The following is a 57,671-nucleotide window of genomic DNA, read 5'->3' as shown; positions in this document are numbered from 1 at the left end:
GTCTCTATTGTAATCAATTGCATCATCCAACGTTTTTGCGTTCTTACGAATGATACCATACACTTCCTTGGAAAGAAGCGCAGCGTTTTCACCTGTTTTCGGATTAATGTACTCATACATTCTCTTCATGGTATTGGAGAATGATGTCTCTGTAACCTTGTGTAGGTTAGAGATTGAAATTCTTGCGGCAAGTTTTGCGAAATCAGGGTGACGTGTAGTCATTGTCGCTGCGGTTTCAGCAGCAAGGTTGTCCAGTTCGATGGTAGACACCCCATCATACAACCCATCGATTACCTTTTTGGCAATTTCTACAGGCTTTACATAGTCTGCATTTAAACCATAACACAGCTTTTCGATTCGAGCTGTGATTTTGTCAAATTTTACGGATTCTCTACGTCCGTCTCTTTTTACTACTAACATAAGGCTATTGTGCTAAGGTGATTACAATAATTATTTTTAAAAGTCTTCATCTAGTGAGAATTTGGATTTGCCGCTATCTCCATCCATTACTCCGGCTTTCTGGTACTCGCCCACTCGTTTTTCGAAGAAGTTGGTTTTACCCTGAAGGGAAATCATTTCCATGAAATCAAACGGGTTGGTTGAGTTGTATACTTTGTCACATCCGAGCTCATCAAGCAATCGATCGGCAACAAACTCGATGTACTGACACATTAAATCTGAATTCATCCCGATTAGTTTTACCGGGAGAGCATCTGTTACAAATTCTTTTTCAATTGTTACAGCATCCTTAATGATCTCCTGAACAGTTTCTTTCGGAAGCTGATTTTTTACATGATTATTATATAATAAGCATGCAAAATCACAATGAAGGCCTTCATCCCTGGAAATCAATTCATTGGAGAAGGATAGTCCTGGCATTAAGCCTCTTTTCTTAAGCCAGAAAATACTACAGAAGCTACCAGAGAAGAAAATTCCTTCTACTGCTGCAAAAGCAACGAGTCTTTCAGGGAAAGATCCTTCATCGATCCATCGAAGTGCCCAGTCAGCCTTTTTCTTCACACAATCCATGGTTTCGATTGCATTGAAGAGGTAGTCTTTCTCTTTCGGATCTTTTACGTAGGTATCTATTAATAATGAGTAAGTCTCGGAGTGGATGTTTTCAACGGCTATTTGGAATCCGTAGAAAAACTTAGCTTCTGTGTACTGTACTTCAGCAACGAAGTTTTCAGCGAGGTTTTCATTCACGATCCCATCACTGGCAGCAAAGAAAGCCAGCACGTGTTTGATGAAATGCTTTTCATCATCATTCATTGTATTACTCCAATCCTTGAGATCCTGACTTAGATCAATCTCTTCGGCAGTCCAAAAACTAGCCTCAGCTTTTTTATAAAACTCCCAGATGTCATTATGCTGAATTGGAAAGAGAACAAATCGGTCTTTATTCTCTTTTAGAATGGGTTCTTCTACATGTGCTGCTGTTTCGCTCATAATTTCCTGCTTTACGAATAGTTTTTATCTAATCCACAAACAATAAAAAACCCCTAAGCGTACTGTTTTTAGTATGCTTTTAAAAACTTTTTTAAGTCTCGGGATACAGCCCTAAGAGTGGTTTATTTTTTCTCGCGGCTTGTCTACAAATGTGTTAAAAACGACGCGAAATTCCAAGCAGTTATTACGGGTACGGAAGGTGTGATTTGGATATTAAATATTTACTATAACGAGTTGTATTTTAGTAGTTTAGGTTGCAATTTTGTAATTGCTACTTTGATGAAAACACGCAGAAATAGGGGTCAAAAAAAGTTAAAAAAAAATAAAAAATATTTTCCCTGAATTTTATACGCACTCTATGTTTGGATATTGATATTAGAATGGTATCTTTGCAATCCTTTTTTCAAAAGAAGATAAAATGTACGCGATAGTAGACATAGCTGGGAAGCAATATAAAGCAGAGAAAGACAAATTCCTTTACGCTCCACTAATGGAGGGTAAGGAAGGTGCTAAAGTAGACTTTGATAGAGTACTACTAGTAGATAATGATGGCAAAGTGAAGGTAGGAGCACCTACTGTTAAAGGAGCCAAAGTTTCTGCGAAAATTCTTGAGCATGTAAAAGACGATAAAGTAATCGTGTTCAAAAAGAAAAGAAGAAAAGGCTACCGAGTGAAAAATGGTCACCGTCAGCAGTTTTCTAAAATTTTGATTGAAGACATTAAAGGATAAAATCTCATGGCACATAAGAAAGGTGTAGGTAGTTCGAAAAACGGAAGAGAGTCAGAAAGTAAACGACTCGGTGTAAAAATCTTCGGTGGACAGCAAGCTGTAGCTGGAAACATCATAGTTCGCCAGAGAGGAACAAAGCATCACCCGGGAAATAACGTAGGTCTAGGCAAAGATCATACGCTATTTGCATTGGCTGATGGAGTGGTGAAGTTCCATAAAGGAAAAAAAGATAGATCCTACGTTAGCGTAGATCCATCTGCTTAATAATTCCCGAATTTTTTTAAGATTTTTGACTAGCTGCTATTAGTGGCTGGTATAAAGAAATTGCGTTTAAGCGATTTTAGGTTAGGTTAGTTAGAGACAAAAAAAGGGGTTCCATTTGGAACCCCTTTCTCTTTTATAAGCTATTAAGCTTTTTCTTTATTTTTCTTCGGTCTTCCCGGAAGCACAGTGTCAGGCTTGAAACCGTTCTTGTATCGCTTCTTTCTCGTTTTCCAAACCTTGTAATTGTTTTTGTTACCTACTTCAAACTGCCACTTCATGTGTTCTGATTTCGTTTTCCATTCCAGGTTTTCGAAATAGTTATTTCGTGGGTTATTGTCTTTATGAATGATCATGGTTTTACTAGGATCGTTGTTCTTCACAAAGACTTTTGCAGTTTCTTTGTGAGGATAAACAGTTCTCCTTTTTCCGTCATCATCAATCAAATCGAGGAAATAACACTTACATATTTTATTCCATCGCTGACGCATTAGTTTGCCTCGCAGCTTCATATGGGTTTTGCTTCCCTTGTGCCAAACTTTTCTGCTTTTGCTACGGATTTTACCTCGGTTGGAAATTTCATAATTGGAGAAGCCATCAATAGGTCTCCACTCTTCTTCTTTTTTCTGATCTGCCATTTAGCTCGCTTTTTTTGGTTTGTAAAACAAGCTGAGTACTTAATGATCATCAAATGTAACGATTTGCTATAATATTATCAAATGATAATTTGGAAACGTTATTTTTGATACTTCTTTGGAGCGTATAAAAATCCAAATGCCTCAGCTCCTTCCTTACTGTGTTTTTCATGGTGTACATAATGTGCACGCATGATTCTTTTCATGTACTTGCTCTTTGCTTTAAACGGAATTTTTATTCTTCGGTGTACAATAATGTCATGAAAAATAAAATAAAAAATTCCATAGCATAAAATTCCAATGCCCATATACAGTAGCCACCAAAATTGTTCATAATTATCATAGCCGATGTAGATGGTTAGAATGGACGGAATACTAAATACGACCGCAAATAAGTCGTTCATTTCAAGTGCATGATCATGTACTTTGTGATGTGATCTATGCCAACTCCATAATATACCGTGCATGATGTACTTATGTGTAAACCATGCTACACCTTCCATGAAAAAGAATGTACCTACGACAATTAAAATATTTACTAAGACGCTCATGTGTCTGTTATGATATTATAAAATTAACCTTGATTTACTCTACAATGAAATTGAGCTTATGTAAGAAGTAACACTTAACGAGTAGAAAGAGTTTTCTAACATTCGGCACTCTGATTCGCTCAGACTTTATTCTTTCAGGGGATAGTCTGGTGATCTTTTTAAAAAGTACTGTGTAATAGATATATGCCAGATAAACTCCGGCTCTAACACCCTTTGGTAGTTTTTTGATTCCTACCAGGGCTTTTTGGAAATCTTGTTTTATGTCTGCCTCTATTTCTTTTTTCTCATCATAGCTGAATCTTTCGAAATCAACTCCCGGAAAATACACTCTGCCACGTTCGTCATAATCACTCTTAATGTCTCGTAAGAAATTCACCTTTTGAAATGCAGAGCCGAGATGTTTCGCAGGTGCTAATAGCTCCTGATAGCGTGTTTCATCTCCATCAAGAAATACTTTTAAACACATCAGTCCAACCACTTCTGCACTTCCATAAATGTATTTCTGGTAGTCCGGATCCGCATAATCCGTCTTGCTAAGATCCATTTCCATACTCACTAGAAATGCTTCGATGAGTTCATGGTCAATATCATATTTATTAACCACTTTTTGAAAACTGTGCAGTACAGGGTTGAGGCTGATACCCTCACTTATTGCCGTATAGGTATCTTTTTTAAAGCGATTTAATAATTCACTTTTATCAAAATCATGGAAAGTATCTACTATTTCATCCGCATATCGAACAAAACCATAAATAGCATAAATGGAATCGTGATACCTACTATGTAGTGTACGTATTCCTAAAGAAAATGAAGTGCTGTAAGTTTTAGTAATCAACTTACTGCAATCGAAAGCAGTTTGTGTGAAGAGTTTTTCCATTAATTGCTAAAAATAGGAAAATCTTTTTCGATTTCTTTGGCCACTACCTCTCCTGATATCAAAGAGGGTGGTACTCCCGGTCCCGGTACTGTTAACTGCCCTGTATAAAATAAGTTTTTAAGTTTTTTATTCTTAAGCGATGGCTTCAAGATAGCAGTCTGTAAAAGCGTGTTTGCTAAACCATATGCATTGCCTTTAAAAGAGTGATAGTCTTCAATAAACTCTTTATGAGCATAGCTGGTCTTACTGACGATGTGGTCACGAATACTTTCACCGGTAAAGGATTCCAGCTTTTGAATTATTAGTTCATAATATTTTTCCCTGATTTCTTCAGTGTCTTCTATATCTGGTGCTACCGGAATGAGCACAACCAGGTTTTCCTGACCTTTTGGGGCTACCGTATCGTCTGTTTTGGAAGTTGCTGAGACATAAAGAAGTGGTTTATTTGGCCACTGTGGATTTTCATAAATCTCACTAGCGTGCTGTTTAAAATCTTCGTCAAAGAAGAGGGTATGATGTTCCAGGTTTGGAAGTTTCTTGTCTACTCCAAGGTAGAATAGAAGGGATGATGGAGCTAATACTCGTGAATCCCAATACTTTTTATCATAGTTCTGATACTCTTTGGGTAGAATATGTTGGTCGATGTGATGGTAATCAGCACCGGCGACCACTACATCACATTCATACGAATTCATTGATGTATTTACCGCCTGTACTTTTTTATCTGCGTATGAAAAAGATGTTACTTCTTCGCCGAGTTTCATCTCCACACCTAATTCGTTGGCCAGGTTAGTCATGCCTTTTACTACAGCGTTCATTCCTCCTTTAGGGTACCAGGTGCCGAGTGATAAATCAGCATAGTTCATTAAACTGTAAAGTGCAGGGGTGTTGTCAGCGGTAGCACCTAAAAAAAGAATCGGAAATTCCATGAGCTGAATTAATCGCTCATCTTTGAAATGTTTTCTCACATGTTTAGCAATGGAAGTAAAAACATCCATTTTGAGTAGCCCGAGCAATAGTCTGATATCGATAAACTCCAGAAGAGACCGGCTTGGTTTATATACCAACTTCTTAACTCCAACATCATATTTATATTTTGCTTGTCTAAGAAATGACTGAAGTTTTTTACTGCTACCTGGTTCAATACTCTCGAAGAGCTCCTCTAGTTCCTGCATGCTTGCAGGAATATCTATCGTATCATTCTTAAATTTTATTCGGTAGGATGGATCTAAACGATCAAGCTGGTAATAATCGGATACTTGTTTGTCAAAAGCATTGAAAAATTTTTCAAATACATCCGGCATCCAATACCATGATGGCCCCATGTCCCACGTAAAGCCTTTATCGCTATATGTCCGAGCCCTACCACCGGCTTGATTGTTTTTTTCAATGAGGGTGACTTTGTATCCCATTTTTGCCAGATGGCAGGAACAAGAAAGGCCGGAAAATCCGGCCCCTATCACTACTACTCTACTATGGAAATTTTTAGTTGGCATATACTTTTAATCCTTTCTTAAGCTCCTTTCTGGCAATGTGAATCCTATTTTTCACTGTACCTATAGGTATGTCTAGCTTGTCAGCAATTTCATGATATTTAAAGCCTCTAAAGTACATGGTAAAAGGAACTTTATACATGTCTTTTAATCCATTAATTGCTGCCTGAATATCATTCATTACGAAATTACCCTTGGCACCATTCTCGATAACTGTACTTGTGGAGTTAATAAAGTGATTATTAGTAGTCGTATCGATAAACGTATTTCTTCTTACCATACGCTGATAATTGGTGATGAATGTATTTCTCATAATCGTATACATCCATGCTTTAAGGTTAGTACCCTCCTGGAATTTATCTCTATTGTTGTAAGCTTTAAAAACGGTTTCCTGAAGAAGATCATTAGCTTCTTCTCCGTCCTTTGTCAACTTCAATGCGTATGGCTTGAGTGAACTGGTTAGGTTCTCAATTTTATAACCGAATTCTAAAGCTGTCATTTTGTTTAATGTTTAATTCAAAAACTTAAACGAAGTTAATAATATTTTGTTTAACATGCAAATTAAAAAGTTAAACAAACAAACTTTAGGATATTAAAAAGGGTGTTTTTAGCGAGAGAAAGTCTGTAACTCTTGCTTAGTAGTCAAGACAAATAAGTCTTCAAACTGATTAAGTACTTGCATGTTTTTGGGTGTGTGGATATCCTGCCCAACAACTCTACTACCTGTAATGTAGATTGAGCAATCCTTGAATTTATTTCCCAACCTATCCACATATTGTTGCACGCCTGAGGGATCGGGTGCTGTAGTCATTGCAGTTAAAATACATTTTGGTCGGAGTTTATGATAAACTTCCTCTAATGCATTTAGTGGTACTGTTTGTCCGAAAAAAATGGTTTTATAGCCTCTGGATCTTAGAATGTAATTTGCAAATAAGAGACCCAGCTCATGAAGCTCCCCCTCGGGAAGAAACAATAAAAACAGTGGACCATCATTCTTCGCACTGAGTTGATCAGTAGCTGTGATTATTTTTTGCCTGACCAGGTGTGTGATGAAATGTTCTTGAGCAGGGTTTATTGCATTGGTAAGCCAAAGTATTCCGATTTTTCGCATGAATGGATAAATAACATCCATCATTGCTCTTTCAAAACCATTTTGCTCAATGTTCGCATTTAATATATCACTGAAAATGGTCTCGTCCATGTCAACCATTGCCAATGTCAATGCACTTATCTGATCTTCATCTGATAGGTCATCCTTGCTTAAGTTATGAACCTCTTCCTGCATCATTTCAACAGGCATGGCTACAATCTTACTGATCTTCATGCCATGATTTTTCAATGTAGCAATGTTCAGTATGAGTTTGACATCCTCATCATTATAATAGCGTATGTTGGTAGCAGTTCTCTGAGGCGAGAAAAGATTATATCGCTGTTCCCATATACGAATGGTATGTGCCTTTATCCCGGATAAATGCTCAAGATCTTTAATTGAGTATACGCTCATCCCCATGATAACCTACCTTTGCGATACATTGTTTGAATCAAATCACACAAAAATACCGTTTTCTGAACGGGTCAAAAGCACACAATTAACCGGAATTATGATACTTTATAACGTAACTGTCAATATAGATAAGGATGTAGAATCGGATTGGATTGATTGGATGAAGGCCACCCACATCCCTGAAGTTATGGATACCGGCTTCTTTACAGAATATAGAATGATGCGAATGTTATCGCAAGAACAGGACGAAACAGGCTCGACATTTGCGATTCAATACATTGCTGAAACTCTGGGGCATCTTCAAACTTATCTTGATACTGTTGCCCCTAAGATTCAAAAGAAGTCTATCATTCGGTATGGTACGAAGATGGCTGCCTTCAGAACTGTACTTGAAGAAGTTTAGAAATCAATATTGCAGTTGAGCCAGTTGTCTTCAAAGGTGGTATCGTATTTTTTGTAAAAGTTGATTGCTGGTTCGTTCCAATCCAACACCTGCCACATCATGCCAGAGCAATTAGTTTCTCGTGCAATTTCAAGGGTAGCTTCAAAGAGCAGTTTTCCGGCTCCTTCACCTCGCTTAGATTCTGTGACAACTAGATCCTCCAGATAGAGGCGTTTGCCTTTCCAGGTGCTATATCTGTAGTAATAAATGGAGGTGCCTATTATTTTCTCATTTTCTTCAGCTACAAGAAAGCCGAACACCGGATGGTCACCGAATCCATCCACCTCCATTCTGGAGACAGTATTTGCAACCTGATCCAATGCTTTTTCATAAATGGCTAGTTCTTTTATGAGTTCCAATATTTCAGGTAGATCTTCTTTTCGTCCTTTTCTGATATCAATCATACTTCTAAATTAAAAAAGCCCTTCCCCGAATCGAAGAAGGGCTGAAAGGGATTAATACAATTTACATTTTCTTTTTGGCAACTTCAGGTATCACCCCCATGTTGTACCAGGCATAAGAATACATGTCACTATACAGCTCGATTCGTTTTTCAGTGGACATTCCAGCGCCATGACCTGCTTTCGTCTCTATCCGAATTAATAATGGGTTTGGGTTGTTCGGGTTTTTCTCCTGTAGTGTAGCTGCATACTTAAAAGAGTGTGCTGGCACCACTCGGTCATCATGATCGGCTGTTGTCACCATCACAGCAGGATAGGTTGCATTAGGGTCAATGTTATGCACGGGAGAATAGGAGTATAGGTATTTGAACATTTCCCCTGAGTCCTCTGATGTGCCATAGTCTGCTGACCAGGCTCTGCCGATGGTGAAGTTTTGGTAGCGAAGCATATCCATCACTCCTACCATAGGGAAAGCTACTTTAGCAAGGTCAGGTCGCATATTAATGGTAGCTCCGACAAGCAGACCCCCATTGGATCCACCCTGAAGCGCAAGGTATTCTGATGAAGTATAGCCTTCATTGATCAGGTATTCCCCGGCGGCAATGAAATCTTCAAACACATTGATTTTTTGAAGCTTGGTTCCTGCCTTGTGCCATTCTTCACCGTATTCTCCTCCACCTCTTATGTTGGGCATGGCAAAAACACCACCATTTTCCAACCATACCAGCCGAGATGTACTGAAAGATGGTCTTAAGCTGATATTAAAGCCTCCGTATGAATAAAGCCAGGTAGGATTTTTTCCGTTCAGCTCGATTCCTTTCTTGTGAACAATAAACATCGGCACTTCAGTACCGTCTTTACTTGTGAAGAAAATTTGTTTCGTTTCATAATCATCCGGGTTGAAATCTAAATCGGGTCTTCTGTGTAGCTCAGATTCTCCGGAAGAAATGGTGTATCTGTATACCGATGATGGCGTGGTAAATGACGTGAATGTGTAAAACAACCCTTCGTCATCCCGGGCACCACCAAATCCACCGGCAGTTCCAATTCCCGGTAACTCAACATCTCTGATCAATTTGCCTTTATAATCATACTGTTTGATTGCCGTTTTTGCATCGATTAGATATGATGTGAAAATATTTCCACCTGCAGTGCTGGCATTCATCACATTTTCTGTTTCAGGGATCATATCCCCCCAGTTTTGAGGTGACGGCTCCTGATAGTTAACCCGTACAATTCGGTTATTCGGCGCATCCAGATTGGTTTGAATGATTAGGTGGTCACCATCATTATCTACGATATAGTGATCATTATCAAAGCCGGTAACAATTGGAATGAAATCACTATTAGGGTCGGAGAGATCTTTTACGTAAAGCTCATTGCCACTTGTACCGATGTATGAATAAATAAAAAGGAATCGTTCGTCATCACTTACGCCAGCTCCAAATCTATTTTCGGCATTATCAGGATTTGAATAGATAAGTTTATCTTCAGACTGGTCTGTACCTACCTTATGATAATATACTTTTCCATACTGATTAGCCGCAGATAACTCATTGCCTTCTTTAGGCTCATCAAATCTTTGGTAGTAAAAGCCGTCCTTATACCAGTTCATTCCCGAAAACTTGATCCATTTGATTTCATCATCAAGAAGTTCTTTGGTCTCGGTATTCATAATATATGCCGTACGCCAGTCAGACCCACCCTCGGATATATTATAAGCGGTGTACTTATAATCGTTAGAAAAGCTAATACCACCAAGAGCTGTGGTGCCATCTTCTGAGAAGGAGTTAGGATCAAGAAATACTTCAGGGTCATCATCAAAGTTCTTCACTCGATAGAGCACAGACTGATTTTGGAGGCCATCGTTTTTATAGAAATAATAGTAGTCACCCTTTTTGAAGGGAGCACTTATTTTTTCGTAATTCTCAAGTTCAGTAAGTCTTGCTTTTACTTCATCTCTAAAGTCAATGTTCCTCAAATAGGAATTGGTGACTTCATTTTGAGCTTTCACCCAATCTGCAGTTTCTTCTGAATTATCATCTTCCAGCCAGCGATAAGGGTCTGGCACCTCGGTACCAAAATAGATGTCCGTTGTGTCTACTTTATCGGTATCCGGGTAATCGAGGTTCGCTGTTTGTTTTTCTTGTGGCTGACAAGCCCATAGGAAGGATATTGTGAAAGGAAGCAATAGTTTTTTCATAGGTTTAGATTTAATCTTGACTTGAAAATTATAAAGTGAAGATTTTATATGCTAAAAGTATTATTTAAGCGGAAATTTTTGAGATCAATTGTCTTTTTATCTGCCGTGATGGTTGGTTTAGCTGGTATCTCCCAGACCAAATTGATGTTAAGTATAATTGAGAGTGGTAAATATCCATATGACTATCCATTATCCACAATCTCCTGTGGTCAGGAAAATCAGAAGCACAAGTTTGTTAGCCTAAATACGGAGAGGTGTATTCCTGAATTATTTACCACATACTACTACCCAAGAGCAAAAATGGATAAATATGGTAGATGGAGCTTTTTTGTTACTGAAATTATTAAAAACTATGGTAATAGTAGTTGGCAACTGCGTGATCATAAGTCACTAATTAATCTATTTGTCAAAGATTCGCTAGTGATAAATATTTCATTTGTGGCGAGAGAAAAGAAAAAATCACCATCAGAAGGTTGGACTAGCTACGGGAGAAATGATATTGAATTAGAGGCTTGGACGCCATTTACTCCTAACCTGTATAACCTGATGGTCAATTCTTTTAATTCTCCCACTGAGGATGAAGTATTGCAAATATTTAAAAGAAGAATAGGAATTAGATCCATTAAATATAGCTTGGGTAGTATATCAATAAATGATAATCCAGTTTCAAAACAGGTAATAAATATTGATTCATCCAGTTTTTTCGAAACCGACATTAAAGCCATCCGGAAAAATCATTTTAACACCATTGTTGCAAGTGATTTAATTTCCAAAGAAGCTTTGGCTATTTGCGATAGTATAGGCCTAATGGTGATTCAAAACCTTGTACCCGAAAACATTCAGGACACAACTAATTTTTTGATTAATTATTTTGATCAATATACCCACCCTTCTCTGATTGCATGGAATGTGTCAGATAGCCCTGAGCTGGTTCAAATTTTGAGTGAGTTGGATCCAAAACGCCCAGTCATTGATCTTGGGATTGACTATCAAAGATGGAACGAGTTGGACTCTGCTGAAAGGGTTAGGGTTATGCATCGTCAGCAGCCTTATTCTTTTTGGTTTGATAGGCAAAAAGGGATTATCAAGCTCTTAAAGAATAATGATTTCTATGATTTAGAAATGAAAATTGAATGGGCTGTATTAAAAAACGGAGATAACATTGAAACAGGTGAATCTCAACTGTATGAAAACCAGGAAGTAAAAATTGAATCGCTTCAAAATTTAGATTCATCTCTTGGTTTGATCATCTCATTAAAGGCAGCTGAAGATAAACTTCATTACCAACAAGGAGACCTTATTTCATGGGATGAGTTCTACTTTCAGGAAAATGGGAATTATGTGGAAACTAGAAAACGAATATTTTAATCTTTCCTTATTTCTTTGAATCCTAAATAAGCGTGAAGCACTTCCGGCATTTTGATGTGATCATCTGCCTGGTTGTTTTCCAAAATAGCAGCGATGATTCTAGGCAATGCCAGTGCACTTCCGTTGAGTGTGTGAGCAAGTACCTTTTTTCCTTCACTATTTTTGATGCGAAGTTTAAGGCGGTTGGCCTGATAGGTTTCAAAATTTGAAACTGAGCTTACTTCTAACCATTTTTCCTGTGCTGCGGAGTATACTTCAAAATCATATGTGATAGCTGATGTAAAGCCCAGGTCACCTGCGCAAAGTCTTAGTATTCTGTAAGGAAGATCGAGTGATTGAATGAGGCCTTCTACATGAGCCACCATGCCATCCAATTCTTCATATGATTTAGATGGCTCAACAACCTGCACAATTTCTACTTTATCAAACTGATGAAGTCTGTTCAGACCTCTAACATGTGATCCCCATGAGCCAGCCTCTCTACGGAAGCAGGGAGTATGACCTGCATGTTTAATCGGTAGCTGATCTTCTTTTAAGATCACATCTCTATACATGTTAGTTATCGGTACCTCGGCAGTTGGTATCAAATACTGATCATTTGCTTCCATATGATACATTTGACCTTCTTTGTCCGGTAGCTGTCCTGTACCCAAACCGGAAGCTTCATTAATTACCACCGGGGGCTGAACTTCCTCATATCCGGCTTCAGAAGCTTTATCAAGGAAATAATTGATCATACCCCTTACAAGTCTTGCTCCTTGTTTTTTATAAAAAGGGAATCCTGCTCCTGTTACTTTATTTCCAAGCTCAAAGTCGATGATATCATACTCCTCGATCAAATCCCAGTGAGGCTTTTTATTAGTTCCTAAATCCGGAATGTTATCATCAGATAGTTTTATAACCTCATTATCCTCATCTGATTGACCAGCAGGAACAGTTTCATTAGGGATATTAGGGATATTGTAAAGAAGTTTTGTCAAAGAAACCTCAATAGCATTGAGTTCTTCGCCCAGAGCCTTGCTTTTTTGTTTTAGTTCAGAGGTTTCGGATTTGATTTTTTCAGCCTCATCTTTTTTCCCTTGCTTGAAAAGCTGACCTATTTCTTTAGCGAGCTTATTCGATTTATGTAAGACATCATCCAACTCCCCTTGAATTGCCTTTCTGCTACCGTCGAGTTTGAGAATATCCTTTAATAGGATTTCAGCATCCTTAATACCTCTTTTCTTTAGTCCCTCAACACATCTTTCAAACTCTTTTTCAATTGTAGTAACCTGCAGCATTGAATGTTATTTTATATTCTGGCGCAAAGAAAATTGATTTTATAAAGATTTGATGCCGGAATTATAAAAAGGTAAATTTTTTAGTAATGTTTGTGATAGTGGGGGGGATCGTATATTATTGCGAAGCAATCCAAGAAAAGCTCATCCGGGTTTTTCTGCTTTTACAAAAAAGCTAAACAAAGCGATTACCACGTATTCTTCGGAATTATTTACTAACAAATTTTGAAACCCACTTTTATACACAGTTATGTACACACTAGATGATCTTAGTGTTATGCTGCTATCCGAACTAAAAGAGATAGCGGAGAAACTAGGAATTAAGAACTACAAGAAGCTTGCAAAACAGGATCTTATCTACGCTATCCTTGACCAGCAGGCGAGCATGCCGGAGGGCGAGATTAAAAAAATTAAGAATGAAACTTTAGGTGGCGCACTAGCTGAAGAGCCTAAAAGCAGAGAGGAAAAGAAGCCTCGCGCCAAAAAAGCGGCTCCTAAAAAGGAAAAATCAGACGATAATAAATCTGACAAAAAAGATTCAAAAGATAGATCTGACAACAAAGACAGGTCTGACAATAAGGATCGTCCGGACAATAAATCGAGAGATAAAAAACAGGACGATAAGTCTGACAAAGATAAGTCTGACAAGAAAGATGGCGATAACAAGGACCGCCAGGAAAGAGATAATCAGCGCGCTGAGCGAGAGGAGAGAAGAAAAAAGAAAGAGGCCTACAACGAAGAAATCAAAGAGTTTGATGGAGTTATAGAAAATGAGGGTGTCCTGGAAATCATGCAAGATGGATATGGGTTCCTTCGATCAAGTGACTACCATTACTTAGCAAGTCCTGATGATATTTATGTGTCACCTTCTCAGATCAAACTTTTTGGTCTGAAAACTGGGGATACGGTGAAAGGACAGATAAGGCCTCCAAAAGACGGTGAGAAGTATTTTGCACTTTTGAAGGTGGAAACGGTAAATGGTAAGACGACTGAAGAAGTTAGAGATCGTGTAGCGTTTGAATATTTAACGCCTCTTTTTCCTCAGGAAAAACTAAACCTGAGTACAAAGCCGGATAACTATTCTACCAGAATTCTTGATCTATTTTCACCGATAGGTAAAGGCCAAAGAGGTATGATTGTAGCACAACCTAAAACAGGTAAGACAGTGCTATTGAAAAATGTAGCAAATGCTATTGCTGAGAATCACCCTGAGTGTTACCTGATGGTATTGCTAATTGATGAGCGTCCTGAGGAGGTTACAGATATGGCCAGGTCAGTAAAAGGAGAAGTTGTTGCTTCAACCTTTGATGAGCAGGCAGACAAGCACGTGAAAGTATCCAACATGGTGCTTGAGAAAGCCAAACGAATGGTGGAGTGTGGTCACGATGTTGTGATTTTGTTGGATTCAATCACACGTCTAGCTCGAGCCCATAACACAGTTGTACCATCGTCCGGCAAAATCCTTTCAGGAGGTGTGGATGCCAATGCACTCCATAAACCGAAACGATTCTTTGGTGCTGCAAGAAACGTAGAAAATGGCGGATCCCTTACAATTATTGCTACGGCTCTAATTGAAACCGGATCGAAAATGGATGAGGTGATCTTTGAAGAATTTAAAGGTACGGGTAACATGGAGCTTCAGCTGGATAGAAAGCTATCTAACAAGCGAGTTTATCCTGCTATTGATGTTCCTGCTTCAGGTACACGTCGTGAGGACCTATTGATGGACAAAGAGGAATTAAGTCGAGTATGGATTTTACGTAAGTTCATGTCCGATATGAATAGTAATGAGGCGATGGAATTCTTACTTAGCAAAATGAAAGGAACTGCCAATAACGAAGAGTTTTTGGTCAGTATGAATGGCTAATTCATCGAAGAATAAATTAATTAGAAGCCAGGCTTAGGGGTCTGGCTTTTTTTATGTGACTCATTAAATAATTACATAAAATCTTTAAAAAGGAAAATTACTATCACTATGAAAAAACTACTTGGTATCTCATTATTGGGGTTTTTCATTCTTACAGGATGTAATAATGATGAAGACAGGGAGGTTGACATAACTTCTGATGAAGCAAAAGCTTTAGTTAGTAGCAGTGTTGACAAGATGGGGGATGATGTTGTGTCTCTGATTGAGTCAGATGGAGCAAAAGCAATTGTGGATTTTGCAGCTTTGCTTGAAAATTCCACCGTAATAGGCGGAAGGGTAAATGAGAAGGCATGGACGAAAGAGAAAGTTGATTTAATCATTCAATATTTTGTAAATGGACCAGCTGCAAGAACCTCAAATGATGATCCAACTTCTTTTGATGAAATCAAAGGCTTGTATGAGTGGAATCCTGAGGTTGAGGATTTTGATAAGTCAGCGTCTGATTTCTTTATCGTAAAGTTTCCTACTGAAGGTTCGCAAACAAACAATGCTGAACTGAAAATTTCTCAACTTGAGTTTGTAACTATTCGAGAAGTGTATGATGATTTCGTAGATGAATACGAAGTTCCATCGATAATCGTAGGTTATGTAAAGGTCGATGACGTAACAGTTGTTGAGTTAGATTTTGAAGTAAACTGGTCGAGTATAGGATCTCCGGAAAAAGCGGATATCAATCTCTTTGTGACTCCTTTTACTTTTGAGCTAAGCTTTGATGACACCTTTGCAAATTCATCTTCAGTGCTAAGCAGGATGTTTTTTGATGATGACCTGATCATGGAGCTGGACTTATCTGTTGAGTTTGAGTCGCAGGAAAAAGAAGAGCCTGTATACTTTGAAGGATCAGTGAGTTACAGGGAGATCAAGATAGCAGGAAGTGTAGATATTAGAAATATTGAAGATGATGCGGATCCTAATGATTTCATTGATCTGGCGTTATTCTCAGGTGATACCAAAGTTGGAGACATAGTATTTGTACTAGAAGAAATCGAGCCAGGATTTGAGGATTATGTGCCATACGTTGAATATGAGGATGGATCAAAAGATAATCTTGAAGATCTTTTAGAGCCAGTCTTCGAAGATATGGAAGATTTTTTCAACGAGTTTGAAGACTAATACCCAAGTTAAGGTTTAAAGGAAGCCATTCGTTCTAGCTGGACGAATGGCTTTTTATTTGCCGTCTACATAGTCCTGAAGATACGCATATTTTGAAGTCAGCGCCCCCTCAGTCGTAATAGTAGCTCGTTCGATTATCCCTTTTTCATCACTTCCTAATAAGTGTGGAAGTACACTCTTAACCAGCTCATTACCAAAGCTTTCTGAGGCATCTCTAGGAAGTTCACAAGGGAGATTGTCTACAGCCATCACGGTGATATTACCTTCATCTGTCAATGCCTGCTCAATTTCATTATCGCTAGGGTTGTAATCATAAATTGGGTCATCGATGGTGCTTGGTTTTTTGGTAGAAGGAATGGACCCTTCAATATCGCAGGTGATATCGGCAATTACTTTGATGTCAAAATCATCTCTGATTATGTCCTCTCTTTTGAAGAGAACAGGTGCTGCTGGATCCCAATATGCGCACGCAATCAGAATGTCAGTTTCTTTAGTATATTTCAAGAAATCACCCTCATATAGCTCAGGGTTTTTGTAAAACTCATTTCGCTGGAATTCCCCACCGTCTCTCTTTCGATTATAATCCCTTGAGTTCAGTTGAGTAAATACAGGCTCATTAAACTTTTCATTTAGATAGGCATAAGGTGTCACTTGTCTGATTCCTGCCCCTAGAAGAACTTCCATGGCACCTTTTGTCACCCTGCCACCTCCTGTTAGGGCAATTTTGATATGCGGTAATTTGATTTTTCTAAATTCAGTTTTCAGATCCTCATAATCAAAACATTCATGAGCTCTCCTAAGGTCAAAAAGGTTGTATCGTTTACCGTAAGTCCAAATGCCGTTGTAAGCTCCTACGATACCAGCCCATCTGCCAAATGCGATAATCCTATTGCCATTTTCATTAGTTAATGTTTCCCAATCGATCAGCGTGATTCTCTTTTCGAGAATGGTTCGTAGAAGATCGCGATTATAGTCTTGTTTTTTTATAGTATGAGAAAAGAAGAAATGAGTTTTGGAAGGAACAAGCATATCCATTGGCACTTCCTTCACTCCTAAAATAATGTCACAATCATCAATTGATTCTACTATTTCAAGTCCGGCATTTCTGTAGTCGTCATCAGAAAAGCAACGAATATCGCTGGTCTGAACAACTACCTCGACATTAAAACTTTCTTTGACTTGTTTTGCTTGTATAGGAGATAGAGGAACCCTTCGGTCTATTGGTACTTTTCCCTCTTTTATAATGCCAATCTTTTTCATATTGCTTGATTCAAGATGCGAAAATAGCTAATTGGCGAGGAGGGTAGCAAATGTCTTAATCTTCTTTCTTAAGGTCGTCCAGATCATCCCTGTCTTTTAGCTTTTTATCCTCAACATTCTTATTGAGAAATTTATTGAGCTTATCGATAGGCATGTTTGAAGAGATTTCACCAAATGGATCAACATTCAATTCAAGACCATCAAGATCTTTATGAACACGTGCTTTGTCTTTCTTACTCATAACTTCAGATTTGATTATTTAACAAATCTATTGATGATTTGATTCGATTGGCTGTTTGCTCACCTCCTAAAATTTCAATAATTGTCATTAAATCAGGTCCAGAGCCCTCTCCAGTAAGTGTTAATCGTAGCGTCTGCATGAATTGACCAGGTTTATACCCTTCATTTTCTAATGTTTTCCAGAAAAGATCTTTTGCAGATTCTGCAGATAATTCTTCATGATTTGAAAGTTCTTCAGCAAATAAAGTCAGTGCTTTCGAGGCTTCCTCATTCCATTTTTTACGGATTACTTTCTCGTCAAACTCGGTCGGAGGTTGAAATATGATTAACCCTTTTTCAACGAATTCCTGTGGGAATGTAATTCTCTCTTTTAATAAGTCTATAATTTGAGCTGCTCTTTTTGATGAGCATTCGATATTGTGCTCAGTCTTAAAAGTACTTATAATGTCAGCTTCAAATTTTTCTGATGCTGAGAACTTAATGTATTGCTGGTTAAACCACTTTACTTTATCAAAATCAAACTTGGTTCCTGCTTTATTGATCCTTTTTTCTGAAAATTCAGCCACTAGTTCATCTAAAGAAAATATTTCCTGTTCAGTGCCCGGATTCCAACCTAAAAATGCCAGGAAGTTTATCAATGCTTCCGGCAGAAACCCTGTTTCTTTAAACCCTGCAGAAACTTCCCCACTTTCCGGATCTTTCCAGTTAAGCGGGAAAATTGGAAATCCTGCTTTGTCGGCAGCTCGTTTACTCAGCTTCCCATTTCCATCTGGTTTTAAGATCAGAGGTAGATGAGCAAATTCAGGCATCTCATCCTCCCAACCTAAAAACTGATATAATAAAACATGGAGTGGGGCAGAAGGAAGCCATTCTTCACCTCGAATGACATGCGTTATTTTCATTAAATGGTCATCGACAATATTTGCCAGGTGATAGGTGGGCATCCCGTCAGATTTCATAAGCACCTTATCGTCAAGCACTTCTGTGTGAACCATGACCCATCCTCTGACCATGTCGTTTAGCCTTACTTCTTCTTTTTTAGGGATTTTGATACGGATCACATACGGGTCACCATTGTCAATTCTTCTTTTCACTTCCTCTTCAGAAAGTGTCAAAGAATTTTTCATTGTGGTACGGGTGATGGTGTCGTATTGAGGATTAACAACTCGTTGTTCTTTGAGTCGCTCTCTCATAGCTTCCAATTCCTCCGGTGTATCGAAGGCGTAATACGCATTGCCTTCAGCAACTAATTTTTCTGCGTATTGTCTGTAAATTTCCTTTCTTTCTGATTGTCTGTAAGGTCCAAATTCTCCACCTTGATCAGGCCCTTCATCCGGTGATATACCACACCAATCAAGTGTGTCTTTAATGTATTTTTCCGCTCCTTCAACATAGCGAGTCTGATCTGTATCTTCTATTCTGAGGATGAAAGTTCCATTACGTTTTCTTGCAAAGAGATAATTAAACAATGCAGTTCTTACTCCTCCGATGTGAAGGCCACCTGTTGGGCTTGGGGCAAATCTTACTCTTACGTTTTCCATCTAAACTTTTGATTTGGAGCGCAAAAATAAGAATCAAGTGATGGAAAGTTGGATATTACCAGAGGTATTCTCAGAATGTGGCAATACAGGAGATTTCTACATTAACACCTTTGGGTAGCTTACTCACTTCTACAGTTTCTCTAGCTGGAGGGTTTGTAGCAAAATACTTTCCGTAGACTTCATTAATTCTAGCAAAATCATCCATGCTCGCAACAAAAATTGAGCATTTAAGAACGTTCTGAAAAGTAATACCGGCTTCCTCCAGGATATATCCGATATTTTTCATCACTTGCTCGGTCTCCTCTTCAATAGTCCCTTCTACCAGGTTTCCACTTTCCTGATCAATTGGTATTTGACCGGAAACATATAATGTATTACCTGATTTCACAGCCTGAGAGTAAGGTCCAATAGGCGCTGGAGCCTTTGATGAGTTGATTATTTGCTTCATATAGGCAATTTATTCAACCGTGACTGATTTTGCTAAATTTCTAGGTTGATCAACATTTGCTCCTCTCATTACAGCAATATGATAACTTAAAAGCTGAAGTGGGATAACAGAAACTAACGGCATTAAAGATTCATGAGTAGATGGAACTTCAATCGTAAAGTCAGCCATATCCGGTATGAGCACATCACCTTCAGTTACGATCGCAATTACAACTCCTTTTCTTGCCTTTACTTCCTGAATGTTCGATACGATTTTATCGTAGCTGCTATCTCTTGTTGCAATCACAACTACAGGCATATTCTCATCGATAAGCGCTATTGGCCCATGTTTCATTTCAGCGGCAGGATATCCTTCAGCATGAATGTATGAGATTTCTTTCAGTTTGAGCGCACCCTCAAGAGCAACAGGAAAATTGTAGCCTCTGCCTAAATAGAGGAAGTTGCTAGCGTTTTTGAACATATCTGAAATATTCTCAATCTTCTCATTGGACTGAAGCGCTTTTTCCACCTTGTCAGGTATCATACTCAGCTCTCTAACTAACTGTTGGAATTTACTTTCAGTAATCGTTCCTTTATTCTTGGCAGCCTTTAGAGCGATCATGTAGAGGACAGTGAGTTGAGCAGTAAATGCTTTTGTGGATGCTACACCAATCTCAGGTCCTGCATGTAAATATGCTCCCTCATGCGAAACTCTTGAGATGGATGAACCAACAGTATTAACCACACCAAGTACGATAGCCCCTTTGCTTTTGGCAAGTTCAATTGCGGCTAAAGTATCAGCAGTTTCACCTGATTGAGATATAGCTATAACTATGTCACCTTCCTTTATCACAGGGTTTCTGTAGCGGAATTCAGATGCATACTCCACTTCCACAGGGATTCTGCATAAATCTTCAAAAACATACTCAGCTACAAGACCTGCATGCCAGGAAGTACCACATGCGATGACGATAATTCGTTCTGAATTTTCAAGCGCTTTCGCATAATTTCGAATACCTCCCAAGGTCAATGTGCCTTTTTCTGCATTCAAACGACCTCTCATGCAATCTGCTATTGATATTGGCTGTTCGAATATCTCTTTATGCATGAAATGCTCATGTCCACCTTTCTCAATTGCCTCTAGTTCGAGCTCTAAGGTTTGTATGTAAGGTGTTTGAGGGACATCATGCGCATCTTTGATATGGTATTTTCCATCTTCCATTACCACAATCTCTTCATCGTTGAGGTAGATTACCTCATTGGTGTGGTCAATCAATGGTGTGGCATCAGAAGCAAGAAAAAACTCGTCTTGGCCAAGTCCTAGAACAAGAGGACTTCCTTTGCGAGCTGCAACTAGCTTGTTTGGATTATCTTTTGAAATGATGGCAATTGCATAGGCACCAATAACCTTTGAAAGAGCTATTCTTAACGCATCTTCAAGAGGTAGATTCTCTTTTTTCTTAATATCTTCAATGAAATTGACAAAAACCTCTGTGTCTGTTTCACTTTTAAATGAATAACCTCGCTGAATAAGGTCTTTTTTAAGTGAATCGTAATTCTCTATTATCCCATTATGAATTAAAGCAAGTTCGCCACTATTAGATAGGTGTGGGTGTGCATTAACGTCGTTAGGAGCTCCATGAGTTGCCCATCTGGTATGTCCAATGCCAATGTTGCTATTTAATGAATGCTCGTCAGTAATACGCTCAAGCTCACTTACTTTACCTTCTTTTTTAAATACTTCAATATTGCCATTTTCAACTAGAGCTACACCGGCACTATCGTATCCACGATATTCTAAACGTTTAAGCCCATTAATCAATATTGGATAAGCATTCTGCTTTCCTAAATATCCTACAATTCCACACATAAATTAACTATTCTTCTACTTCGGTGTAAAATAACTTCAGCTTAATTCCATCAGACGCAAAAATAGTTCTTTGGAGTGTTACCTCAGATGGGCTTAATAGCACTAAATCACTCACTTTTCTGGATGAAACACTGGTTGGTCCGCTAAATACCAAACTATCTGACTCTAAATATTGCCTGTAAAGCTGCTGGTGAAAGAGGGTTGTTCTAAGAAGAATTTCTTCCCTATTATCACTCAAAGTACCATTTGCAGGATCTACTTCGACACTTAAATAACCATTATCTGACATCACAATGTTATCAAATGCATTTTCAACAATTGCCGGTCCATAAATGCTTAAATCCTCTTTCCTTAGGTAGTTCATGAAGTTAATAAGTGTATCCCGATTATCCTCAGCAGTAATTTCAAAAGAAAGCGTTGCATTATTGATCAGAATCCTTCGATTATTTTCAAAAAAATCATCCAATGCTTCAAGAGAGAAGGCAGTACTTAATCCAGAAAGCGGATCAATAATGGTTTGATTGCTTTGAAGATCATAGTTTTCTTTTTCCTGAATCCCATCGAACGCAGATCCTGATCGATCTCTATTTAGAAAAGTGTAATTTTTTCCTGAGTTCGATACTAAAGTAAAATAGGTAAGGTATGTAGTGTCTTTTATGCCTGGATTTACGGGTGATGAGTAGACAATTAGCCTCGAGGTATCGCTGACCAAACTTATTGATGCGATGCTTTGTGAGTTTGAACCTGCAACTAATCCAAGATTTGTAAAAGAGCTTGTGAAAATTGATTGATCAGCGTCGCCAGCAATATCACTTAACCTGTTATTTAGAGATTGCGAGAATGAATCTGAAAGTTTTACCCTAAAAACCGTATCTAGAACAACATTGATTGAATTCGAATAGGAACCAACCTCTTCTCCAATATTTTGCTTCAAGTTAGACAGGTAGATCGCACTTGTTTTCAATGTGTCTGTTAGCTCATTAATGGTGAATTCCTGAAATGAACTTCCCCTTTGAGGGACTACTCCAGTTGATTCCAATATTAATACCACAGAATCTACTTCTAATGTATCAGCAGGATTTGGTGTGTCATCCGAAGATTTCTCCCGAGGAAGTGGCCCTTTTTCATAAAAAAATTGAAAGTAGCCTTCTGCTGTTACTGATCCTGTAAGTGGATCTTGATAGTGACCAACAAGTACTCTGTTTTCTCCGTCAGTTCGAAGGCTGTCTAAATAGATGTTACTAGCAGGCAAAGTAAACTCAACAAACTTGACATTTGCATTTGAGCCTAATTCATACTTGATGCCTAAATCTTCCTGAGTATCACAGCCGAAAAAAACCGGGATCAAAATCATTAATCCCGGTTTTATCAAGTTTTTAATTGAGAGCACTTTAGCCAATAAGTTCATTGTATAAGTTATAGTATGACTCCTCAAAATTCTCATCCTTCTCAATTGTATCAGTTTTCTTATCTCCTAAATCAGCTATCAGCTTTTTGAAGCTGTCTGTATTTTCCTCATTAGCGTTGATCACAGCATCTGCATATTGCATGCCAAGCTTCACGAAACCATCGTAATCTGCAGTTTTTAATGGATCAAGCATTTGGTCGTCAATATCAATCATTTTTACCTTCTCTAAAAGGTCATCTCCAAATTTGTGAGAGAAACGATTGTTATAAATTGTGAAAACGGTCTTAGAGTCCTTATAAATAGGGTCATTCTTGTAGGTCGTTTTCGTATAAAGAGGAATTAAGCTAGTCATCCAATCATTACAGTGAATGATATCCGGAGACCACCCCAATTTCTTTACAGTTTCTAAAACGCCTTTACAAAAGAAAATTGCACGTTCGTCATTATCTTCAAAAAAGTTGTCTTCTTTATCAAAGAACACAGATTTACGATAGAAGTAATCTTCATTGTCTATGAAGTAAACCTGCAGTTTAGCATTAGGTATAGATGCCACTTTGATTACAAGTGGTTTTTCCTCATCTCCAACAGCAATGTTGATACCTGATAAGCGCACTACCTCATGTAGTCTGTTCTTTCTCTCATTTATTAGCCCGAATCTTGGTACTAAAATCCTGATTTCCATTCCCCTTTCTTGCATAGCCTGGGGCAGCCTTCTCACAAACTCCGCTACTTCAGTGGTTTTGAGAAATGGATTTATCTCACTTGCCACATAGAGGATTCTAATATTTTCCATAAGTGCTTTTGATTAATTTCTTGATGGGACCTAAAAATGACCACAAATTTACCATAATTTTGATTTATTATCAACGCTTTCAATAAGTTAGCCCTCAAAATTCATTGAATATATGCGCATTATCAGCGCTCCGAGCGAGTTAAAAGACACTATTACTTCATATAAAAAAAATGATAAAACAATTGGGTTTGTGCCAACAATGGGGGCTCTCCATGATGGGCATTTATCATTGATTAAAAAATCAATAGATCAAAATGACTGTACTGTGGTGAGTATTTTCGTAAATCCACTTCAGTTTAACAATTCTTCAGACCTAGCAAAATACCCAAGGGTAATAGAAGAAGACATTAAGCTTTTAAAATCATATGACGTAAATGTTGTGTTTACACCTTCTGAAGATGACCTCTATCCGCGTCAGCCTATGATTTCAATCAATTTTGGTGATCTGTCAAAAAGATTAGAAGGGGAGTTTCGGAAGGGACACTTTGAAGGGGTAGGAGTGATTGTAAGTAAACTTCTACATTTGACATCTCCAGATTTTGCCTACTTCGGCCTTAAGGATCTACAGCAATATATTTTGATTAGGACGCTTTGTGAAGAATTGGATTTTCCTACCAATGTAGTAGGGGTAGAGACAGTTAGGGAGGATTCAGGTTTAGCCTTATCGTCCAGAAACAGAAGGTTGTCAGAAAGTGGGCTAAATGACGCATCAATTATCTATCAGGAATTAAAGAAAATCAAAGAAGGCATTGAGTTGGGAACATCACTAAAGGATCTTTTGAGTGAAGCAAGGGCTAGTTATAAATCAAGTCCTGGCTTTGAACTGGAGTATTTGGAAGCAGTGAACCCTATCAACCTTCAGCCTGTCGAGGAATATTCTTCTTTGAACGAACTTGCGGTATGTGTCGCTGGTTATGTAGAAGGCGTAAGACTGATTGATAATTTATATTTGCGCCTCAAATAGACGGGAATGCTGATAGAGGTACTAAAATCTAAGATTCACAGAGTAAAAATCACTGAAGCTGAACTTCATTATGTTGGTTCTATTACCATAGATGAGGACTTAATGGAGGCGGCCAATCTGGTTGAAAATGAAAAAGTCCAAATTGTAAACATCAACAATGGTGAGCGTTTGGAAACCTATGTGATAAAGGGAGTAAGGGGATCCGGCCAGATTTGCCTGAATGGCCCTGCTGCAAGAAAAGCACAGGTTGGAGACGTGGTGATTATTATCTCTTATTGTTCGATTAATCAATCTGAAGCCAAATCTCACGAACCGATCGTGATCTTCCCGGACGAAAAGAACAAATTGGGTTCTTAATTTAAGAGATGTCCAAAAACTTAATAGCCCTTCTAAAAGTCCTCATAAGCGTTGGACTTGCAGGTATTCTACTTTATCTCGTTTTTAGGAATGTTGAATGGGTAACATTTTGGGAGCGCGCTAAATCCGTTGATTATACATGGGTAATTATTTCAATTTTGCTTTCCATTGTGGCCTACATCGCCAGAGCCTATCGCTGGAACATACTACTTGAGCCATTAGGCTATAGCCTTAAGACTTCCAGGACAACCATTGCGGTATTGATTGGTTACTTAGCCAATTTGGCGCTACCTAGACTGGGAGAAATAACCAGATGTGGTGTACTAAAAAGGAATGATAATGTTTCCATGCCTAATGCACTTGGAAGTGTTGTAACTGAACGGATCATTGATGTGCTGACCCTGTTCTTTCTGATTATTATAAGTCTAATTGTCGAATCTGATCGGTTGATTCAATTTATGACAGGAGCATATAAAGATCTTAACATTCCAAACTATGTCTGGTGGATCGTGGCAATGGTGACGCTGGTAGGAGGTATTTTATTTATCTACTTTATAAAAAAACAGAAACAATTCAAGGGAAAGCTCTCCGGCTTAATTAGAAGTTTTATGGAGGGAGTATTTTCTCTAAAGGATATAAAAAGACCCCTTGGATTTATCGTTTCTACTGTTGTTTTATGGGTCGTTTATTTTTTAATGTCTTATATCATTGTTTTTTCGCTTCCTGAAACAAGGCATCTTGGGCTGGGAGCGGGATTCATGCTGCTAATAACAGGTGGAATAGCGTTATCAATACCGGTCCAAAGTGGATTTGGCACCTATCATGGAATGATAGCAGGAATGCTGCTTTTATACGCTATAGATGAGACTACAGGAATTTTTCTTGCGACGCTCTTACATACTTCTCAAATTGTAGCCATTGCAATTTTTGGCAGTATCGCTTTAGTTATATCCTTTTTAATGCGAAGAAAATCAGCCTCTAAAGAGACAAATTGGCAGAAATAATAATTGGCCTGAAAATAGTAGAACACTATTATTAGATTGTCGTATCACACTTAAAATTTTGACAAGGATTAAACGGTAAAAAATATGTTAATAGTAATAATTGTTGTGTTTATGATTGCCAGCTGGGCAGTCAGCACTAGGCTGAAAAATAAATTCAAAAAATACTCTCAAGTAACACTGGGGTCTGGATTGTCAGGGCGAGAAATTGCAGAATTGATGCTTAGGGATAATGGGATCCATGATGTAACCGTGACATCTGTTCAAGGTAAATTGACGGATCATTATAATCCGGCGAATAAAACAGTCAACCTAAGCCCGGACGTTTACAATGGAAGGTCAGCTGCTGCTGCAGCTGTAGCGGCTCACGAGTGTGGTCATGCTGTGCAGCACGCCAAGGCATATCAGTGGCTCGAGTTCAGATCGGCAATGGTTCCCGTTCAAAATGTAAGTGCAAGGGTGATTAACATCGTCTTCATAGCCATGTTTTTTGGAGCGTTTGCCCTACCTGGTATTATTAATCCACAGCTAGCTCTTTTAGTGATTATTGGCTGTTACAGTGTCTTTACATTGTTTGCGTTTGTGACTCTGCCTGTAGAGTATGATGCAAGTAATCGTGCGTTAGCCTGGATCAAAGATCGAAACATCGTAGATGATAGAGAGCACAGAATGGCGAAAGACGCCTTGAATGCAGCCGCTTCTACCTATTTAGTTGCAGCTCTGGGTGCATTAGCAACATTGCTGTATTACGTGATGATATTTTTAGGAAGCAGGGATTAGTTGAAAGATTTAAGAAGCACAAAAAAGGCTCGCAATTGCAAGCCTTTTTTTGTATTCTTTATTTTAAGATTTAGTTAGCTGATTCTTCTCCGGGAACTTTTACTTCTATTGTTATAGTCCCATTTCCATTCGTGTCGTCTATGCTAGAAATTCTAATCAAGCCAAAATCACCACCTCTATCTTCATCAAACTGAAAAGCAACTACTTGATCAACTACCAATTGTGTTGCGCTTGAATTTCCATTTACTTCAAAAGCTGCAGCTTCCTCTAACTCAGCATTTGTTGAAATAGCATCAAAATCCTCTGCGCTCATCGTAGAACTAACAAAACGTGTCGAGTTTCTTGTTCCGAAATTACCTTCGATAGCTAATCCAACAGAGGTATAAACAGCATTGAGTCCGTCATCATCAATTGCGGCAATACTATTCTCGTTGGTATTTCCATAATAGTATGCAAAATCTATCGGAGAAGAATTAACCCCAGATGCATCCCTAGCTCCAGCGTAAGTATACCTTGTGTTGGTTTGGGCGTCATAAAATCCTTCTTCTGAATTTCCTTGCGCTCCAAGTAAAATTGCTGTGTATGAGCTAACATCCGGAGATGGAGCTGCAATGATCATATAAGTAAATGTTGCAGTAGCAGTCTGATTCAAATCGTCTACAGCTTCGAATGTAAATGATACTGTTCCTCCAATGTCTGCTTCTACAGCTAAATCAGTTTCAAGGGTAATGCTTGCCTGAGTGTCACCGGCTTCTGCCTCAAGATCAGATCTTGAAAAAGAAGTTGTTTGAGTTCCACTTGTTACGTTCAATCCGTTTACTCCACCCGGAGCTGTAATGCTGATATCAAACTGAACTGCAGAACCTACAGTTACATCTTCACCGCTAGCAAGTGCATCTCCGTCTACGGATGCGCTTACAGTTACTGAAGGTGCTGCCGCGGTTGGCTCATCATCGCCCCCGCAACTTGTCATAGCTGCAGCTACGAATAAGCCTAATATTGGTAATAATTTTAATTTCATTTTTCTCATAAATAATGTTTGTTAAGTGTATGAACGATTAAATTTTAAAATAGTATGACACAAAATTGTGCCGTTTGGTTTAATGCCTAACAATTGCGATGATACAATAGTTTTCATAATGGCCTTGAATGTTATTGAATATATTTGCGGCCGATTCGACTAATGTATAAATCCAAGACATAAAATAGATGAATTTCAATTTAACAGAGGAGCAATTAGCAGTAAGAGATGCGGCACGAGATTTTGCACAAAAAGAACTTTTGCCGGGAGTAATCGAAAGAGATGAAAAACAACAATTTCCGGCTGAGCAAATTAAGCAGTTAGGTGAATTGGGTTTCATGGGAATGATGGTAGATCCGAAGTACGGCGGAAGTGGAATGGATACTGTTTCTTACGTGCTTGCAATGGAGGAAATATCCAAGATCGATGCGTCTACTTCTGTTTGCATGTCTGTAAATAACTCCCTGGTTTGTTGGGGTCTTGAAAAATACGGAACAGAGGAGCAAAAAGAAAAGTACCTGAAACCATTGGCTAGTGGTCAAAAAATCGGAGCATTTTGTCTCTCAGAACCAGAGGCTGGATCGGATGCTACATCTCAGCGTACTACAGCCGAAGATAAAGGCGATCACTACCTCTTAAATGGTACCAAAAACTGGATCACCAATGGGAATTCAGCTTCTTTTTATATCGTGATGGCTCAAACAGACGCAGAAAAGAAACATAAAGGGATCAATGCGATCATTGTGGAGAAGGGAATGGAAGGCTTCACTGTGGGTAAGAAAGAGGATAAACTAGGTATCAGAGGTAGCGATACTCACTCTTTAATGTTCCAGGACGTGAAGGTGCCAAAAGAAAATCGAATTGGTGATGATGGGTTTGGCTTCACTTTCGCAATGAATGTGTTAAATGGTGGAAGAATTGGAATTGCAGCTCAGGCACTAGGAATAGCCTCCGGTGCATTTGAGTTGGCGTTGAAATACTCTCAGGAACGTAAAGCATTTGGTGTTGAGATTTCTAAACACCAGGCCATACAGTTCAAACTAGCGGATATGGCTACTCAGATTGAAGCTGCAAGGTTATTGGTTTTGAAGGCTGCTCAGCAAAAAGATGCAGGTGAAGATTTTTCTCAAGCTAGTGCAATGGCTAAATTATATGCATCTGAAGTCGCTATGAAGCAAACGGTTGAGGCCGTTCAAATTCACGGCGGATATGGTTATGTCAAAGAATACCATGTAGAACGATTGATGCGTGATGCTAAAATCACCCAGATATATGAAGGTACTTCTGAGATACAACGAATCGTAATTTCACGGGGCTTATTGAAATAGTTCAATAGCTGGATATCACCCTAATCCACTCCTATTAGGTTTTGAGGACGAATATTATTAGATTCGTCCTATTATTTTACTATTTATTGATAGATTAACCAGCTTTATTCATAAATGGAGGACTACAATAAAATCATTGAGTCGTTAGAGATTCGATTCATTAAGGCTAGAAATATTAATATTTTAAAGCCTGTTACAATCGATAATAACTATGAGGTAGAAAACTATCTGATGCTGGTCACCGGTGGTGAGATCCGGTTTGGCAAAGAAAAAGAAACAGCTGGTGAGGGTGATGTGATCTTTGTGCCGGGTGGTAGGCCTATTTCTATGACCTATGGTTCAGGCGCTGCAACAGTGCTGTCCAAAGATGATTTTTTAACCAATAAAGATCAATTTCTTAAGTCCTACAATGAGCATTCAATCAGTGATGAGCATTACAGCTATGTAGCTTTTGATGCGAAAGCATTTGATTCTGTTAATTTCTTTTCATCATTGGATATTCCTGCTTTCAAAATTGAAGAGAATTATAAACTGGCCGGTTTAATTCAGCAGATTAACGATGAGGTGAAAGCCAGTATGCCTGGGAGGGATCGAATCGTAAAGGTACTTACCGAAAATATGACCATTGAGCTCATCCGGTATATTTTGAATAATAGTCTATTCGTAGAGAAGCTGGCAACCAACAGTACGTATTTCAAAGACCCTCGACTCATTGATATTTTCACTTTCATCAAAGAAAACTTATCGGACGACCTTTCAAACAAGGTTTTGGCCAATGTGGCCAATGTTTCAGAGGATTATGTCGGTCAATACTTCAAAATGCTGACAGGTATTAATCCGCAAGACTATATTGAATATCAACGCATGGAAGCTGCTGTCAATTTGCTGAGAACCAGCAAGAAAAGTATTCGAGATATTGGGAAAGAAGTGGGCTACAAAGACACGGCATATTTTTGTAGAAGATTTAAGATGATGTTTGGCATTCCTGCCGGTAAAATGCGCCGAAGAGAGTCGCTGATGAATGTTTAATCCGTATCCTTACGCTCCTCTTTTTTCTTTGATTTAACATCTTCTTCATCGGTATCATCAAGGACACCATCTAATACTCTATTCAAGAAAGGCATTAACAGAGCCGTAATTCTGGAGGTTGTATTTGGAGATGATCTTTGTTTCTTTTTGGGCTTTTCCTCTTCTTCATCTTCATCGTGTGAAAAAGCATTAAATAGCCAGTAGCCTATCAAGGCAACACCTCCTGCAACGAGTGCAATTTTTCCAACCCGCATTACTTTTTCTTTCATCTCGTCGGAATCATTGTCGAGTTGCATTTTAATCTTTTGCTCTTTTTCAGTCAGAGCTTTCACTCGATCTTCAATGCTTTTTTTGTTGCTCATACTTTGCTTCTTCTAATTTAATAATAAGCACTTCGATCCATTTTTGGAGCTTTCTGCTTTTAACAAGAATAACCACCAAAATAATTACTAAGAAATAAACTCCTGCAATAATCAAATAGCCATAGTATGTGTGATCCATTACTACATTGATCATTTCCGCAAATGCGAAACTTAAAAAAAACAGGAAAAAGAATCCCAAAATGGCAAGCATGGATAAAGCCATCACACCGGACAGCATACGAGCGACTCTGGCGATAATCCGCAGCTTGATCTGCTCGGTTTTTACCTCAATGAATTCTACAATATTTTCAATTACCTTTTTTGCGGAAGAGGCCATATTAGCTTGGTTTGTTCACAAAGCTAATCTCCAGAAGTCACTTCTGCCGAATCTATCTTCTTTTCGGAGTTTTTAGAGAAGTAAATCAGTGTAAAGGGAAGTAAAAAGAAGGCTATAAATATATAAGCAAAGCCTACCAACCTCACCTTTACAGTTACTCTACCCATTTTTTTGGCTAGATAAACCGGGATTTTAGAAAGGTATGGAATCAGAAAGAATACTATTACGCCAAATAGGTTAAATAACAGGTGAACCAGCGCCAGACTGATGGCTGCCTCCGATTGAAAAACAGCTGCAATTAGCGCAGTAATCGTGGTACCTATGTTAGCTCCTAAAATAAACTGAAAGGCTTTTTTCACTTTTACTTTGCCTGTAGCTACTAAAGGTACAATCAGGGAGGTGGTCAAAGAGCTCGACTGAGCTACTGACGTTATCACAAGGCCCCAGCTAAAGGCTCTCCATTTATTCCTAAATACGGCTTTTTCAAATCGATCTTTGGTTTGGCCTATTAGTATCTTGTACAACCATTTAGAGATGAGTTTAATACAAGAGAATATCAGCACTACACCTAACAACAGTGATATGATTGGGCCAAGGTTCGTTACTAGCCATTCGGTGCTTGTTTCAAAAAGCGATGTAAACCCATAGCTTCCTGAGTTGCTTAGGCTTGATCGTCCGGCGACATGCATTGATGATGAGATGGAAGCACTGATCTTCTCAAGAAAACGGTAATTCACTTCCAGAGGAAACAGAAGTAGTACAGTTAAAATATTGAAAAAGTCATGCGAGGTTCCAGCTGCCACGGCTCTTCTAAATTCCTTTTGCTTAGAGATGTAACTCATGGAAATGATGGTGCTGGTGATGGTCGTTCCAACGTTGGCGCCAAGTACAATCGGGATGGCATTTTGGAGGCTGATAGCACCAGAAGCCACAGCAGCCACAGCTATTGAGGTTGTGGTGGAACTGCTTTGAAGTAATGCTGTAGATAACAGGCCGATAAAAAGTCCAATAAATGGATTGGCCGTCACTACCGATATACTATCGGTAAATGGGCCTGCCATCTCAGCTAACGATAGACCTAAAAGCTCTATCGAGAACAAGAAGAAGAGTATAGACACTATGATTACAAGTGTCTTTTTCGCTATGGATTGGTAATTGTATTCCATGTCAGATGACAAGAGAATTTCACTCATCATTCAGAGTCCATCTCTTCTTTTAATACTCTCTCTTTCTCACCTGTCATAGCCTCAGAAACATTGATTACATGGTCTCCAACCTTTTCACATAAGTGGAATAGGTCTTTATACCAACCATCCCTCTTTGGATCGTATTTATCTTTTTCTATGTCTTTTGTAAGATCTTTTCGAAGGGAATTTCTAAACTTGTTGATTTTTTCCTCAGCTAACATTGCAGTCTCTAAACTCCCATCCTGACTGGTTAACTCAAGGTTCTCAAGCATGATTCTTAATGAATCGTCCACAAGTCCCATCATTTCCTGTAGGTTCCTCACCTGTTTACCCCGGAATTTTTTCTCACTTTTGAGAATACGCTCTACGTCTTTGGACATTTGGAAGAAAATATCACCGATTCTTTCAAGCTCATTCACCGCACTTAAAAGGCTAGTTACCCGTATGGTACTGCTATCGCTTAATGTGCCGCTGGAAGTAACTTTCATCAAGTATTCTGAAATTTCTTCTTCCATTCGATCCGTCATTTCTTCATAATCCCTCATTTTCTTAAGCAGCTTCTTTTGCTTCTTGGGTTTTTCTTCCACCACTAGGTTCTGGAAATGCTTAGACATTTTCATCGTCATCCCTCCCATTCTTACCGTTTCTTTTCTAGCTTCCTCTATTGAAAGTTCAGCAGTATTCATCATGCCTGTGCTGATGTACTCCAATTGGAACTCATCGTCACCTGTTGACCTAATTGCTTTTGTGACTGTGTTCGCTATAAAGTTGACGAACCAGATAAGGAATAGGGTGTTGAGAATATTGAACGTAGAGTGGAAGATAGAAAGCGCAACAGGTATACTAGTGGCGCTAACGAAAGGAGACGCAGATCCATTCGAGACCAGGTACCAATCTACAAGATTCAGAGCTGGTCTAATTAAAATCAGAATCCAAATCACCCCAAAAATGTTGAAAATTAAATGTGAAAGTGCGGCTCGTTTTGCATGGACATTTCCAACAAGGGCTGCAAGATTTGCGGTAATCGTTGTTCCAATGTTTTCTCCTAAAACCATTGCGGCTGCTAGTTCGAAAGGAATCCATCCATTATTGGCCATAACCAAGGTGAGCGCCATGGCAGCACTGGAAGATTGAACGATAACTGTCAGTCCTGTGCCTATTAACACAAAGAGAAGAATAGATAGATATCCAAGGTCCGTATACTGACTCAAGAAAGCTAATATCTCAGGATTTGCTTTTAAATCTGGTACTGAGTCCTTTAGTAAGGCTAGGCCCATAAATAAAAGCGCAAATCCTACTAAAACCTCGCCCCAAAACTTGAGCCTCTCCCTATTAAAAAACATTAAAGGAAAGCCAAGGGCTATAATAGGAAGCGCATAATTCGCAATTTTGACTTTAAAACCTACGATAGAGATCAGCCATGCAGTGATTGTGGTACCGATATTTGCTCCCATTATCACACCGATAGACTCGGTAAGTGAAAGCAGACCTGCATTTACGAAGCTGACAACCAAGACGGTAGTTGCAGATGAAGACTGAACCAAACTGGTGATGGTAAAGCCCGTGAAAACTCCTTTGAATCGGTTGGAGGTCATAGAGCTAAGAATAGTTCTCATTTTGGCTCCAGCTACTTTCTGGATGCCCTCGCTCATCACCTTCATTCCGTAGATAAAAAATCCTAAAGCACCTAGTAGGTTAAGTAGGTCTAGCAGTCCGTATTCCATGCAGATTATTTTTCTAATTAATTCCGCAAAGGTATCGGTTGAATGTTTCGTGAATGTTAAGAAATTGTTTAGTCTGGGTGTTGATTCTGAAGTGTTGAACGAGTTATATCTGGCCTTGAATGCTTCTATCCCTGTGTTAACCTAATGTTAACGATTTAACATAGGGGCAATAATCGGGTAATAATAAAGCTCTAACATTGCGGCTAAATTGAAAGAATCATTACCAAATCATGAATTTTTTTAAATACTGGCTTTTTATAGCGGTTTTAACGGCTACATCAGTAAGTGCACAGGATACTACCTCAAGTAAGTGGGGTAAGCGATTGCAATTTGCTGCACAAGACTCTTCTTTTTATTTAAAATTCGGTTTTCGATTTCAAACCCTATACGATGGAAGGTATGACTTGGAAGCTGATATCTATGAAGATGCATTAATGGTTCGAAGAACACGACTGAAGTTTGATGGTTGGGCGATTGATCCCAGCATTGTTTACAAATTGGAGCTGGCTGTTTCTAATAGGGATCAAAGAAGCGGACACAATGATGAGTCCGGTAATACGGCCAATATTGTTTTGGACGCAGTGGTAAAATGGAATTTTGCTAAAAATTGGCATGTATGGTACGGCCAAACTAAACTTCCCGGTAATCGAGAACGTGTTATCTCTTCGCAGAACCTGCAATTTGTGGATCGTAGTTTGGTGAATTCTCGATTTAACCTGGATCGGGATGTAGGGGTTCAGCTGCGACATAAAAGTGCAAATGATAAATTCAGACAAATTCTAGCGATATCGATGGGGCAGGGCAGAAATGTGATTGCCAGAAATCCTGTAGAGGGGTATCAAGTGACAGGCAGATTAGAGTTTTTGCCAATGGGAAGCTTTACGGGTAAAGGTGATTATGTAGGATCTGATATAAAGCGTGAAGCAACTCCCAAACTATCTATTGGTATTTCTGGTGACTTAAATACAAACGCGGTTCGCTCCAGAGGAAACCTCGGAAGCTTTGTGACGGTTTCTGAAACCGATGATACCTATCTTCCGACGGATTTGAAGTCTTTCATTGCTGATATGATGTTTAAATACAATGGACTCTCTGCTATGTCCGAGTATGTCAAACGAAGCGCAGGAAACAATGAAGGTCAGTATGGAACTGGAACTGGTTTTGTTTTTCAGACAGGCTATTTGTTCCCTTCCAATTGGGAGATCGCGGTGCGTTTCACCGATATTGATGCCGATGATACACAGTCTGTATTTGCTGATCAAAGAGAATACACGCTAGGAGTTTCCAGATACATTTCAGGGCATGACCTGAAGTTTCAAACGGATTTTAGTTATCAGACGTTTCCGGGGCAGGAAAAAGAATATTTGATCTTCAGATTCCAAACAGAGGTAGCTCTGTAGGTTAGTTGTTCAATTCATTAACTGCCAGGAATGCCATCAAACCCATTCCGGTTTTCAGTGCATTTTCATCAATATTGAAAGTGGGTGTGTGAACGCCGGAAGTGATGCCTTTTTCCTCATTGCGAGTGCCTAGTCGATAAAAGCAGCCGGGCACTTCATGTGAATAGAATGCAAAATCTTCTGCTGCCATCCAGAGGTCTAGTTCTACGACATTTTCTTCGCCCATGTATGCCTTAGCAGCATCAATATTTCTCTGTGTATAGACTTCATCATTTACGAGAAATGGATAACCCGAAGCAATATCTACCTCACAGGACCCACCCATAGAAGTGGCTATGGATGTAGAAATATCTTTGATTTTTTGGAGTGCTTCTTTACGCCATTTTTCATCAAACGTTCGAAAAGTCCCATCGATTTTTACTTCGTCAGGGATGACGTTATTCACATTACCTCCTGCTATTTTTCCGAAAGAAAGAACAGATGGTGTTTTTGGATTAGCCATTCTACTTACAATTTGCTGAAGCGATACGATGATCTGACTCGCAATAGCAATAGGATCTACAAAGTTTTCCGGCATGGCCGCATGGCCACCTTTCCCTTTTACGGTTAAGTAGACCTCATCAGCGCTTGCCATGTATTTACCTTTTCGGAAACCAACTTTTCCCTCCGGAATTAGGGGCATTACATGCTGGCCTAGTATGGTTGATGGCTCAGGATTTTTAAGAATACCTTCTTTAATGAGTATGGATGCACCGCCGGGCGATTTCTCTTCTGCAGGCTGGAAAATAAACTTAATGGTTCCTTTAAATTGATCGGTGAGCTGCGATAAAATTTTCGCTACGCCTAACAGGCTGGAAGTGTGTACGTCATGGCCGCATGCATGCATCACCCCTTCATTTTTTGATTTGTATGGAACGTCATTTGCCTCAAGGATTGGCAGGGCATCAATATCAGTTCGCAGGGCAATGGTTTTTCCTTTTTCTTTCCCCTCCAGACAGAAGGTAACACCCGTTTCTGCAATTCGCTGTACGTTTTGAATGCCGAATGACTTCAGCTTTTCCTCGATAAAATTAGCCGTATTGTGCTCCTGAAAAGACAATTCCGGATTGGCATGAATGTGATGCCTTATCTCAAGAATTTCTTCGAAATAAGATTCAGAAAGCGATTTTATCTGCTTGACAAGATCACTCATATTTTTGTAGAAAGCGTTCCGGAATTAATAGCGCTCGGGGAAATTCTTCTTTTACCTGCTGATAGACTCTGTTCGCTTTGAGTCTGTTTGTAAACCTTCCTGCCTTTACTCGAAAGTTTGGTTGGTGATAGGTGACCTTCGGATTGAGTTCAGGAAAAATTTCTTCCATTTTATTACGTGTTTGATTCGCTTCATCCCTGCTACTTCCCGAATACACATTAATGATATAGCCATCTACGTACTTGCCTGCTTTATTCTCCTGATATGCAATTCTGGAAATACTATCCAATTCACTTTTAATGTGACCATCAAGTGGTTTGTACGCCTGAGCAACAACCTCCTGCTCACTTTCAACGCTATCTATAGCTGAATTAAGCTCTGGCCTGTGCACACTTAAATCTTCAGAGTAGCTACTCGGAGCAGTTGGGGTAGTGGCCTTACATGCCGCGAAAAACAATAATATGATTAATCGATAAGTACGCATTTATTATTCTTAATGTCGTCTTCCACCGTTTTGTATTTCACGTCCTTTTTCACTGACCCGTCTGCATACTGAACATTTACACGCTGATTTCTGCTGGCAATCTTTTGAGATTGAATCGGTTGCGATTGCTGCTGCACCGGAGGTCTGTTTCCTCCTTCAGGCCCTGCCAATGCTGATCTGCTTTCTTCTTTCTGCTCTTTATAATTCCTTGCAGTTCGTTGCTTTTGTGCCTCCTGAACCTGATCGGGCTGCTCTACGGGTATTTCGGCTTTCATTAAGAATGAAATCGTTTCCTCATTCACCCTTCCTACAAATCGCTTGAACATTTCAAAACCTTCAAACTTATAGATCAATAACGGATCCTTCTGTTCGTACTGTGCATTTCTTACACTTTGACGAAGATCATCCATTTCTCTTAAATGTTCCTTCCAAAGTTGATCGATCGTTGCTAGAGCGATCATTTTCTCCATTTCAAGGATTACTTCCTGCCCCTCAGTCCCAACAGCTTTTTTCAGATTCACAGAGGTGCCAATCTGTTTTTTACCATCCGTAAATGGAACAAGTACGTTTTCAAGTGTTGCACCTCGTGTAAGCTCTAGCTGTTTCAGAATAGGCAGTGCTTTGTCTTTAATTATCTGATTTTTTTGCTGGTAACTTTTGAGCGATTCATTGTAGAGTCTCTCAACAAGGCTATTTTCATCCGTCTTTTCCAGCTCCTCCTTGGTAATGTTGAAGTCAAGGCCTAAAATTGAAATTGCGTTAAGTTTTAGGCTATCGAGATCATTGGTGCCCTTGGCATTAAAAATGATATCCTCACATGTTTCAAGTAACATATTAAGGATATCCAGCTCTAATCGCTCACCATAAAGCGCATTTCTTCTTCGCTTGTAGATCACTTCCCGCTGACTGTTCATTACATCATCATACTCAAGAAGATTTTTCCTGATAGCGAAGTTGTTTTCTTCTACTTTTCGCTGCGCCCGCTCGATGGATTTAGTAATCATCGAATGCTGAATAACCTCACCTTCCTGAAGACCCAGCCTGTCCATGATTTTGGCTACACGGTCAGACATAAATAATCGCATCAGGTTGTCTTCCAGTGAAACGTAGAACTGTGATGAGCCCGGATCTCCCTGACGACCGGAACGACCTCTCAGCTGTCTGTCCACCCGGCGGGATTCGTGTCTTTCCGTACCGATGATGGCCAGTCCGCCTGCTTCTTTTACTTCCGGAGTTAGTTTAATATCTGTACCCCGACCCGCCATGTTTGTTGCGATGGTTACTGCACCAGGTTTGCCGGCTTCTGCTACTACATCTGCTTCTTTGGCGTGCTGCTTCGCATTCAACACCTGGTGCTTGATATTTCGCATCTTCAGCATTCTACTCAGAAGCTCTGAGATTTCAACGGAGGTGGTTCCTACAAGTACGGGTCTTCCAGCGTTCGTAAGTTCAACGACCTCTTCAGCTACCGCGTTGAATTTTTCACGTATGGTTTTATAAACCTTATCATTCTCATCATTCCGTGCAATCGGCTTGTTAGTTGGAATGACAACTACGTCAAGCTTGTATATGTCCCAGAACTCTCCTGCTTCTGTTTCTGCTGTTCCGGTCATACCTGCCAGCTTATGATACATTCGGAAGTAGTTCTGAAGCGTGATCGTTGCGTATGTCTGAGTGGCATCTTCAACTTTCACATTTTCCTTTGCCTCAATTGCCTGATGCAAGCCATCGGAGTACCTTCTGCCTTCCATGATACGGCCAGTCTGTTCGTCCACAATCTTCACTTTATCATCCATCACCACATACTCCGTATCTTTTTCATACATGCAGTATGCCTTCAATAATTGGTTTACAGAGTGGATCCGTTGGCCTTTGATGTTGTATTCACGTATGATTTCTTCTTTCTTCTGAAGTTTATCATTTTCAGAAATTGCTTCATCTTTCTCAAGTTTGGCAATTTCGTCACCAATATCAGGTAGAATAAAGAAGCTAGTATCTTCTCCCTCTCCTGTAATCAGGTCGATTCCTTTCTCGGTTAAATCAATGCTGTTGATTTTTTCATCTATGGTGAAGTAAAGCGGTTCGTCAGCCTCCGGCATACGCTTTTGGTTGTCTGCCAGGTAGACATTTTCTGTTTTTTGAAGGATTTGCTTAATACCGGTCTCACTCATGAATTTAATGAGTGGCTTGTTTTTCGGCAGACCTCTAAACGCTCTGAAGAGTGGTAGACCTGCCTCTGCTTCTTTTCCTTCTTTGATTAGTTTTTTGGCTTCATTGAGGTAGTCACTCACTAATTTTCTTTGCGCATCAACAAGTCGTTGAATTCGAGGCTTCAAATCATAGAATTCATGCTCATCGCCCTTTGGAATAGGACCTGATATAATAAGAGGTGTTCTGGCATCATCAATCAATACCGAATCAACCTCATCCACCATCGCATAGTGGTGTTTTTTCTGAACAAGCTCTTCGGGGCTTCTGGACATATTGTCCCTTAGATAATCGAAACCGAATTCATTATTGGTCCCATATGTGATGTCTGCCAGGTAGGCATTTCTTCGTTCCGGCGAATTTGGCTGGTGATTATCGATACAATCAATTCGTAAACCGTGGAATTCGAATAATGGCGCATTCCACTCCGCATCTCGTCGTGCGAGATAGTCATTCACAGTCACAATATGAACACCTCTTTCCGCAAGGGCATTCAAGTAAGCTGGGAGTGTGGCTACCAATGTTTTTCCTTCCCCGGTCTGCATCTCAGCGATTTTTCCCTGGTGAAGGACAACACCACCAATCAACTGAACGTCGTAGTGAACCATGTTCCAAACCACTTCAGTACCGGCTGCATCCCACTTGTTTTTCCAGGTGGCCGTTTCTCCGTTTATTTCTACGTTTTTCTTTTTAGCCGCTATTTCTTTATCAAATTGAGTAGCTGAAACGACAATTTTTTCATTCTCTGCAAACCTTCTGGCAGTTTCTTTAACAACAGCAAATCCTAACGGCAAGATTTCTAGCAAGACTTTTTCCAACTCCTCGTCCCGATCGCTTTCAAGCTTATCAATTTGCCCGAAAATTTCTTCTTTTTGATGGACATCAAGAGATTTATCCTCATCTACTTGCTTGTGTAGTGCTTCTATCTGATCATCGATATCCTTTAGTCGGTCTTTGATGATCGACTTAAGTTCTGTGGTTTTCCCACGAAGCTCGTCATCGGATATATTTCTTAGTTTCTCAAATTCAGTATTGATGAGTCCGACATACGGATTTAGTTCTTTTAAATCTTTTTCAGTCTTCGTGCCAAATATTTTGGCAAATCCCTTCGTAATCGAGTTTAGCATCGAAAAATATTATTTACAGACCCATTTAAAGGTCTTTAGTTTTCAAATTAGTCTTTATTAAAAGGCCTTAAAGTTATAATGCTTTATTGTAAGAGCGATCAGATTGTTACACTTCCTTCAAACACTTTTTTCGCGGGCCCTGCTAACCAAATAGCAGTGAATTTTTTATCCATTTGGTCAAACCTAACACTAAGCTCACCACCCATTGTGTGAATGCGAACCGGACTGGGATACCCCATTTTTCCAGCCATCAAACCTACGGCCGTTGCGCCTGTGCCGCAACTAAGTGTTTCATCTTCAACGCCTCTTTCATAAGTTCTTATTTTCACACCATCCTGCAAAAGCTGTGCGAAGTTGACATTCGTGCCATTTTGGCTGGAATACTCAGGGCGGTTTCTTATTTCTCTGCCTCTGGGAAGGATGTCAAGGCTGTCAATATCGTCCATGATTACAATGTGATGGGGTGAGCCGGTATTGATGAACCATTCCTGATCATTCAATTGACGGACTTCTACTACATCAAATAATTGAAAATGGATTTTGCCATCTTCTTCTTTGATCTGATGGATGCCGTCAGTGGTTTCAAACGTGGCTTGATCGTGAACAATGCCTAATGATTGACTAAAGGCAAAGCCACATCGGGAACCATTTCCACATAAGCTTTGAGAGCCATCGGAATTAAAATAAACCATTCGATAGTCCAGGCTTGGGTGGTTTTGGATCAGAATCAACCCATCAGCTCCAATTCCGAATTTTCGATCGCACAGTTTTGTAATGATTGACTCTTTGACAGGAAATGATTCTTGCCTGTCATCTATGAGAATGAAGTCGTTTCCAGTACCCTGGTATTTTGTAAAGTGTAGCTCCATAATTCTGAAGCTAAGTTAACGGGATAATGAGCAAAAAAAATCCTGACGCTAGGGTCAGGATTGAAATTTTTACCTGGAAAGCTTTTCCTTAATTCTGGCAGCTTTACCTTTTCGACCTCTTAAGTAGTAAAGTCTCGATCTTCTTACTTTTCCTTTTCTCAGCACTTCAATCTTGTCGATATTAGGAGTAAGGATAGGAAAAATTCTTTCTACAGCGATATCGCCTGAAACTTTTCTTACAGTGAAGGTCTCACCATTGGTGTTTTGATTTTTCACCTGCATCACAGTTCCCTGGAACTGCTGCACACGCTCTTTATTACCTTCTTTAATTTTATAGTGAACATTGATGGTGTCACCAGGTCCAAATGAAGGGTGGCTAGACTTTACGTCTTTATATTCTTCCGCTACTACTTTCAATAATTCTGTGCTCATTTCTTTACTCTTTGCTGAGTGTTTTGAAAAAGGAATGCAAATATAGAAATAAGAATTGGAAAAAAAGATATTGCGCTAAATAATTCCATTGTTTAGTGCGTATTGTATCAGCTCGGAGCTGCTGTGCAAATTTAGCTTGCGTAGAATATTTTTTCTATGAGTTTTAACCGTATGTTCTGAGATGAAGAGATCATCAGAAATTTGCGCGCTCGTCATGCCATCACCAAGCTTACGTATGATTTCCACTTCTCTTTCACTTAAGGAAAATTCTTTGTGATCTGCATCTGATTTATTGAAGTTTTGGATCTGGTCATAATAGGATTTCCCCTCATGGACTCTAATAATCGCATCGCAAAGTTCTTTGCCAGTATTGTTTTTCAGCAGACATCCGTCGATACCAATTTTCACAATCTCTTCCACAAAGGACTTTTGGGCATACATGGTAAGTATGATCACTTTAGTTTTAGGATAAAGGGTCTTAACTTTTTTGGCACATTTGATCCCATCCATTTCCGGCATATTGATGTCAAGTACCACCACATCTACCCGATGATTTTCCAGGTATTCAAGTACTTCCACTCCGTTTGAGGCTTCACTTACGACCTTTAGTTCCTCTCTTGCACTTAAAACTAGCTTTAGACCGTCAATAACGATTTGGTGATCGTCGGCGATTAATATTTTTATGGTACTCATAGATGTGGTATTTCGATGATAAAGGCACTTCCTTTTCCGGGAGAAGAATCAATGGTAAGTTCACCATCCAGCTTCTTAACTCGGTTTTCAATGTTTGTCAACCCAATGCCTTTCTTGCTTTCGTTTTTGTTGAATCCCTGCCCATTGTCTTCATAGATGATTGTAAGCGTGTCTTGCAGATAGTTGAGTTCAAGTCTTATTTTAGTGCACTGAGCATGTTTTAGGCTATTATTAGTCAACTCTTGAATTATGCGATACACCTCCAGGCTTTCTTCGGTGGAGATTGGATTCTCCAGGTTTATTTCTACACTGTATTTAATGGGCTTTGATTCCATCACTGCCTCACTGAGCTGATTGATGGCTGCTTCCAAACCAAAATGTTTAAGCATTCCGGAGTAAAGGCTATGAGAAATCCTTCGGGTTTCTTCGTTGGCTGAAGCTGCCGTCCGACTGATTTTTTTAGCCAGCTCCGGCATGTCTTTCGGGTTTTTATCCACCAGCGCGTCTGCATACATGCTTAGGGTGACCAGAATGCTCCCCAGCCCGTCATGCAGTTCTTCAGCTACACGCTTTCTTTCTTTATCCTGACCTTCAAGCAGGGCATAAGTCGTTTTGATTTCTTGATTTTGGAGGAGGTCTTTGATTTGCTTGTCAGAGGCTAGCTTCAGTCTTTTACGTCGCTGGTTGAAAAAGAGATAGGTAGAGATTGCGATTACTATAAGTGCAAAGGAGAATACATACAACAGAATTAGTTGACCTTTTTTCTCCTCTATTTCAGCTTGTTTAATCGCATTGTCTCTTTCTACTTCTGCGGTATTGAATTTAGTTTCCAGCTCAAGGATTTTATCTTGATAATCCTGATGGTAGATGTCGTGACCGATTGAGTCATATATAAAGAAGTACCTGGCCGCACTATCCAATTGATTATACATATAGAATGTAACTGCAAGGTGTCTTAAGGATTGGGAGTATCCGAGAAAATAACTCACTTCTGAATAATCATTCATGCTTTGCCTGTAATATTCAATAGATAGCTTGTAATTACCGTTTTTTCTTGCAATTAGTCCAAGATTAGAATAGCTGGCTCCTGATCCATATTTATCACCTATATCAAGTTGGATTTTGAGTGCAGCATTAGAATAATATTTCATTGAATCAAATTCCTCTACGTGGAAGTACATAAGACCTAGATTACTATATATATAGCTAAGCGTTAGTTCATCTCCTGAATCCTTAAAAAAAGGAATAGATTTCTTATAATAATATTCTGCAGAATCAAAGACTTTACTTTGTTGAAATGCAGCACCTAATCCGTAATAAGCAGTTGATATTTTTTCTTCGTTATTAATGTCCTGAGCTATCAGTCTGGCTCTATGATAGTAATTAATACCAATATCATTTTTTTCGATATCCAGATAAGCTGATCCTAGTTTTATCAATATTGATATAGTGAGAGAGTCATTTTTCTTTTTTTCACTCTCAACAAGTATCTCTTGAAGTAAAGAGATAGCCTGATCATATTTCAGGCTATCTGAGAGTCGGTCTGCTTTCTCTAATTTTGATAATAATTTTTGAGCAAAAAGGGTGCAGGATATAATAAAAACCACTGCACATAGAAATATCCTTTTAGTCATTTTCGTCTATTGTACCTTCTCCGCCTATTCCCGGCTTATGAACCGTTCCATCATGAACTTTCTGAGGATGATCATGTGGGTGGCCTGCTGGTGGGTCATAAACTACAGCCCTGAATTCGGATTCTTCATAAACGATCATATTGCTAATGTCTCCAATAGGGAATTCATAAAGGTGTAATTCGTAAGCAGAGTCTAAAGGAAATGTCTCAACTGGGTCTAATAGATCACCAATCCCATCAAAGCTAAAAGTAATGTCGTAAATACTTCCCCGACTATTGTCTTTTGATATATATACTTTCTGTCCAATTTCCACTATCATCATTGCACTATAGAAATGTTTCGATGTATCATTGGATTTATGAATGGCAGTTATGTGAGGTTCATAATAAGGTGTGAAATCAAAATCTGAATAGACAGTATTGTCAGATGGTTGATCTGTTTTATCTGAACCATCAGGTTTATTTGGATCTGATGTGTCATTTTTACTCGATCCACAACTGCAGAATAAAATAGTGCTGATTAAAATGAATTGTAATTTTTTCATGATTTGAGAATTTTAGGTTAGTTAATTGGTTTCTCTAAATATACCGAATAGCTGATTGCTGCCGGTTGGTTGCCATCCAGATTCTTCGTTGTGTTAAAATTCCTCTTAGTTTAGGACAAAAAAAATACCCCGGCGGGGGTATTTAAATGTATTTGTGACGAGGTATCATTTAAGAAACTCACCCCTTGACCCCTGCAAGGGGGAAATTAAAGCAAATCCGGACGTCTTTCTTCGGTTCTTTTTAGTGCCTGTTCGTTTCTCCAGGCTTCTATTTTGGCTTCATGACCTGATTTAAGCACTTCGGGCACTTTCCATCCTTTGTACTCGGCTGGTCTGGTGTAAACAGGTGGGGCCAGCAGATTATCCTGAAAGGAGTCCGAGAGCGCAGAGGTTTCATCATTTAAAACCCCGGGCACTAACCTGATAAGTGAGTCTGCCAATACCATTGCAGCTAATTCGCCACCGGAAAGCACGTAATCGCCGATACTGATTTCACGAGTGATCAAGTGGTCGCGCACGCGTTGGTCTACCCCTTTGTAGTGTCCGCAGAGAAAGATGAAATTCTTTTTGAGTGAAAGTTGATTTGCAATGCCCTGATTATACGTTTCTCCATCAGGTGTGAGGTAAACCACTTCATCATAGGTTCTTTTTTCCTTCAATTCAGAGATGCACTTATCAATGGGTTCAATCATGAGCACCATGCCGGCACCTCCTCCAAAAGCATAATCATCTACATGCTTGTGTTTATCCGTTGCATAATCCCTCAGGTTATGTATTTCAAGTTCCACTAAACCCTTATCCATGGATCGTTTCACAATACTCTGGGTGAGCGGACCTTCAAAAAGGGTTGGCAAACAAGTGATGATGTCTATTCGCATATTTTTTGACCACACAGGGCGCTAAGTTTAACCGCTGAGGAAGCAAAGTTAATCACAGAGAGCACTGAGCTTAAATTTTTAATCCTCAGGAGTGTCTGAATCTTCTTCCAGATACATATCTAGTAAACCTTCGGGAAGCTTTACGGTTAGTTTCTTCTTTTTGATATCTGCAGAAAGCAGAATTTCATCTTTGAGCGGGATCAACACTTCCTTACCGCTTGCATCAACAGACAATAGCTGATTACCATTAAGGTCAATCACATTTATAACAGTACCGATTGGCTGTTTATCTTCGAATACTTCACAACCCACCAGTTCGTGGTAGTAGTATTTTCCTTCCTCTAGATCAGGGAGGGTTGATAGCGGTAGGTAAAGTTTTGATTTTACCAATGCTTTCGCTTCGTCCAGGGATTCAATGTCTTCGAATTGAACCAGTGCCTTGTTTCCGTTGACCTGGATGGTATCAATAAAAAAAGGAACCAGTTTTCCGGATTGTTCCAGAAATACTGATTCCAAATTTTGATATTCATTTGGGAAATCGACATCTAATAGAATGCTGACTTCTCCATTAAGACCGTGGGTCTTGATCACTTCCCCAAGTTGGTAGCAATCATCCTGCCTCATGCAGATTAACCCTCTTTTTTATCGTCTTCTTTTTTCTCCTCTTTCGGAGCTTCTTCCTTCGCTTCAGCTTTTGGCTCTTCCTTCTTCTCCTCTTTCGGAGCTTCTTCTTTCGCTTCTGCCTTAGGCTCTTCCTTCTTCTCTTCAGCAGGAGCCTCTTCTTTAGCTTCTGTTTTTTCTTCCGCTTTCGCCTCTTCCTTAGGAGCTTCTTTAGTATCAGTAGCTTGTGCTTCTTCTACTTCAGCAGCATCATCCGCTACATCCTCATCACCTTCGGCACCACCTTCTTTGATCTCTTCAACCAAAGCAGCTTCTGCTTCCTGAGCTCTTTTCTTAAGCTCCTCAGCTCTTGCGTCACTCACTTTCTTCTCAGCCTCAAGCGCAGCTTTCTTCTTATCAGCTTTAGCTTTAGCCAGTTTGTCAACCTTGCCTTGAATCTTAGATTCTTTGTCTTTCATCCAGGCTTCCAGCTTTTTATCAGCTTCTTCCTGAGTGATAGCTCCTTTGTTCACACCTATTTGCAAGTGTTTCTTCATCATGATACCACGGTAAGAAAGCATTGCTCTAACTGTATCGGTAGGCTGTGCTCCTTTCATTACCCAATCAAACGCCTTATCGTTATCCAAATTAATGGTTGCTGGATCAGTGTTTGGATTGTAAGTACCAAGCTTCTCTATAAAGCGACCATCTCGTGGTGCTCTATTGTCTGCCACTACTACATCGTACATGGCTTGTTTCTTGCGTCCTCGACGCGCTAGTCTAATTTTTACTGGCATAATTCTTTTTGTTTATGGAACTCGTCCATCAAAAGTTTTAAAAATGGAGCGCAAATGTAGTTGATTTTTGCTGACCAATGAAGTTTGTAGGGAAATAATCTATAGTGTCAGAACAAGATGGTTATCAGTGTGTTAAATAATTCATTGCATTAGTAAGTGAATTCGATGATTACATACGCCAGGGCGCATGTTTTTACATCGTGTATTCGCAAAACCGATTTTACGATTTTTAAAAAAACTAGATTGACTATACCTTTGTTTCACAACAAAAATGAATATGGACAAATATTCTTACATCGCCAACGCTCACGGCAATTACCTGGATGAACTTTTCAAATCTTACAAAGAAGATCCTGATAGTATTGATGAATCATGGAAGAAATTCTTCGAAGGGTTTGAATTTGGTCAGAAGAAATATGGGGAGGAAGGTGCCTCCGGTGATTTAGCCACACCAAAAGAGACTGCTGTTCGAAACCTTATATATAACCACCGCTCGTATGCACACTTGGTAGCTGATACGAATCCGGTAAGAGAACGTCGTAAACATTCCACGAGATTAGAGTTGGAAGATTTCGGACTTTCTAAAGAAGATCTTGAGACGGAGTTTGAAGTTGGTAGTGAAATTGGTTTAGGCAAGGCTCCTTTAAAGAAAATAGTTGAACGGCTTAAAAAAGTCTATTCCGGTCACATTGGATTTGAGTACAATCATATTCGGGATTCGGACATTCAGGAATGGTTTAAGTCAAAGTGTGAAACCGAGGGATCAGATATAAATCCTTCAGGGGAGGAAAAACGACGTATTCTGTCGAAGCTAAATGAGGCAGTTGTTTTTGAGAATTTTCTTCACACCAAATTCTTAGGACAGAAACGCTTTTCCCTGGAAGGTGGTGAAAACATGATTCCCGCTCTCGACAAGGTGATCAACAAAGCAGCTGAGTTGGATGCGGAAGAGGTGATGATAGGAATGGCTCACCGTGGAAGGCTCAATGTATTAGCCAACATTATGGGTAAGACCTACGAAGAGATCTTTAGTGAGTTTGAAGGGAATCAGGAAGTAGATCTTACCATGGGTGATGGAGATGTGAAGTATCATTTAGGGTATTCATCTCACATGGAAACTCCATCAGGGCAGAAAATGTATGTAAAGCTTGCTCCGAATCCTTCACACCTGGAGGCGGTTGACCCTGTCGTATTGGGCTACTCACGAGCTCAAATTGATGATGAGTATAAGGGAGACATGGGCAAAGCTCTTCCGGTATTAATCCACGGGGATGCTGCGGTTGCCGGGCAAGGCATTGTTTATGAATGTGTACAGATGTCATTACTGGAAGGGTATAAGACTGGAGGTACGATTCACTTTGTAATTAATAATCAGGTTGGTTTTACTACTGATTTTGAAGATGCAAGATCAAGTATTTACTGCACGGATCTTGCGAAGATTGTGGATGCACCTATTCTACACGTAAATGGAGATGATGCTGAGGCGGTGAATTTTTGCGCAAACCTGGCAGTTGAGTATCGTCAAAAATTCAAGAAAGACATTTTCATTGACATGCTGTGCTATCGAAGACATGGTCACAATGAAAGTGACGAGCCGAAGTTTACACAACCGAAGCTATATAATGCCATAGGTAAGCATCCTAATCCACGTGAGGTTTACGTTAAGTACCTAACTGAGCGAGGAGATCTGGATGATTCAGAAATTAAAAAACTTGATAAGGATTTCAAGGAGCGATTGCAAAATCGTTTAAACGAAATAAAGGAACATCCGCTTCCATATAAACCTCAGAAGATAGAGGAAGAGTGGGACCATCTGAGGCGCTCCGATCCAAAGGATTTTGAAGAATCGCCGGACACTTCAATTTCTGAAGATTTGATAGAAAAGGTGGCTAAAGCAATTACACAAGTACCTAAAGGATTCAAGCCGCTTCGTCAGATTGAAAAGCTAATTAAAGATCGAAAGGCAAATTTCTTTGAGAAGAAAGAGCTGGGATGGGCTGATGCTGAACTATTGGCTTACGGATCGTTGCTAGCGGATGGAAATATTGTAAGAATGTCCGGTCAGGACGTGAAACGCGGAACATTCTCACATCGTCATGCTTACTTTTTTGATTCCAATACCAATGAGCCTTATTGTGGTTTAAATCACATTCAGGATAACCAACAACCTCTGAGAATATATAACTCACTACTATCGGAGTATGGTGTACTAGGCTTTGAATATGGTTATGCGATGGCCACTCCGAATGCATTGGTTATTTGGGAAGCACAGTTTGGTGATTTTGCAAATGGGGCACAGATCATGATAGATCAGTTCGTCACGAGTGCCGAAAGTAAGTGGCAAAGAATGAACGGGCTGGTTATGCTATTGCCTCATGGGTATGAAGGACAAGGTCCGGAACATTCGAGTGCACGTATGGAGCGATTCCTTGCAATGTGTGCCAGTGAAAACATCATTATCGCTAATCTGACAACTTCTTCTAATATCTTCCATTTAATGCGAAGACAAGTGACGTGGGAGTTTAGAAAGCCTGCGGTCATTTTTTCACCTAAATCATTATTGAGACATCCGGGTGTGGTTTCCCCAATGAAGGACTTTACTTCGGGCAAGTTTCAGGAAGTGATTGGTGATGATTATGTAACTAACAAGAATGTGAAAAAAGTGCTTTTCTGCTCTGGTAAAGTATACTTTGATCTATTGGAAGAGCAGAAGAAAAAGAAAGCAAAAGATATTGCGATTGTTCGGATAGAGCAGCTATACCCTTGGCCGCAAAAGCAAATAGATGCGATACTCAAGAAGTACAATAATCCAAAGCTTGTGTGGGTTCAGGAAGAGCCTAAGAACATGGGTGCATGGAGCTATATCAACATGAGAATTAATATGGATTTTGATGTGATATCCAGAAGAATAAGTGCATCACCTGCTACAGGATTTTCTAAAATCCACAAGGAAGAGCAGGAAACTCTGGTAAAACAAGCATTTGAAATTTAGAAAAGAGAATTTCTGAAAAGAATATAAAAACATTAAAACAAGAAGAAAATGAGTCTTGAAATGAAAGTTCCTTCGGTTGGTGAATCTATCACAGAGGTAACCGTGGCATCCTGGACAAAAAGTGATGGCGATTATGTGGAGATGGATGAAGTGATCTGTGAGCTGGAATCCGATAAAGCTACGTTTGAAGTAACCGCGGAAGCAGCTGGTACATTAAAAATTAAAGCTGAAGAAGGAGACACTCTTGAAATCGGAGCAGTTCTGTGTGAAATCGATGAATCTGCAGAAGGAGGAGGAAGTAGCTCTTCAGACGATTCAAAAGAAGGTTCTTCGGATGATAAAAAAGAAAGTTCTAATCATTCCGAATCTTCATCCGAGGCTAAAGCCACTGGCGAGGTAATGGAAATGAAAGTGCCTGCTGTTGGTGAGTCCATTACAGAAGTGACCATTTCAAATTGGGCCAAAAGCGATGGTGATTTTGTGGAGCTGGATGAGGTAATTGCTGAGATTGAATCAGACAAAGCCACATTTGATTTGACTGCTGAAGCACAGGGTAAATTGGAAATTGTAGCTCAAGAGGGAGATACACTTGAGATAGGTGCGTTGATTTGTAAAATTGAAGTGATGGAGGGTGGCGCTCCATCTTCGGATTCTTCGTCAGGTGATTCCTCATCATCAGAATCTTCAAGCAGCTCAAGTTCAGATAAAGAAACGTATGCGACCGGTCATGCTTCACCTGCGGCAGCTAAGATTTTGGACGAAAAAGGAATTTCTCCTGATAATGTGAAAGGAACCGGAAAGGACGGACGCATTACAAAAGAAGATGCTATGAAGGCTGAGAAGTCTAAAGAACAATCGTCTGAGAAATCGGATTCTCAGGATAAAGGTTCTTCTAAGCCTCAATACGAGCAACAATCTCCTACTGGAGGAGGTGTAAGCAGAGAGCAGCGAAGAGAAAAAATGTCTTCTCTGAGAAAGACGGTATCTCGCCGCTTAGTCTCTGTCAAGAATGAAACGGCCATGCTTACCACCTTCAACGAGGTGAACATGAAGCCGATCATGGATCTGAGAAAGAAATACAAAGAGCAGTTTAAGGAGAAACATGAGGTAGGCCTAGGCTTTATGTCCTTCTTTACTAAAGCTGTATGTGTGGCACTTCAGGAATGGCCGGCGGTAAATGGCATGATTGACGGCAATGAAATGGTGTTTAGTGAATACTGTGATATATCGATTGCGGTATCTGCACCTAAAGGATTGGTGGTGCCTGTGATCCGAAATGCGGAATCTTTAAGTTTCGATCAGATTGAGAAAGAAGTAGTTCGACTCGCAACAAAAGCCAGAGATAATAAACTCAGCATCGAAGAGATGGAGGGAGGAACTTTCACGATTACCAATGGTGGTGTTTTTGGTTCCATGATGTCCACACCAATCATAAATGCTCCTCAATCAGCAATTTTAGGCATGCATAATATCGTGGAACGAGCAGTGGTTGAGAACGGTGAAGTGGTAGTGCGACCAATGATGTACGTAGCGCTTTCATACGATCACCGAATCATTGATGGACGTGAGTCTGTGAGTTTCCTTGTGAGAGTTAAACAGCTTTTGGAAGATCCAACTAGACTGTTGTTGGGAGTTTAGTAGTTGGTATTTAGTATTTGGATATGCACGATTTTAGAAAATTAGATGTTTGGGAAAAGTCGATGCAATTGGCTACAAATGTTTATGCTTTGACTAGTACATATCCTGACACAGAAAAATATGGTTTAATTTCTCAGATGAGAAGATCTTCAGTTTCAATTCCTTCAAATATCGCAGAAGGAGCTGGCAGAAATCATAATAAAGAATTTGCGCAGTTCTTATCGATATCAATGGGATCAGCATTTGAACTTGAAACCCAAGTACTTTTATCGATTAGATTAAACCTTATTAAAAAAGAAAATGTAAAACATATATTGGAGGAGCTTGAGTCAATTTGTAAGATGCTCAATGTTTTGAAACAAAGATTTACCAAAATCTGTCCTCCAGATACTAACCTCTAGAAAAATATGGATTATCAAGTAGTAGTAATAGGTTCAGGGCCTGGTGGATATGTAGCAGCAATTCGCTGTGCTCAGCTAGGGATGAAGACAGCCATCATTGAAAAATATGACACCCTTGGAGGTACCTGCCTGAATGTGGGTTGTATTCCATCCAAGGCATTGCTGGATTCTTCTGAGCATTTTCATGCAGCAGAACACACATTTAAGGAGCACGGAATTGACATCAACAAGCCAAAAGTCAATCTAAAGCAAATGATTGACCGTAAAGCGGATGTGGTGAAGCAAAATGTAGAAGGAATCGACTACCTGATGAAGAAAAACAAAATCGATGTTTTTCATGGGATGGGAAGTTTTGTGGATAAAAACACCATTCAGATTGATGGGAAAGAAAAGAAAAAGATCACTGCTGAAAAAGTGATCATTGCGACCGGATCAAAGCCGGCAAACCTTCCTTTTATTGAACTAGATAAAGATCGTATAATCACCAGTACCGAGGCGCTGGAATTGAAAGAGGTTCCGAAACATATGATTGTGATTGGTGGGGGAGTGATAGGCGTTGAGCTAGGTTCAGTTTATGCTCGTTTAGGTGCCAAAGTTTCTGTGGTTGAATATTTGGATAGCCTGATTCCTACCATGGATTCAACCATGGGGAAAGAGCTTCAAAAATCATTGAAGGGTCTCGGGTTTGAGTTCTATCTGGGTCACAAAGTGACTGGTGTAGAGAAGAAGGGCAAGAATGTAACTGTGAAAGCGGAGACCAAGAAGGGAGAAAATGTAGAAATCAAAGGAGACTATTGCCTTGTTTCTATTGGCCGTAGACCTTACACGGATAAGCTTGGTCTAGACAAAGCTGGTGTGAAGATGGATGATAAAGGACGAGTAGAGGTAGATGATCACTTAAGAACCAATGTTGATAATATTTATGCAATTGGCGATGTGGTGAGAGGTGCGATGCTTGCTCACAAAGCGGAGGAAGAAGGTGTTTTTGTCGCAGAAACAATTGCCGGTCAAAAGCCTCATATCAACTATAACCTAATACCGGGCGTAGTATACACCTGGCCGGAAGTTGCCTCAGTAGGCTATACTGAAGAAGAATTAAAAGATCAGGGCAAGAAATACAAGACAGGCAAATTTCCGTATAAAGCATTGGGAAGAGCCAGAGCCAGTATGGATACTGAAGGCTTGGTAAAGATTCTGGCCGATAAAGAAACAGATGAAATTTTGGGTGTTCACATCATTGGAGCACGTGCAGCTGATATGATTGCCGCTGGTGTAACTGCCATGGAGTACCGTGCTTCTGCAGAAGATATTGCAAGGATGTCACATGCACATCCAACGTATATGGAAGCATTTAAGGAAGCAGCACTTGCTGCCACTGAGAATCGACCGATTCACATGTAAGGATTATTTGGGGAGGGTAATGCGGAAAGTAGTTCCTTCCCCTATTTTACTGTTTACTTGCACATTGCCATTTAATCGCTCGGTAGCTCTTTTGAGGATGTGAAGGCCCAGACCTGTTCCCTCGATTTTACGGTTTACACGGAAGAACATCGTGAAAATTTTATCAACTGTTTCCTGGTCCATTCCAATGCCATTGTCAGTCGAATCGATGATGATTTCATCACCCTGCTGTTTTACCGTAAGGGCAATAAATGGTTCATTATCTTCAATACGAGCGTATTTAATTCCGTTTTCAATGAGATTTTGAAAAATGGTATTGATTAATGCCCACTCTGCTTCGAACTTGATCGATTGATCCACGTCAATTTTAAATTCAACCTTCTCATAGTTAGCCAGAAACTTATAGGAAGCGATGCAATCGTAGATTATTTTCTCAAAATCAATTTCTTGCTTGCTGTCTTCATTGAAGGACATTTTGGTGAGCCTCAATAGCCCATCCAAAATGGTATTTAATCGATTGGCTTGCTTTTCATAATCATCAATAAACCTAATGGCTGTTTCGTCTTTTACTTCAAGTTTTGCAACATAATTGAGGCTCATCAGTGAAGTAATAGGTCCTTTCAGATCATGTGAAATTCGATAGAAAAAGGAATCCAGCTCAAGTTTCTTTTTCTCTATAAGGTCTGCTTTTTCCTTCTGAATTCTGGCGTCTTGCTCAAGGCGATGCATTTTGTTAATTACATCATAACTCTCAATCACCTTCGCTGTTCGATCATTGATTACGCTTTCTTTCTCATTGATGTATTGTTGAAGGTATTTCAAAGCAAGTTCGAAATCTCCCTGTTTTTTAGCTATCTCGTGTAATAAAAGATTTGCTTTAAACTTGATTAGAACGATCCTGTGTTTGTTGCTATACTCTAGCGCCTTTACCAGTATTTCCTCAGCCTCCTGAAGCCGATCCATTTTAATGTATAATGCCCCACGTTTGTGGTAGCACATTGCGAGACCAAGCTTTTCGCCCATTTCTAAATGAATCTTTTCAGCTTCCAGAAAATCAGCCTCCGCTTTTTCAAATTCTTTCGTTATTGTGAATACTTTGCCTCTTCCATAAAGAGCAAAAGCGAGTCCCCGAACATCATTTTTTTCTTTTTTAAATCGAATCGACTGCTCTATAAGGTCCATCGCATCAGCTATTTTACCTTTATTGAGGTATATGCCTGATAGCGGATTAAAGGCATTTGATTGAAGGTTAAGGTCATTCGCTTCTTTTCCTGATTCTATTGCGGATTTATACGCTTTGATTGCGCTTTCTACGTCACCAAAAAATTCATAGATCGTGCCCATGGATTTCTCTACACGTGCCTTATTGTGGTGATCTTCCAGTTTATTGTAAGTGGTGAGGCAGTCAATTAAATACGCAAGACCAAGGTTATAGTCATCCGTTTTATAAAGTGCCCCTGCAATGGTGTATTTCGCATCGGCTATTCCCTTTTCATCATCGATCTCCTCAAATATCTCAATGGCTTCTTTTGCCATATTTATGGATAAATCAAAGTCACCGATGATCATATGAAATAAAGAAAGGTGGGACAATGATTTGCCCATGCAGGCCTTATCATCTAGCTCTTTGCTTATACCTAATGCCTCCTCAGCTAGTTTAATACTAGCTGGAAGGTCATTGACCCTTCTAGTATAAGCCTCTTCCAATAAAGAATAGACTTTTTGTGTGGTGATGGACGGTGCAGTTTCCAAAAGCTTATTGAATAGTACATTGAAAGATACTTGAGGCACACGTTTTTTATGTCAATTTTTACTTTGAATAATGCAAATCGATGGATAATTAGGTGGATTTACTTATGAAATGGATAAGTAAATTACTTATGTTTTGTTTTCGATAGATCATCAAGAATCAATGCTTCCTGCACTATTTCGTCTATTGATTTTTCTGGAATAGCGGATATATCGAATAGTTCAATGCCTGAAACCATCTTACGGTCTTTGCTTTTCAATAAACCCTGATCGTTTGATAGGTTACAACCATTAAGAAAGGCTAATTCTATTCCATCATTTTTAATTGGATTCAAATAACAAACCCACGTTTTTCTGTAATACATGGGGATGTTGAATCTTATTTTAGGAATAAGGTCGTGGTACTCAGTTAATCGCTGGTGTAAAATGGAAACGATGGCCTTTTGCGAGCCATCGAGTCCTAAAATGAAGTTTTCAACGGTTTTCATTTCTTTTTTACGGCATACCTTAAAATGGTTTTGAGCTTTTCTTCCGGCGTTCGTCTCGGATCACTAAGATAAATCTCATGATGGTATCCTGCCACCTGTAGGTCATTGGCTTGAATATACTCCATGATTTTAGCAATAGTTGGTTCTTCCTCATAAAAGCTTCCGATGTGAAGCCCTTGCACACACAAGCCTTCATTAATCAATTCAAACTTCACTTCATCATCCTGTATCAGCTTAGGGTTTTTATGCTTTACTTTTTGTACTGCTCGGTAGTAGTGATCGCCTTCTACAAAATCAGGCATACGAATTACGATTTTCCAGTTCCATTGATCCGGAGGTGTTTGGGCAAACTTATGCTGTGCCTCCAGCCCTCCATCAATCCACCAAAAACCCTCCATTTTTGGCATTGCGAAATCCATATCTTCACCCTTGCAGATGAATTTGATGTTAAATGCAACTGAATAAAGTTTGTCAATTGCTTCCAGGAACTGGTCAGATTGTGGATCACACCTTCCTGACAATGACAGGTAATAGTAACTGTCCAAATCCCGGATTTGTGGTTGTTTACTGGCTTTGTAGTAAGCAGGGTCTGCTTTTTTAAGATCAAATTTTTCTAGTGTTGCTTCCATAATTTATGTGAGATGTATGATTATGAAAGCAAAGAAATGAGTGCTAGTGACAGCCCTATGTCACTCAATATATCAGGATGAAAAAATTATTCAAAATGTTCAAAATTTCTGCTTTGTACGCTTTCAGGAGTAATTTTCACCCCATTTATTTCATCGGTATCCCAGTCCTGGGTAATCTTCCATTTACCGTCAATTCTTTTTAATGCTACATGGAACCTTCCAACGAATTGTTGATTATCTGATTTTCTGGTTATCCCAGAATAAGCAATAGAATTTTTTCATTTACAAAACGAAAAATTCTATTGCTTATTGACGAAAAATTTCCAATTTTCGGAAATTTTTGTCAGGATAATCCAGACAAAGCAGAGCTTTCGTCTGCCCTTCGGGCAAATTACGCCTATGCGTAATTTGGGGTTATTCGATAGTAGCCTACCTCATAGGCATTGTCACCGTTAGCTGTGCGTGTCTCAAATGAGAATTCGATTATTTGACCTTTTGGCTGGCTCTGCATTTTTTCTTTATTCCTGTTTTTATACTCATCTCCAACAAGCAATCTTCCGGGATTTATGCGCCACACATCATCAGCATGAATGGCATTAAATGCTTCGCCATTATTGCTTTCCCAGGCTTTGGTAAATGGAATCCATACCTGTTCGTTTATTTCCTCCTTTAAGGACTGGGACGAAACAATCAACGAGATGGCAGTAAGAAAAATGAAAGTCAATATTTTCATGATGTTAGGTTTTAGCGAGAAATGGTGCACTATGATGTTCGAGTAGCTCCTTTGCAAAATTTGCGGCAATACCTTGCAGCTCAGAAGGTGAAATGATCTCAACTTCATTACCGTAAGACATGAGCCAGCGGGCAAAATAATTGTAATGAGGAGTAATAAATTTCATTTCATAATTGCCATCACTTAGTTTTTGTTCTTCCACAAAACCCATGTAATATTTCTGTTCACCCATAAACCGCGCGACCATAGGAGATGTATGAATGATTGCTTCTTTTGCATCTGTACCGATTAATGCCTCGTTTAGAAAATCCAGATAGTTGGGGTGGCCACTTGGGTCGAATGATTCTGCTTGTACCCTCACTTTTTGAATGCGGTCAGTACGAAAGTCCCTCAAATCCTGTCTCAATCGGCAAAATGCTATCAAATGCCAGCGGCTTGAATAGAAAACCATTCCCAGGGGTTCTACTTCCCGGTCGGTGGTTTTATCGTTGTAATGTGAATAGTAATTCATCGAAAGGACCCTGTTAGTTGCAATAGCGACTTGAATTTCCGCGAGGTGGGAATCGGGTTGTTTCATAGGGACAGGACTAGGTCGGATAGCAACTCGATCCTCCAAATTATCGAGGAATTCTTTGTCAGAATACTTCAATACTGCCTTGATTTTGTACATGGCTTTATTGAATGCATCAATGGTTTGTGTATCTGCACTACGTTCAATGAATTTGGCTCCCAGCAAAATAGCACTGGCCTCCTCTTTGTTGAAAACAACCGGAGGGAGGTGGTACCCCTCTACTACAAAGTAGCCTTGACCGGCATCTCCACCAATGGGTACTCCGGCATCTATTAATGATCGTATGTCTCTGAAAATGGTACGCCTACCTACCTCAAACCTCTCTTCTAGCTCCGAAATAGGCACTCTGGGT

The 57,671-nt window shown here is 39.5% G+C and carries 56 protein-coding genes (2 of these 56 running past the window's edge); 17 read left to right on the top strand and 39 right to left on the bottom strand.

All coding sequences use genetic code 11. The features are described from left to right. Together ACQK2H_RS18335 and ACQK2H_RS18330 are read right to left on the bottom strand one after the other, a co-directional pair. Positions 1-420: the beginning of a ribonucleoside-diphosphate reductase subunit alpha gene (locus tag ACQK2H_RS18335; RefSeq protein ID WP_425392835.1), read on the bottom strand. It extends 1,977 nt beyond the left edge of the window; 420 of the gene's 2,397 nt are visible here — the first part of the coding sequence; its start codon is at positions 418-420; its stop codon lies beyond the left edge, outside the window. 36 nt (positions 421-456) lie between these two features. Further along, complete coding sequence (locus tag ACQK2H_RS18330; RefSeq protein ID WP_425392834.1) at positions 457-1,449, bottom strand: ribonucleoside-diphosphate reductase small subunit; 993 nt, start codon at positions 1,447-1,449, stop codon at positions 457-459. A gap of 418 nt (positions 1,450-1,867) precedes the next feature. On the opposite strand from ACQK2H_RS18330, the gene rplU reads away from it, so the two are divergent. Next, positions 1,868-2,179, top strand: a complete 312-nt coding sequence (gene rplU / locus ACQK2H_RS18325) for a 50S ribosomal protein L21 (RefSeq protein WP_425392833.1) — start codon at positions 1,868-1,870, stop codon at positions 2,177-2,179. 6 nt (positions 2,180-2,185) lie between these two features. Continuing rightward, the gene (gene rpmA / locus ACQK2H_RS18320; RefSeq protein ID WP_425392832.1) at positions 2,186-2,443 is read left to right on the top strand and encodes a 50S ribosomal protein L27; all 258 of its coding nucleotides are present in this window, start codon (positions 2,186-2,188) and stop codon (positions 2,441-2,443) included. A 143-nt stretch (positions 2,444-2,586) separates the two neighbouring features. Here rpmA and ACQK2H_RS18315 read toward each other — a convergent pair whose 3' ends face one another. The 6 genes from ACQK2H_RS18315 to ACQK2H_RS18290 form a co-directional block, all read right to left on the bottom strand. Continuing rightward, positions 2,587-3,078, bottom strand: a complete 492-nt coding sequence (locus ACQK2H_RS18315) for an NUMOD4 domain-containing protein (RefSeq protein WP_425392831.1) — start codon at positions 3,076-3,078, stop codon at positions 2,587-2,589. 98 nt (positions 3,079-3,176) lie between these two features. Next, positions 3,177-3,626: a beta-carotene hydroxylase gene (locus ACQK2H_RS18310; protein WP_425392830.1), complete on the bottom strand. Its 450-nt coding sequence runs from the start codon at positions 3,624-3,626 to the stop codon at positions 3,177-3,179. A gap of 34 nt (positions 3,627-3,660) precedes the next feature. Then, complete coding sequence (locus tag ACQK2H_RS18305; protein ID WP_425392829.1) at positions 3,661-4,503, bottom strand: phytoene/squalene synthase family protein; 843 nt, start codon at positions 4,501-4,503, stop codon at positions 3,661-3,663. Further along, positions 4,503-5,999, bottom strand: a complete 1,497-nt coding sequence (locus ACQK2H_RS18300; protein ID WP_425392828.1) for a phytoene desaturase family protein — start codon at positions 5,997-5,999, stop codon at positions 4,503-4,505. The genes ACQK2H_RS18305 and ACQK2H_RS18300 overlap by 1 nt, the downstream gene beginning before the upstream one ends. Then, complete coding sequence (locus ACQK2H_RS18295) at positions 5,989-6,495, bottom strand: RNA polymerase sigma factor (RefSeq protein ID WP_425392827.1); 507 nt, start codon at positions 6,493-6,495, stop codon at positions 5,989-5,991. The genes ACQK2H_RS18300 and ACQK2H_RS18295 overlap by 11 nt, the downstream gene beginning before the upstream one ends. A 108-nt stretch (positions 6,496-6,603) precedes the next feature. Further along, positions 6,604-7,500, bottom strand: a complete 897-nt coding sequence (locus tag ACQK2H_RS18290; RefSeq protein ID WP_425392826.1) for a MerR family transcriptional regulator — start codon at positions 7,498-7,500, stop codon at positions 6,604-6,606. 97 nt (positions 7,501-7,597) lie between these two features. On the opposite strand from ACQK2H_RS18290, the gene ACQK2H_RS18285 reads away from it, so the two are divergent. Next, positions 7,598-7,903 carry a DUF4286 family protein gene (locus tag ACQK2H_RS18285; RefSeq protein WP_425392825.1) on the top strand — a complete coding sequence of 102 codons (306 nt, stop codon included), beginning with the start codon at positions 7,598-7,600 and terminating at the stop codon, positions 7,901-7,903. Here ACQK2H_RS18285 and ACQK2H_RS18280 read toward each other — a convergent pair. Continuing rightward, positions 7,900-8,346: an N-acetyltransferase family protein gene (locus tag ACQK2H_RS18280; RefSeq protein ID WP_425392824.1), complete on the bottom strand. Its 447-nt coding sequence runs from the start codon at positions 8,344-8,346 to the stop codon at positions 7,900-7,902. The two genes, ACQK2H_RS18285 and ACQK2H_RS18280, sit on opposite strands and share 4 nt — an antisense overlap. A gap of 61 nt (positions 8,347-8,407) precedes the next feature. Next, complete coding sequence (locus ACQK2H_RS18275) at positions 8,408-10,546, bottom strand: prolyl oligopeptidase family serine peptidase (RefSeq protein ID WP_425392823.1); 2,139 nt, start codon at positions 10,544-10,546, stop codon at positions 8,408-8,410. A 78-nt stretch (positions 10,547-10,624) separates the two neighbouring features. Here ACQK2H_RS18275 and ACQK2H_RS18270 point away from each other — a divergent pair, with 78 nt between their 5' ends. After that, positions 10,625-11,914, top strand: a complete 1,290-nt coding sequence (locus ACQK2H_RS18270) for a hypothetical protein (protein WP_425392822.1) — start codon at positions 10,625-10,627, stop codon at positions 11,912-11,914. Here the strand turns inward: ACQK2H_RS18270 and serS are convergent. Continuing rightward, positions 11,911-13,194 (bottom strand): serine--tRNA ligase, encoded by a 1,284-nt coding sequence (gene serS, locus ACQK2H_RS18265; RefSeq protein ID WP_425392821.1) that lies wholly within the window; start codon positions 13,192-13,194, stop codon positions 11,911-11,913. The genes ACQK2H_RS18270 and serS overlap by 4 nt on opposite strands. 247 nt (positions 13,195-13,441) lie before the next feature. On the opposite strand from serS, the gene rho reads away from it, so the two are divergent. Together rho and ACQK2H_RS18255 are read left to right on the top strand one after the other, a co-directional pair. Beyond that, entirely contained in the window at positions 13,442-15,058 is a 1,617-nt protein-coding gene (rho, locus tag ACQK2H_RS18260) for a transcription termination factor Rho (protein WP_425392820.1), read from the top strand. Between the two features lie 108 nt (positions 15,059-15,166). Next, positions 15,167-16,231, top strand: coding sequence for a hypothetical protein (locus ACQK2H_RS18255; protein WP_425392819.1), 1,065 nt, complete (start codon positions 15,167-15,169; stop codon positions 16,229-16,231). 54 nt (positions 16,232-16,285) lie between these two features. Here ACQK2H_RS18255 and ACQK2H_RS18250 read toward each other — a convergent pair whose 3' ends face one another. From ACQK2H_RS18250 to ACQK2H_RS18220, 7 genes are all read right to left on the bottom strand, one after another. Further along, a complete protein-coding gene (locus tag ACQK2H_RS18250) occupies positions 16,286-17,491 on the bottom strand; it encodes an NAD(P)-dependent oxidoreductase (protein WP_425392818.1) in 1,206 nt (401 codons plus the stop codon). A 55-nt stretch (positions 17,492-17,546) separates the two neighbouring features. After that, on the bottom strand, positions 17,547-17,732 hold the full coding sequence (locus tag ACQK2H_RS18245; RefSeq protein ID WP_425392817.1) for a hypothetical protein: 186 nt from the start codon (positions 17,730-17,732) through the stop codon (positions 17,547-17,549). Between the two features lie 4 nt (positions 17,733-17,736). Continuing rightward, on the bottom strand, positions 17,737-19,272 hold the full coding sequence (gene gltX, locus ACQK2H_RS18240) for a glutamate--tRNA ligase (protein ID WP_425392816.1): 1,536 nt from the start codon (positions 19,270-19,272) through the stop codon (positions 17,737-17,739). A gap of 70 nt (positions 19,273-19,342) precedes the next feature. After that, complete coding sequence (locus ACQK2H_RS18235; RefSeq protein ID WP_425392815.1) at positions 19,343-19,720, bottom strand: RidA family protein; 378 nt, start codon at positions 19,718-19,720, stop codon at positions 19,343-19,345. A gap of 9 nt (positions 19,721-19,729) precedes the next feature. Next, the gene (gene glmS / locus ACQK2H_RS18230; protein WP_425392814.1) at positions 19,730-21,568 is read right to left on the bottom strand and encodes a glutamine--fructose-6-phosphate transaminase (isomerizing); all 1,839 of its coding nucleotides are present in this window, start codon (positions 21,566-21,568) and stop codon (positions 19,730-19,732) included. A gap of 7 nt (positions 21,569-21,575) precedes the next feature. Then, the gene (locus tag ACQK2H_RS18225) at positions 21,576-22,922 is read right to left on the bottom strand and encodes a DUF4270 family protein (protein ID WP_425392813.1); all 1,347 of its coding nucleotides are present in this window, start codon (positions 22,920-22,922) and stop codon (positions 21,576-21,578) included. 37 nt (positions 22,923-22,959) lie between these two features. Beyond that, positions 22,960-23,769: a glycogen/starch synthase gene (locus tag ACQK2H_RS18220; protein ID WP_425392812.1), complete on the bottom strand. Its 810-nt coding sequence runs from the start codon at positions 23,767-23,769 to the stop codon at positions 22,960-22,962. Between the two features lie 112 nt (positions 23,770-23,881). On the opposite strand from ACQK2H_RS18220, the gene panC reads away from it, so the two are divergent. From panC to ACQK2H_RS18200, 4 genes are all read left to right on the top strand, one after another. Further along, the gene (gene panC / locus ACQK2H_RS18215) at positions 23,882-24,733 is read left to right on the top strand and encodes a pantoate--beta-alanine ligase (RefSeq protein ID WP_425392811.1); all 852 of its coding nucleotides are present in this window, start codon (positions 23,882-23,884) and stop codon (positions 24,731-24,733) included. A 6-nt stretch (positions 24,734-24,739) separates the two neighbouring features. Then, positions 24,740-25,090 (top strand): aspartate 1-decarboxylase, encoded by a 351-nt coding sequence (gene panD, locus ACQK2H_RS18210; protein ID WP_425392810.1) that lies wholly within the window; start codon positions 24,740-24,742, stop codon positions 25,088-25,090. A gap of 8 nt (positions 25,091-25,098) precedes the next feature. Beyond that, positions 25,099-26,094 carry a lysylphosphatidylglycerol synthase transmembrane domain-containing protein gene (locus tag ACQK2H_RS18205; protein WP_425392809.1) on the top strand — a complete coding sequence of 332 codons (996 nt, stop codon included), beginning with the start codon at positions 25,099-25,101 and terminating at the stop codon, positions 26,092-26,094. Positions 26,095-26,178: 84 nt separating this feature from the next. Continuing rightward, on the top strand, positions 26,179-26,871 hold the full coding sequence (locus ACQK2H_RS18200; protein ID WP_425392808.1) for a zinc metallopeptidase: 693 nt from the start codon (positions 26,179-26,181) through the stop codon (positions 26,869-26,871). 70 nt (positions 26,872-26,941) lie between these two features. On the opposite strand, the gene ACQK2H_RS18195 is transcribed toward ACQK2H_RS18200, so the two are convergent. Next, positions 26,942-27,892, bottom strand: coding sequence for a hypothetical protein (locus ACQK2H_RS18195; protein WP_425392807.1), 951 nt, complete (start codon positions 27,890-27,892; stop codon positions 26,942-26,944). Between the two features lie 188 nt (positions 27,893-28,080). Here ACQK2H_RS18195 and ACQK2H_RS18190 point away from each other — a divergent pair, with 188 nt between their 5' ends. Next, entirely contained in the window at positions 28,081-29,220 is a 1,140-nt protein-coding gene (locus ACQK2H_RS18190; protein ID WP_425392806.1) for an acyl-CoA dehydrogenase, read from the top strand. Between the two features lie 114 nt (positions 29,221-29,334). Continuing rightward, positions 29,335-30,249, top strand: coding sequence for a helix-turn-helix domain-containing protein (locus tag ACQK2H_RS18185; RefSeq protein WP_425392805.1), 915 nt, complete (start codon positions 29,335-29,337; stop codon positions 30,247-30,249). Here the strand turns inward: ACQK2H_RS18185 and ACQK2H_RS18180 are convergent. The 4 genes from ACQK2H_RS18180 to ACQK2H_RS18165 are packed head-to-tail and all read right to left on the bottom strand — an operon-like array spanning position 30,246 to position 33,859. Beyond that, positions 30,246-30,611, bottom strand: a complete 366-nt coding sequence (locus ACQK2H_RS18180) for a hypothetical protein (RefSeq protein WP_425392804.1) — start codon at positions 30,609-30,611, stop codon at positions 30,246-30,248. The two genes, ACQK2H_RS18185 and ACQK2H_RS18180, sit on opposite strands and share 4 nt — an antisense overlap. Further along, positions 30,589-30,948 carry a phage holin family protein gene (locus ACQK2H_RS18175; RefSeq protein WP_425392803.1) on the bottom strand — a complete coding sequence of 120 codons (360 nt, stop codon included), beginning with the start codon at positions 30,946-30,948 and terminating at the stop codon, positions 30,589-30,591. Before ACQK2H_RS18175 ends, ACQK2H_RS18180 begins: the two co-directional genes overlap by 23 nt. 23 nt (positions 30,949-30,971) lie before the next feature. Continuing rightward, on the bottom strand, positions 30,972-32,141 hold the full coding sequence (locus tag ACQK2H_RS18170) for a Na/Pi symporter (protein ID WP_425392802.1): 1,170 nt from the start codon (positions 32,139-32,141) through the stop codon (positions 30,972-30,974). Next, entirely contained in the window at positions 32,141-33,859 is a 1,719-nt protein-coding gene (locus ACQK2H_RS18165; protein ID WP_425392801.1) for a Na/Pi cotransporter family protein, read from the bottom strand. Before ACQK2H_RS18165 ends, ACQK2H_RS18170 begins: the two co-directional genes overlap by 1 nt. Positions 33,860-34,089: 230 nt before the next feature. Between ACQK2H_RS18165 and ACQK2H_RS18160 the strand changes: the two genes are divergently transcribed. Further along, complete coding sequence (locus ACQK2H_RS18160) at positions 34,090-35,259, top strand: porin (protein WP_425392800.1); 1,170 nt, start codon at positions 34,090-34,092, stop codon at positions 35,257-35,259. 1 nt (position 35,260) lies between these two features. Here ACQK2H_RS18160 and ACQK2H_RS18155 read toward each other — a convergent pair whose 3' ends face one another. From ACQK2H_RS18155 to ACQK2H_RS18105, 11 genes are all read right to left on the bottom strand, one after another. Then, complete coding sequence (locus ACQK2H_RS18155) at positions 35,261-36,451, bottom strand: M20 metallopeptidase family protein (protein WP_425392799.1); 1,191 nt, start codon at positions 36,449-36,451, stop codon at positions 35,261-35,263. After that, positions 36,444-36,935 (bottom strand): SPOR domain-containing protein, encoded by a 492-nt coding sequence (locus ACQK2H_RS18150; protein WP_425392798.1) that lies wholly within the window; start codon positions 36,933-36,935, stop codon positions 36,444-36,446. The genes ACQK2H_RS18155 and ACQK2H_RS18150 overlap by 8 nt, the downstream gene beginning before the upstream one ends. After that, entirely contained in the window at positions 36,917-40,270 is a 3,354-nt protein-coding gene (secA, locus tag ACQK2H_RS18145) for a preprotein translocase subunit SecA (protein ID WP_425392797.1), read from the bottom strand. The genes ACQK2H_RS18150 and secA overlap by 19 nt, the downstream gene beginning before the upstream one ends. A 98-nt stretch (positions 40,271-40,368) precedes the next feature. Continuing rightward, a complete protein-coding gene (gene dapF / locus ACQK2H_RS18140; protein ID WP_425392796.1) occupies positions 40,369-41,139 on the bottom strand; it encodes a diaminopimelate epimerase in 771 nt (256 codons plus the stop codon). A gap of 69 nt (positions 41,140-41,208) precedes the next feature. Next, positions 41,209-41,571, bottom strand: a complete 363-nt coding sequence (gene rplS, locus ACQK2H_RS18135; RefSeq protein WP_425392795.1) for a 50S ribosomal protein L19 — start codon at positions 41,569-41,571, stop codon at positions 41,209-41,211. Positions 41,572-41,646: 75 nt separating this feature from the next. Then, positions 41,647-42,264 carry a response regulator gene (locus ACQK2H_RS18130; protein WP_425392794.1) on the bottom strand — a complete coding sequence of 206 codons (618 nt, stop codon included), beginning with the start codon at positions 42,262-42,264 and terminating at the stop codon, positions 41,647-41,649. Next, positions 42,261-43,898: a tetratricopeptide repeat protein gene (locus ACQK2H_RS18125; RefSeq protein ID WP_425392793.1), complete on the bottom strand. Its 1,638-nt coding sequence runs from the start codon at positions 43,896-43,898 to the stop codon at positions 42,261-42,263. The genes ACQK2H_RS18130 and ACQK2H_RS18125 overlap by 4 nt, the downstream gene beginning before the upstream one ends. Then, positions 43,891-44,442: a hypothetical protein gene (locus tag ACQK2H_RS18120; protein WP_425392792.1), complete on the bottom strand. Its 552-nt coding sequence runs from the start codon at positions 44,440-44,442 to the stop codon at positions 43,891-43,893. Before ACQK2H_RS18120 ends, ACQK2H_RS18125 begins: the two co-directional genes overlap by 8 nt. 206 nt (positions 44,443-44,648) lie before the next feature. Then, complete coding sequence (trmD, locus tag ACQK2H_RS18115; protein WP_425392791.1) at positions 44,649-45,320, bottom strand: tRNA (guanosine(37)-N1)-methyltransferase TrmD; 672 nt, start codon at positions 45,318-45,320, stop codon at positions 44,649-44,651. A gap of 78 nt (positions 45,321-45,398) precedes the next feature. Continuing rightward, on the bottom strand, positions 45,399-45,944 hold the full coding sequence (rimM, locus tag ACQK2H_RS18110) for a ribosome maturation factor RimM (RefSeq protein WP_425392790.1): 546 nt from the start codon (positions 45,942-45,944) through the stop codon (positions 45,399-45,401). A 5-nt stretch (positions 45,945-45,949) separates the two neighbouring features. Further along, complete coding sequence (locus ACQK2H_RS18105; RefSeq protein WP_425392789.1) at positions 45,950-46,717, bottom strand: 30S ribosomal protein S16; 768 nt, start codon at positions 46,715-46,717, stop codon at positions 45,950-45,952. Between the two features lie 277 nt (positions 46,718-46,994). Between ACQK2H_RS18105 and ACQK2H_RS18100 the strand changes: the two genes are divergently transcribed. From ACQK2H_RS18100 to lpdA, 4 genes are read left to right on the top strand one after another with little or no spacing between them, the layout of a single operon-like run. After that, positions 46,995-49,709 (top strand): 2-oxoglutarate dehydrogenase E1 component, encoded by a 2,715-nt coding sequence (locus ACQK2H_RS18100; protein WP_425392788.1) that lies wholly within the window; start codon positions 46,995-46,997, stop codon positions 49,707-49,709. Between the two features lie 48 nt (positions 49,710-49,757). Continuing rightward, on the top strand, positions 49,758-51,347 hold the full coding sequence (odhB, locus tag ACQK2H_RS18095) for a 2-oxoglutarate dehydrogenase complex dihydrolipoyllysine-residue succinyltransferase (protein WP_425392787.1): 1,590 nt from the start codon (positions 49,758-49,760) through the stop codon (positions 51,345-51,347). Positions 51,348-51,370: 23 nt separating this feature from the next. Then, complete coding sequence (locus tag ACQK2H_RS18090) at positions 51,371-51,748, top strand: four helix bundle protein (RefSeq protein ID WP_425392786.1); 378 nt, start codon at positions 51,371-51,373, stop codon at positions 51,746-51,748. 6 nt (positions 51,749-51,754) lie between these two features. Further along, entirely contained in the window at positions 51,755-53,149 is a 1,395-nt protein-coding gene (gene lpdA / locus ACQK2H_RS18085; RefSeq protein ID WP_425392785.1) for a dihydrolipoyl dehydrogenase, read from the top strand. A 3-nt stretch (positions 53,150-53,152) separates the two neighbouring features. Here lpdA and ACQK2H_RS18080 read toward each other — a convergent pair whose 3' ends face one another. From ACQK2H_RS18080 to ACQK2H_RS18060, 5 genes are all read right to left on the bottom strand, one after another. Then, on the bottom strand, positions 53,153-54,940 hold the full coding sequence (locus tag ACQK2H_RS18080) for a tetratricopeptide repeat protein (protein WP_425392784.1): 1,788 nt from the start codon (positions 54,938-54,940) through the stop codon (positions 53,153-53,155). Positions 54,941-55,023: 83 nt separating this feature from the next. Further along, on the bottom strand, positions 55,024-55,386 hold the full coding sequence (locus ACQK2H_RS18075; RefSeq protein WP_425392783.1) for a DUF1801 domain-containing protein: 363 nt from the start codon (positions 55,384-55,386) through the stop codon (positions 55,024-55,026). Further along, positions 55,383-56,015, bottom strand: coding sequence for a GyrI-like domain-containing protein (locus ACQK2H_RS18070; protein ID WP_425392782.1), 633 nt, complete (start codon positions 56,013-56,015; stop codon positions 55,383-55,385). Before ACQK2H_RS18070 ends, ACQK2H_RS18075 begins: the two co-directional genes overlap by 4 nt. A gap of 397 nt (positions 56,016-56,412) precedes the next feature. Then, positions 56,413-56,748, bottom strand: coding sequence for a hypothetical protein (locus tag ACQK2H_RS18065; protein WP_425392781.1), 336 nt, complete (start codon positions 56,746-56,748; stop codon positions 56,413-56,415). A 4-nt stretch (positions 56,749-56,752) separates the two neighbouring features. After that, positions 56,753-57,671: the 3' portion of a helix-turn-helix transcriptional regulator gene (locus ACQK2H_RS18060; RefSeq protein WP_425392780.1), read on the bottom strand. 50 nt of this gene lie beyond the right edge of the window; 919 of the gene's 969 nt are visible here — the last part of the coding sequence; its start codon lies off the right edge, out of view; it ends in the stop codon at positions 56,753-56,755.

This window comes from Ekhidna sp., from assembly GCF_965228795.1.
Classification (GTDB): domain Bacteria; phylum Bacteroidota; class Bacteroidia; order Cytophagales; family Cyclobacteriaceae; genus Ekhidna.
This window is presented reverse-complemented; position numbering and strand designations above follow the sequence as displayed.

Excerpts from the sequence above, each read along its gene's own strand:
- ACQK2H_RS18305 (WP_425392829.1), bottom strand. The coding sequence starts at position 4,503 with ATGGAAAAACTCTTCACACAAACTGCTTTCGATTGCAGTAAGTTGATT.
- ACQK2H_RS18330 (WP_425392834.1), bottom strand. The coding sequence starts at position 1,449 with ATGAGCGAAACAGCAGCACATGTAGAAGAACCCATTCTAAAAGAGAAT.
- serS (WP_425392821.1), bottom strand. The coding sequence starts at position 13,194 with ATGCTGCAGGTTACTACAATTGAAAAAGAGTTTGAAAGATGTGTTGAG.
- ACQK2H_RS18285 (WP_425392825.1), top strand. The coding sequence starts at position 7,598 with ATGATACTTTATAACGTAACTGTCAATATAGATAAGGATGTAGAATCG.
- ACQK2H_RS18070 (WP_425392782.1), bottom strand. The coding sequence starts at position 56,015 with ATGGAAGCAACACTAGAAAAATTTGATCTTAAAAAAGCAGACCCTGCT.
- ACQK2H_RS18170 (WP_425392802.1), bottom strand. The coding sequence starts at position 32,141 with ATGAGTGAAATTCTCTTGTCATCTGACATGGAATACAATTACCAATCC.
- ACQK2H_RS18130 (WP_425392794.1), bottom strand. The coding sequence starts at position 42,264 with ATGAGTACCATAAAAATATTAATCGCCGACGATCACCAAATCGTTATT.
- panC (WP_425392811.1), top strand. The coding sequence starts at position 23,882 with ATGCGCATTATCAGCGCTCCGAGCGAGTTAAAAGACACTATTACTTCA.
- ACQK2H_RS18185 (WP_425392805.1), top strand. The coding sequence starts at position 29,335 with ATGGAGGACTACAATAAAATCATTGAGTCGTTAGAGATTCGATTCATT.
- glmS (WP_425392814.1), bottom strand. The coding sequence starts at position 21,568 with ATGTGTGGAATTGTAGGATATTTAGGAAAGCAGAATGCTTATCCAATA.
- rplU (WP_425392833.1), top strand. The coding sequence starts at position 1,868 with ATGTACGCGATAGTAGACATAGCTGGGAAGCAATATAAAGCAGAGAAA.
- rimM (WP_425392790.1), bottom strand. The coding sequence starts at position 45,944 with ATGAGGCAGGATGATTGCTACCAACTTGGGGAAGTGATCAAGACCCAC.
- rplS (WP_425392795.1), bottom strand. The coding sequence starts at position 41,571 with ATGAGCACAGAATTATTGAAAGTAGTAGCGGAAGAATATAAAGACGTA.
- panD (WP_425392810.1), top strand. The coding sequence starts at position 24,740 with ATGCTGATAGAGGTACTAAAATCTAAGATTCACAGAGTAAAAATCACT.
- ACQK2H_RS18310 (WP_425392830.1), bottom strand. The coding sequence starts at position 3,626 with ATGAGCGTCTTAGTAAATATTTTAATTGTCGTAGGTACATTCTTTTTC.
- secA (WP_425392797.1), bottom strand. The coding sequence starts at position 40,270 with ATGCTAAACTCGATTACGAAGGGATTTGCCAAAATATTTGGCACGAAG.
- ACQK2H_RS18180 (WP_425392804.1), bottom strand. The coding sequence starts at position 30,611 with ATGAGCAACAAAAAAAGCATTGAAGATCGAGTGAAAGCTCTGACTGAA.
- ACQK2H_RS18225 (WP_425392813.1), bottom strand. The coding sequence starts at position 22,922 with ATGATTTTGATCCCGGTTTTTTTCGGCTGTGATACTCAGGAAGATTTA.
- ACQK2H_RS18290 (WP_425392826.1), bottom strand. The coding sequence starts at position 7,500 with ATGAGCGTATACTCAATTAAAGATCTTGAGCATTTATCCGGGATAAAG.
- dapF (WP_425392796.1), bottom strand. The coding sequence starts at position 41,139 with ATGGAGCTACACTTTACAAAATACCAGGGTACTGGAAACGACTTCATT.
- odhB (WP_425392787.1), top strand. The coding sequence starts at position 49,758 with ATGAGTCTTGAAATGAAAGTTCCTTCGGTTGGTGAATCTATCACAGAG.
- ACQK2H_RS18245 (WP_425392817.1), bottom strand. The coding sequence starts at position 17,732 with ATGAGTAAGAAAGACAAAGCACGTGTTCATAAAGATCTTGATGGTCTT.
- ACQK2H_RS18190 (WP_425392806.1), top strand. The coding sequence starts at position 28,081 with ATGAATTTCAATTTAACAGAGGAGCAATTAGCAGTAAGAGATGCGGCA.
- ACQK2H_RS18300 (WP_425392828.1), bottom strand. The coding sequence starts at position 5,999 with ATGCCAACTAAAAATTTCCATAGTAGAGTAGTAGTGATAGGGGCCGGA.
- ACQK2H_RS18105 (WP_425392789.1), bottom strand. The coding sequence starts at position 46,717 with ATGCCAGTAAAAATTAGACTAGCGCGTCGAGGACGCAAGAAACAAGCC.
- ACQK2H_RS18255 (WP_425392819.1), top strand. The coding sequence starts at position 15,167 with ATGAAAAAACTACTTGGTATCTCATTATTGGGGTTTTTCATTCTTACA.
- ACQK2H_RS18205 (WP_425392809.1), top strand. The coding sequence starts at position 25,099 with ATGTCCAAAAACTTAATAGCCCTTCTAAAAGTCCTCATAAGCGTTGGA.
- ACQK2H_RS18090 (WP_425392786.1), top strand. The coding sequence starts at position 51,371 with ATGCACGATTTTAGAAAATTAGATGTTTGGGAAAAGTCGATGCAATTG.
- rpmA (WP_425392832.1), top strand. The coding sequence starts at position 2,186 with ATGGCACATAAGAAAGGTGTAGGTAGTTCGAAAAACGGAAGAGAGTCA.
- ACQK2H_RS18075 (WP_425392783.1), bottom strand. The coding sequence starts at position 55,386 with ATGAAAACCGTTGAAAACTTCATTTTAGGACTCGATGGCTCGCAAAAG.
- ACQK2H_RS18150 (WP_425392798.1), bottom strand. The coding sequence starts at position 36,935 with ATGCGTACTTATCGATTAATCATATTATTGTTTTTCGCGGCATGTAAG.
- ACQK2H_RS18100 (WP_425392788.1), top strand. The coding sequence starts at position 46,995 with ATGGACAAATATTCTTACATCGCCAACGCTCACGGCAATTACCTGGAT.
- ACQK2H_RS18200 (WP_425392808.1), top strand. The coding sequence starts at position 26,179 with ATGTTAATAGTAATAATTGTTGTGTTTATGATTGCCAGCTGGGCAGTC.
- rho (WP_425392820.1), top strand. The coding sequence starts at position 13,442 with ATGTACACACTAGATGATCTTAGTGTTATGCTGCTATCCGAACTAAAA.
- ACQK2H_RS18175 (WP_425392803.1), bottom strand. The coding sequence starts at position 30,948 with ATGGCCTCTTCCGCAAAAAAGGTAATTGAAAATATTGTAGAATTCATT.
- ACQK2H_RS18315 (WP_425392831.1), bottom strand. The coding sequence starts at position 3,078 with ATGGCAGATCAGAAAAAAGAAGAAGAGTGGAGACCTATTGATGGCTTC.
- lpdA (WP_425392785.1), top strand. The coding sequence starts at position 51,755 with ATGGATTATCAAGTAGTAGTAATAGGTTCAGGGCCTGGTGGATATGTA.
- ACQK2H_RS18250 (WP_425392818.1), bottom strand. The coding sequence starts at position 17,491 with ATGAAAAAGATTGGCATTATAAAAGAGGGAAAAGTACCAATAGACCGA.
- ACQK2H_RS18120 (WP_425392792.1), bottom strand. The coding sequence starts at position 44,442 with ATGAAAAAATTACAATTCATTTTAATCAGCACTATTTTATTCTGCAGT.
- ACQK2H_RS18125 (WP_425392793.1), bottom strand. The coding sequence starts at position 43,898 with ATGACTAAAAGGATATTTCTATGTGCAGTGGTTTTTATTATATCCTGC.
- ACQK2H_RS18155 (WP_425392799.1), bottom strand. The coding sequence starts at position 36,451 with ATGAGTGATCTTGTCAAGCAGATAAAATCGCTTTCTGAATCTTATTTC.
- ACQK2H_RS18160 (WP_425392800.1), top strand. The coding sequence starts at position 34,090 with ATGAATTTTTTTAAATACTGGCTTTTTATAGCGGTTTTAACGGCTACA.
- ACQK2H_RS18280 (WP_425392824.1), bottom strand. The coding sequence starts at position 8,346 with ATGATTGATATCAGAAAAGGACGAAAAGAAGATCTACCTGAAATATTG.
- ACQK2H_RS18065 (WP_425392781.1), bottom strand. The coding sequence starts at position 56,748 with ATGAAAATATTGACTTTCATTTTTCTTACTGCCATCTCGTTGATTGTT.
- gltX (WP_425392816.1), bottom strand. The coding sequence starts at position 19,272 with ATGGAAAACGTAAGAGTAAGATTTGCCCCAAGCCCAACAGGTGGCCTT.
- ACQK2H_RS18235 (WP_425392815.1), bottom strand. The coding sequence starts at position 19,720 with ATGAAGCAAATAATCAACTCATCAAAGGCTCCAGCGCCTATTGGACCT.
- ACQK2H_RS18295 (WP_425392827.1), bottom strand. The coding sequence starts at position 6,495 with ATGACAGCTTTAGAATTCGGTTATAAAATTGAGAACCTAACCAGTTCA.
- ACQK2H_RS18275 (WP_425392823.1), bottom strand. The coding sequence starts at position 10,546 with ATGAAAAAACTATTGCTTCCTTTCACAATATCCTTCCTATGGGCTTGT.
- trmD (WP_425392791.1), bottom strand. The coding sequence starts at position 45,320 with ATGCGAATAGACATCATCACTTGTTTGCCAACCCTTTTTGAAGGTCCG.
- ACQK2H_RS18220 (WP_425392812.1), bottom strand. The coding sequence starts at position 23,769 with ATGGAAAATATTAGAATCCTCTATGTGGCAAGTGAGATAAATCCATTT.
- ACQK2H_RS18165 (WP_425392801.1), bottom strand. The coding sequence starts at position 33,859 with ATGGAATACGGACTGCTAGACCTACTTAACCTACTAGGTGCTTTAGGA.
- ACQK2H_RS18195 (WP_425392807.1), bottom strand. The coding sequence starts at position 27,892 with ATGAAATTAAAATTATTACCAATATTAGGCTTATTCGTAGCTGCAGCT.